The organism is Massilia frigida (genome assembly GCF_011682175.1).
Lineage (GTDB): Bacteria > Pseudomonadota > Gammaproteobacteria > Burkholderiales > Burkholderiaceae_D > Telluria_A > Telluria_A frigida.
This window is the reverse complement of record NZ_WHJG01000025.1, coordinates 1-57358: the sequence shown is the minus strand read 5'-3', so window position 1 is coordinate 57358 and position 57358 is coordinate 1. Positions and strand designations below refer to the sequence as shown.

Sequence of the window (57358 nt, the reverse complement as noted above, 5' to 3'; positions counted from 1 at the left end):
AATATGCCGGCGAAGACCCGCTGCTGTCCGGGATCATGGTGGGGCAGGCGGTCAAGGGCATCCAGTCCAACCACCTGATCTCGACCGTCAAGCACTATGCGCTGAACAACCAGGAAACCGGCCGCAACGAACTTGACGCGCGCATCGGCGATGTGGCGGCGCGCACCAGCGACCTGCTGGCCATGCAGCTGGTGATCGAACAGGGCGACCCCGGTTCTGTGATGTGCGCCTACAACCGCGTCAACGGTCCCTATGCATGCGAGAACGCGTGGCTGCTCAACGAAGTGCTCAAGCAGGACTGGGGCTTCAAGGGCTATGTGATGTCCGACTGGGGCGCGGTGCACAGCACCGTGGCATCGGCCAACAATGGGCTGGACCAGCAGTCCGGCTCCGAATTCGACAAGTCGCCCTACTTTGCGGGCGCGCTGGAAGAAGCGGTCAAGACCGGATCCGTGGCGCAGTCGCGCTTCGATAATATGGTCTACCGTATTTTGTACGCGATGTTCGACAAGGGCGTGGTGGACCATCCGGTCAAGCCGGACGGCGCCATCGACTTTGCCGCGCATGGCCTGATCAGCCGCACAGATGCCGAAGAGAGCATGGTCCTGCTCAAGAACGACGGCCAGGTGCTCCCTTTGCGCAAGGACGTGAAAACGATTGCAGTCATCGGCGGCTATGCCGACCAGGGCGTGCTGTCCGGCGGCGGTTCGTCGCAGGTGTATCCGATCGGCGGCAGCGCGGTCAAGGGTTTGCTGCCGGCCAGTTGGCCCGGTCCGGTGGTGTACCACCCTTCCGCGCCGGTGAAGGAAATCGCCGCGCTGGCGCCCGGCGCCAAGGTCGTTTTCGACAGTGGCGCCGATCCTGCAAGGGCAGCGCAGCTGGCCGCGAGCGCCGACGCGGTGATCGTGTTCGGCACCCACTGGATCGGCGAAGCCAACGACGCGCTTGACCTGGCGCTGCCCGACAAGCAGGATGAGCTGATTGCGGCCGTTGCCGCCGCCAATCCGCGCACCGTGGTCGTGTTGGAGACCAGCGGTCCGGTGCTGATGCCGTGGCTGGGCAAGACGGCGGCCGTGCTGCAAGCGTGGTACCCGGGCACGCGCGGAGGAGAAGCGATCGCGCGCGTGCTGTTTGGCGATGTCAATCCATCCGGGCACTTGCCGGCCACTTTCCCGGCGTCCCTCAGCCAGTTGCCGCGCCCCGTGCTCGATGGCGATCCTGCCAAGCCGCAGATGCAGTTCAAGGTCGACTATCACGAAGGCGCGGCGGTGGGATACAAGTGGTTCGACCTCAAAAAACACAAGCCGCTGTTCCCGTTCGGGCATGGCTTGTCGTACACCCGGTTTGAATATTCAGCCCTGGCGGGCGGGTACAAGGACGGGCAGCTGCAGGTGCGCTTCAAGGTAAGCAATACGGGCAAGGTGGCCGGCAAGGATGTGGCGCAGCTGTACGTCTCCCCGCTTGGCGCGCGCTGGGAAGCGCCCAAGCGCCTGGCCGGCTGGGACAAGGTCGACCTGCAGCCCGGCGAGACGCGCGAGGTGACGCTCACGGTGGAGCCGCGCATGCTGGCTGTCCTCCATGGCCCGTCCAAGACCTGGCGCATCGCCAAAGGGAAGTACACATTGTTGCTGGCGCAGGATGCCGGCGGCACTGGCGAAAGCAGCATCACGGTCGACCTCCCGGCGCGCAAGCTGGACCTGCATGGCAAAGCCGTCCCTTCAACCGGGAAAAGGTAAAACGCGATGATCAAGATGAACCAGTTGGGTGCGGCATTGGCAATGGCGGGTCTGGTGAGCGGCGCGGCGTCGGCGGCGGCACCGGTGAGCGCGGCGGGCAAGAGCGAATTCGTGACGGTGAAAAATACGCATTTCGCGCGCAAGGGCAAATCGTATTACATCGCCGGCGCCAATTTCTGGTACGGCGGCTATCTGGGCTCGCCGTCGGGCGTGGGCGAGCGTGCGCGCCTGCTCAAGGAACTCGATACCATGAAGGCGCTTGGGATCAACAATGTGCGTGTACTGGCGGTCTCCGAAAAAACCGCGATGACCAGCGCGGTGCGGCCCGCCACTACCAATGGTCCGGGCAAGTACGACGAGGACCTGCTGGCGGGCCTCGACTTCCTGGTCGATGAACTGGGCAAGCGCGACATGACGGTCGTGCTTTACCTGAACAACTTCTGGCAGTGGTCGGGCGGGATGACGCAGTACCTGAACTGGTTTGAAGGTACTCCGGCGATCGACCCGAACGTGACCAAGGACTACGACGACTACATGGCCAAGACGGCGCGCTTCTACGCCAACAAGGACGCGCAGAAGGAGTATCGCGGCACCATCAGGAAGATCGTCGGGCGGGTCAACAGCATCAACGGCAAGGCGTACCGCGACGATCCGGCGATCATGTCGTGGCAACTGGCGAACGAACCACGCCCGGGCAACGGCAAGGCAAGCGACAAGGAGAAAGCGATCTACACCAAATGGATCGCCGAGACCGCGCAGTACATCCATGAACTGGACAGGAACCACCTGGTGAGCAGTGGCAGCGAAGGCCTGGCCGGGTCGGCGCAGGATGCCAAATTGTTCATGGCCTCGCATTCGTCGAAACACATCGATTACCTTACTTATCACCTGTGGCCGAAAAACTGGGGCTGGTTCGACTCCAAGAAGCCAGTCGAGAGCTGGGACGGGGCAATTGCCAAGAGCCGCGATTACCTGAATGTGCACATCGACATGGCAAAAACGATCGGCAAGCCAATCGTGCTGGAAGAGTTCGGGCTGGATCGTGACGGCGCCTCGTTCGACATCAAGGCCGGCACCAAAATCCGCGACCGCTTCTATGGCGAGATTTTCAACCTGATCCAGCGCCGCGCCGCCAGTGGCGATCCGATCGCGGGCTGGAACTTCTGGGCCTGGGGCGGCGCCGGGCGTGCCGCCAACGCCGACTACTGGTGGAAGCAGGGCAATGACTTCATGGGCGATCCGCCGCAGGAAGAGCAGGGCCTGTACTCGGTGTTCGACTCCGATGCCAGTTCGCTGGCGCTGATCAAGGACCATGCGGGAAAACTGCGCTCGCTCCAGAGGTGAACTCTTCGACAGGAAGATCCATGAAAATCGTGACGACGCTGCTGATCCCGGCGGCCCTGCTGCTGGGCGCGAACGCCTCCGCACAGAAGTTCGAAAACCTCGCGGCCACGCCGCAAATGGGCTGGAACAGCTGGAACAAATTCGCCTGCAATATCGATGAAAAGCTGATCCGCGAAACGGCCGACGCCATGCTCAGGATCGGCATGCAGGACGCCGGCTACGAATACGTCAACATCGACGACTGCTGGCACGGCAAGCGTGACAAGAACGGGAACGTCCAGCCCGATCCCGAGCGCTTTCCGTCCGGGATGAAGGCGCTGGCTGACTACGTGCATGCGAAAGGCCTCAAGCTGGGCATCTATTCGGACGCCGGCGCCACCACCTGCGGCGGGCGCCCGGGCAGCCGCGGTCACGAATACCAGGATGCGATCACCTACGCCGCCTGGGGCATCGATTACGTCAAGTACGACTGGTGCGATACCAAGGGCCTGAACGCGGCCGCCGCCTACACCACCATGCGCGACGCGATCCGCAGCGCCGGCCGGCCCATGTTGCTCAGCATGTGCGAGTGGGGCGACAACAAGCCGTGGGAGTGGGGCGCCGACATCGGCCATTCGTGGCGCACCACCGGCGACATTTATCCGTGCTGGGATTGCGAGATCAATCACGGCTCGTGGTCCGCCTTCGGCGTGCTGCGCATCCTCGACAAGCAGGCCGGCCTGCGCAAGCACGCCGGTCCCGGGCACTGGAACGACATGGACATGATGGAAGTCGGCATGGGCATGACCGAGGACGAAGACCGCGCCCACTTCTCGATCTGGGCCATGATGGCGTCGCCCCTCATCTCGGGCAACGACCTGCGTTCGATGCCGGAATCGACCCGCAAGATCCTCACCAACAAGGATGTTATCGCGATCAACCAGGACAAGCTGGGCGTGCAGGCATGGAAGTTCATGTCCGAAGGGACGCTGGAGCTGTGGGCCAAGCCGCTGGCCGATAACGGCCGGGCACTGATGATCCTCAATCGCGGCGCCGGCGCCGTCAACTACAAGTTGGACTGGAAAAAGCACAAGATCGGGGATGACCTGAGCAAGCGCGAACTCGATACCGGCAAGACGGCCTACCGCTGGACCGATGCCTGGAGCGGCAAGACGGGCGACACCGGCCAATCCCTCGACCTTAACATCGCGTCGCACAGCGTGGCGATGCTGCACCTGAAAGCAAAGTGACCGAACATGAACCTGCGTATTCTATCCATCCTGCTGGCCGGTACGCTGGCTGCCCACGTCGCGCATGCCGAGCCACTCGATATGGCGGCCGGCGTGCAAACCTGCGCCCTCAATATCAAGCCGCGTACCCAGCAATACCCGTGGATGTCGATCGGGCGCTGGCAGCGCATGCATGAAGACCAGCTGGCCCTGGCCGACAAAGGCGATGTGGACCTGATGTTCATCGGCGATTCGATTACCGAAGGCTGGCCGCGCGCGATCCGGGAAGCGAATTTCGGCGGCTACAAGGCGGGCAATTTCGGCATCGGCGGCGACAATACCGGCAACGTGTTGTGGCGCTTGCAGGACAAGCGCATGGCGAAACTCCGGCCCAAGGCGATTGTGCTGCTCATCGGCGTGAACAATCTGGGTCTGTGCGGCGAGAAGCCGGAGCAGATTTTTTCCGGCATCCAGGCGGTGGTCGCGGCCTTGCGCAAGCAGTACCCGGACGCGCGCATCCTGCTCAATGCCGTGCTGCCGACCGGCGAACTGGCGGCGAGCGAGCGGCGCCAGAATGTCGTCACGCTCAACAAGATGGTCGCGACCTTGGGCGATGGCCGCCACGTGGTTTTCCGTGATTATGGGGCGTCGTTCGTGCGCCCTGATGGCAGCATTGGCACCGACATCATGGGCGATCATCTTCACCTCACGCAAAAGGGCTACGTCATCTGGGCCGACGTCATGCTGCCCGACGTGCAAACATTGATGAAGTAGGGCGCCATGAATCGCACCGCACTGGCGCTGGCGCTGCTGCTGGCCCATGCTGGCGTCCGGGCCGAACCAGTGGTGCGCGCGGACGACCCGCGCATCGCGCGCATGGGCAGGACCGTTGCCCTGGCCGATGGCAGCCTGCGCTTCTCCTATCCCGGCGTGCAGCTGTCGCTGTCGTTCGAGGGCAAAGCCTTGTCGGTCGATGCCTTGGCCAGTGGTGAGCGCAGCATTCTCGAAGTTATCGTCGACGGTGGCGCGCCACGCATCATCAAGTTGTCGGCGACGGCGCGAACCATCAAGCTGGTGGACGAGCGCCAGGCGGGCCTGCACCGCGTCGACATCATGCACCGTACCGAAAGCTGGCACGGCGTCGTCACGCTGGCCCGGTTCGTGGCCGACGGCACGCTGCGCACCGCACCGGTGCTCCCGCAGCGCAAAATGCTCGTTCTCGGCGACTCGGTCTCCTGCGGCGAAGCCATCGACCGGGTTGCCGGCGAGGTGAAGAAGCCGTCGTGGTGGAACCCGCGCGCGTCGTACGGCATGCTGGCCGCGCAGGCGCTCGGTGCGCAGGTTCAGCTGGTCTGCCATGGCGGGCGCGGGTTGCTGCGCAGCTGGAACGGCCGCACCGATGAGGACAATCTTCCCGATTTCTACGAGCTGGCCATCGCCAACGAAGAGCAACGGGTGCGCTGGAACCATGCCGCTTACTGGCCCGGCCTGATTGTCGTCGCGATTGGCACCAACGATTTCAGCACCGGCATTCCGGAGCGCGATGCCTATGTCAATGCCTACGTTGGCTTGCTGCGCACGCTGCTGCGTAATCATCCGCATGCGCTGGTGGTGCTGACCGAAGGTGCGATTCTCAATGGCGAGCGCAAGGCCGCCCTGACCAGCTATATCGCCGACACCATCCGGCGCGTCGGCAGCGCACGCGTGCACGCCGTGGCATCCGCCCACTATCCGGGCGACGCGACCGATGCCCATCCCACCAAAGCGCAGCACGGCGCGATGGCGCGCGAACTGCTTCCCCAGCTACGTGACTTGACCGGCTGGTAATCGCGCGTGGTCCGCCAGCCACCGGCGACAAAAAAAGAGCCGGTACACCGCAGGATTGTCCACGGTACACCGGCCCAAGCAACCCCGGTAAAACGGATCAGTAATTCACGCCCACGCGCACGGCCCACTGGTCCTGGTTGGTGTAGTAGTCCTTCTTGCCGACCTTGTTGTTGAAGCGCTGGTCGACGTGGTGGATGCCATCCGGGATCCAGCCGTAAGCGGGCGCGTTCGCTTCGCTCAGGTCGCGCATCCGGTTGGCGTCGCCGTCGCGCCGCACTAACATGTATGTGGCGCGCAGGGCCAGCATGTCGTTGACGGCGACATTCTGGACGATGCTGGCCTGCTTCCTGTTGTAGTTGCCAAGCTCGATGTTGGCCTTGCCGTAGTTGCCGCTGAAGTCAGGCTTGGCCGAGATGAGGTTGACGTCGCCGCCGGTCGAATTGCGGCCGAACAGCGTGCCTTGCGGGCCGCGCAGCACTTCCGCTGGCCGATGTCGAACATTGGCGCCTGCGCGCCTTGTGGACGCGGCGAGTACAGGCCGTCGACGTGAAAGCCGACGGCCGGGTCGCCCGTTTCGGTGAAGTTGGTCGAGGTGATACCACGGATGGTGATCTGCACGGCCGAATCGAGGCCGGTGTTTTCGATGACGACGTTGGGGATGTCGCCGGCCAGGTCCCTGAGGCTCTGGGCGCCCTTGCGCGTGAGCGGGTCCTGGCTCAGGGCCGTGACCGCCAGCGGGGTGCGCAGCAGCGAGGTGGAGTGGCGGGTGGCGGTGACTTTGACTTCCTGGATTTGATCCGGGTCGTTATTGGCGGGGGCGGTATTGTCGGCGGCGCTGCCGGCAGTTTGCGCTTGGCCGGGCAGGAGCGCACAGCCGAACGCGCTGGCGACCGCCAGACTCATCAGAGTCCGTGTCGTTGGGAATAGCATCTTGTCTCCTGATTTCCATTTGGATTATGTGCGCGCGGCTTGGCGAGCCCGCTTGCGCTTATATGCAACACAGTGGTGACCCGCCAGCTGTGGCAAGCGATGCAGCCTTGCAGGGATGGGCGAATCGATTGAATTGAGTATTGCATTCGAAAAATCGGAGGGTCAAACGATTCCCTGAATCACGCTATAGTTTCATAGGCTTTACTAGACACGTGCCGCGTCGCGCCGGCATGGCGATCCGGCCGGTGCAAGCGTGCCGTCACCCAAGCCGCTGGCGGGCGCGCCGGCGCGCCGCACCGAGCACGCCGACACCGGCCAGCAGCATGGCATACGTCCCCGGTTCCGGGACGGGAGAGGTATCGAGCAGGACGTAGCTGATGGCGTGCAGGTTGAGCCGGCCCTGCAGTGACGTGGCGCCAGTTGTCATGTAGCCGGACAAGGTGCCGATGTGGCTGCCCTCCTCGACATACGCATCATCGGTGAAGATGTGTTCGTAATTACCGCCAGGTTCGTCATCCATGTGGCCTTCCATTACGCCTCGGGTGAGCTTGAAGAAGTCCGGATCTTCTCCTGGGGTAAGGTCGTAAGTCGTCACGGCGGAGAAACGGATGCCGGTCATGGGCGTGAGATCGAAATTCATTTCATACATGGCGTGGCTGCTGAAATAGTGATGGTTATCGGCGCCGCCGCGTCCATGCGTCGTCGCGCTCAAATGGTCGAACGTGGCCAGGGTGGTGGCGAGGCCGACGATGCCGCTTGCATGCGTATAGCCGGGGCCCGACAGCGTGTCGACTGTTTGCAGGCGATGGTTGAGTGCGTATTTGCTGGTCCCTTCGACCTTTTCGGTGAAATTGATCGCCGGCGCGATGTTGTCGGACAGATCGAGGTCGACTAGCTCGAACTGCCATTGCGATATCGTTACCGTTGCACTGGCATGCGTCAGTTGGGCTTGTGCGGCCAGTGGCGAGGTGGCGCAAGCGACGAACAGTGCGAGCGCAGGCAGGCGTGACATGGATCGGACAGACATGGAGACATCCTTTCAATAAAGGGAGAGGGGCGGCGAGCGCCGCCCTTGCAGCATAAGCGCAACAATGCTTAAAAGCTAACTCTTCTTTGTAAGGGGTGGCGAACGCTGCACAGATGATTCTGTTGGCCCACCTTGACGTGGCTGGCATGGCGTTTTCGCCAGGGCAGATGCCTGTTGTTGACGATGTCTGCCGACATCGGGTGGCCTACACAGGTGCAGTGGCGCGCTCGAGCGCATTGAGCCAGTGGATGGCATATTCGCGGCTGGGACCGCACATTTCCTCGGATGGCTGCAAGCCGCCGCAGAACGCGGGCCGTTCCGGTTTGCCAAAGAGGCAACATCGATTGTCGTCGCCCAGCTGCACGCATCGCACACCTGCGGGTTTCCCTTCCGGCATGCCGGGGATCGGACTGGTGATCGATGGGGCAGTGCAGCAGGCGCCGCAATTGTCACGGCAATTCATACCATCTCATTTCTGTGGGTAAGTCATATGTCACCTAAGTATACACCCCGTTAAATCATAAGATGTCGTACAACTAATGGGGTTGTATAATATATCCATGACATCGACCTTCTCTGCCCAAGCGCTCCCACCACCCCGCAAGAAACACCGCACCCTCGCCCAGGGCGTGGTCGAGCACATCACGGGCAGCATCCAGCAGGGCGTGCTCAAGCCCGGCGACAAGCTGCCGACCGAATCGGCCATCATGGAACAGCATGGCGTGAGCCGCACCGTGGTGCGCGAAGCCATTTCACACTTGCAGGCGGCCGGCTGGGCGCAGACCCGGCACGGCATCGGCACCTTCGTCATCGAGCGCAGCAACGCCGGCCTGGCGATCAATGCCGAGAGCATCGTCACGGTCCTGGATGTACTGGCGATGCTGGAGCTGCGCATCAGCATGGAGGCCGAAGCGGCCTGGCTGGCAGCGGCACGCCGCAGCGAAGCGCAGGTGGCCGAACTGGCCAAGGTGCTCGGTGCCATGCAGCGCAGCGTAGCGCGCGGCAGCCCCGCCGTTGACGCCGATGTGCAATTCCACCTGCTGATCGCGCAAGCCACCGGCAACCGTTATTTCGTCGACATTCTCAGCCAGCTGGGCACCACCATCATCCCGCGCGCGCGCGTCAACACGCCGCAACTGGGGCATGACGATCCAGTCGCCTACCTGGAACGGGTCAACCGCGAGCACGAAGATATCTTCAACGCGATCCTGCGCAAGGACCCGGAAGCGGCGCGCGCCGCCATGCGTACCCACCTGAGCAACAGCCGCGAACGCCTGCGCCAGGCGCAGCAGCAACTGGAGTCGAACGGCGCCTGACGGCCCGCCCCATCGACCGGCCACGCATACCCGAGCGCCGCGCTTCCCGGCGCTCGCGCTGTTCTCGTTTCCCTCCCGTTTCGCCTTCCCTGTTTCGCACCTTCCCGAACTCCACCCACAGCGCCGTGACCCGCGCCCAAACCGCCTGAACGTTGTGCTTGCTTATGTCAAAGACTAGTTGTACGATGACGTATCACTAACGCCAAGCAACCCGCCTATCCCTGGAGCCCTCATGAATCCGCAAGAACTCAAACACATCCTGTCGTCCGGCCTGCTGTCGTTTCCACTGACCGACTTCGACGACCAGGGCAATTTCAACGCACGCACCTACACCGAGCGCCTCGAATGGCTCGCTCCGTACGGCGCCAGCGCCCTGTTCGCGGCCGGCGGCACCGGTGAGTTCTTTTCCCTGACCCCAAGCGAATACTCGGACGTGATCCGCACCGCGGTCGATACCTGCCGTGGCAAAGTGCCGATCCTGGCCGGCGCCGGCGGCCCGACCCGTACCGCGATCACCCTGGCCCAGGAAGCCGAGCGCTTGGGTGCCCACGGCATCCTGCTGCTGCCGCACTACCTGACCGAAGCGAGCCAGGATGGCCTGATCGCCCACGTCGAAGCGGTGTGCGCATCGGTCAAATTCGGCGTCGTCGTCTACAACCGCGGCCAGTGCCGCCTGACCGCCGACTCGCTCGAAAAGCTGGCCGCACGCTGCCCTAACCTGATCGGCTTCAAGGACGGCATCGGCGACATCGAACTGATGGTGCAAATCTGGCGCCGCATGGGCGACCGCTTCAGCTACCTGGGCGGCCTGCCGACTGCGGAAGTTTACGCCGCCGCCTACAAGGCACTGGGTACCCCGGTGTACTCGTCGGCGGTATTTAACTTCATGCCGAAAATGGCGATGGACTTCTACCACGCGATTGCCGCCGACGACCACGCGACCACCAGCCGCCTGTTGGACCAGTTCTTCCTGCCTTACCTCGAAATCCGCAACCGCAAGGCCGGCTACGCAGTGAGCATCGTCAAGGCCGGCGCGCGCCTGGTCGGCCATTCGGCTGGTCCCGTACGCGCTCCGCTGACCGACATGACGGCTGAAGAAGACGCGATGCTGGAGAAGCTGATCACCGCCCAGGGCGCCCAATAATCCCGAATCAGGAACAGCAAATGCAAATCAATGGAGAAATGGTCATCGGCCAACGCACCGTGCGCGGCACGGCCGGCGTGGTGCGCGCGATCGATCCGTCCCGCAACGACTCGATGGGGCCGGACTTCGGCCTGGCCACCGACGCCGACGTCGACGCCGCCTGCGCCCTGGCGCAAAGCGCCTTCGACGCCTACCGCAACACCACCCCGGAACAGCGCGCGGTCTTCCTGGAGACCATCGCCGAAGGCATCCTCAAACTCGGCGCCACGCTGATCGAACGCGCCGCGCTCGAAACCGGCCTGCCGGCAGCGCGCCTGGAAGGGGAACGTGGCCGCACGGTCAATCAACTGCGCCTGTTCGCCAAGGTCGCGCGCGACGGTTACTTCATCGACGCCACCATCGATTCGGCCCTGCCGCAGCGCGTGCCGCCACGTCCCGATCTGCGCCTGCGCAAGATCCCTTTGGGACCAGTCGCCGTGTTCGGCGCCAGTAACTTCCCGCTGGCGTTCTCGGTCGGCGGCGGCGACACCGCGTCGGCGCTGGCCGCCGGCTGCCCGGTCGTGGTCAAGGCGCACGGCGCCCACCCCGGCACCTCGGAACTGGTCGGCAAGGTCATTCAACAGGCGGTGGCCGGCTGCCAGCTTCCCGAAGGCGTGTTCTCGATGCTGTTCGGCGAAGGCCGCCAGATCGGCCAGCGCCTGGTGGACCATCCGGCCATCAAGGCGGTTGGCTTCACCGGCTCGCGCCAGGGCGGCCTGGCGCTGATGCGCACCGCCGCCCTGCGTGCCGAACCGATTCCCGTGTACGCCGAAATGAGCAGCATCAATCCGGTGTTCCTGCTGCCGGCCGCCTTATCGAACGAGCGCGCCGCCGTGGCGCAAGGCTTCGTCGATTCGCTGACCCTGGGCGTGGGCCAGTTCTGCACCAACCCGGGCCTGGTCATGGGCCTGCAGGGCGAGCATTTCGACCAGTTCGTCGAAGCGGCTGCAAGCGCGCTGCAAGCCAAGGGCGCCGGCACCATGCTCACCCCCGGCATCCACCAGGCTTACCTGGGCGGCGTGGAACAGCTCTCCGGCATCGGCGGCGTGACCCTGGTCGCCAAGGGCAAGCCGGACGGCGCCGGCTGCGCGGCGCAAGCCTCGCTGTACGTGTGCGACGCGGCCACCTATCTGTCCACGCCTGCGCTGGAATCCGAGATCTTCGGACCGTGCGCCTTGCTGGTACGCTGCCGCGATGCGCAGCAGATGCAGCAGGTCGCCGAACACCTCGAAGGCCAGTTGACCGCCACCGTGCACGCCCTGGCAGCCGACCGCGCGCACGCCGCCGCGCTGCTGCCGGTGCTGGAACGCAAAGCGGGCCGCATCCTGTTCAACGGCTACCCGACCGGCGTCGAAGTGGCGCATGCGATGGTCCACGGCGGCCCGTTCCCGGCCACCTCCGACAGCCGCAGCACTTCGGTTGGCGCGTCCGCCATCGACCGCTTCCTGCGTCCGGTGTGCTACCAGAATGTGCCGGCGGACTTGCTTCCGGACGCACTCGCCGACCATAATCCCCTGGGCCTGGCCCGCCTTGTCGACGGAGGCATGCAGCTCCCGCAGTAACAGCTGGTCGCGCCGCCGGGGAAACGGGTGTGGAGACACCTTCCGGCGGCGCTGTCTCTAAAAACAACCATAAAGAAGCGACCGATGAACCAGCAAGTCATAGGCAAGTACCGGTGGACGATTTGCGCCCTCCTGTTTTTCGCCACCACCATCAATTATCTGGACCGCCAGGTCCTCAGTCTGCTCGCCACCGACCTGTCGAAGGAATTCGGCTGGTCCAATACCGATTACGCCAACATCACGGCGGCCTTCCAGTTTGTGTACGCGTTCTCGATGCTGTTCGCCGGCCGCGTGATCGACAAGCTCGGGACCAAGCGCGCCTTTGTGCTGGCCATTACCATCTGGTCGCTCGGCGCGATCATGCACGCGTTTGCGATTGGCGTGGGCGAAGGCCTCAACGGCATCCTGGCCAGCCTTGGCATGACGGTGGTGCCGGTGTCGATCGCCGGCTTCATGATGTCGCGCGCGGTGCTGGCGCTGGGCGAAGCGGGCAACTTCCCCGCCGCCATCAAGGCGACCGCCGAATACTTCCCCAAGAAGGAGCGGTCTTTCGCCACCGGCATCTTCAACTCCGGCGCCAACGTCGGCGCCATCCTGGCGCCCATCACCGTGCCGCTGATCGCCGCCGCGTGGGGCTGGCAGATGGCGTTCATCATCATCGGCGCCATTGGTTTTTTCTGGATGGCCTTGTGGATGGTGTTCTACGATACCCCGGCCAACCAGGCGCGCATGGGCAAGGCGGAACTGGACTACATCAACAGCGATTGCGCGGTAGTGCCCGAGCCGGCGGCCGGCGCCGCCCGGCCGAAGACATCCTGGTTCAAGCTGCTCGGCTACCGCCAGACCTGGGCCTTCGCGCTCGGTAAATTCATGACCGACGGCGTGTGGTGGTTCTTCCTTTTCTGGCTGCCGAAGTACCTGTCCGCGACCTATGGCTTGAAAGGTACCGACATCATCGTGCCGCTGGCGGTCCTGTACAGCATGACCATGGTCGGCAGTATCGGCGGCGGCTGGTTCCCTACCTACTTCATCAACCGCGGCGACAATCCCTACGATGGACGCATGAAAGCCATGCTGTGCATCGCCTTCATTCCGCTGGTGGTGCTGCTGGCGCAACCGTTCGGCTACATCAGCTTCTGGGTACCGGTGGTCCTGATCGGCATCGGCGCCTCGGCCCACCAGGCCTGGTCGGCGAACATCTTCACCACCGTTTCCGACATGTTCCCGAAACATAGCGTCGGTTCGGTAGTGGGTATCGGCGGCATGGCCGGCGGCATGGGCGGCGTGCTGCTCACCAAGCTCGGTGGCTGGCTGTTCGATTATTATGGCGGCTTGGGCCAGATCAGCACCGGCTACATGATCATGTTCTCGATCTGCGCGCTGGCCTACCTGGCCGCATGGATGATGATGAAATCACTGGTGCCGCGCTACCGCGAAATCACCGATCTGTAAGGGCAACATGAGCAAGCAAGCCAGCGTCGAAAGGATCACGGACGTCATCTGCGCGGTGGGCGAAAGTCCGCTGTGGAACGCGCGCGAGGGCGCCTGGTACTGGGTCGACATTCCCGCCCGGCGCATCTGGCGCCTGGACGCGGCGTCCGGCGCGGTGCGCAGCTGGGAGTCGGCCGAGATGGTGGCCTGCCTCGCGCTGGCCGAAAGCGGTGTTCTCATCGCCGGCATGGAAAGCGGCGTGTTCGCCGTCACGCTGGGCGAGGGCTACCTGGCCAAGGCGGCCTTCCTGGCCGCGCCGCCCGAACTGGCGCCGGGCATGCGCTTCAACGACGGGCGCTGCGACCGCCAGGGGCGCTTCTGGAGCGGCATCATGTGCCTCGACATGGCCGAAGCGCGCTCCGAGGGCCATCTGTACCGCTACACCCGCGCAGAGGGCATCTCGGCGCCGGTGGTATCGAACCTGATCGTGCAGAACGGCCTCGGTTTTTCGCCGGACGGGCGCACCATGTACCTGTCCGATTCGCACGGCTCGCGCCAGAGAATCTGGGCCTTCGACTACGACACCGACAGCGGCACGCCGCACAGCCAGCGCGTGTTCGTCGACATGAACGCCCATCGCGGGCGTCCGGACGGCGCGGCGGTCGACGTGGATGGCTGCTACTGGATTTGCGGGAACGATGGCGGCTGCCTGCTGCGCTTCACGCCCGAGGGCACGCTCGACCGCACCATCGAGCTGCCGATGCTCAAACCGTCGATGTGCGCTTTTGGAGGCGCCGCGATGGATACCTTGCTGGTCACGTCGATTGCGGCCGGCAAGGCGCCGGATGACCAAACGGCCGGCACGCTGGTGCTGGTGCGCCCGGGCGTGCAGGGCATGCCCGAAACGCGCTTTCGCGACTGACCTATTTGGCCTTGCGCGACGACCAGTGGAAATGCAGTACCAGCCAGCCGTCGCCCTTTTTCTCCAGCAGCGCCGTCTCGGTGCCCAAGGCATTGATAGTCTTGTTCTTGAAGGTGCCGCGGCTCTCGGTCTCGTCCAGGATGATGGCGATGTTGCCTTCGATACGCTCCTTGTGCCGCAGCACCCTGCGCGTGGTGGCCCTGGCGAACGCAATGTCGTCCGCCAGGTGATGGTCCGCATATTCGCTGCGCGAGCGCTCCACGTGGCCGGCTTCGTAAATCACCGCGTCGGGGCTCAGGAGCGCCATCGCGCGCGCCTGGTCGCCCGCGTGCAGGGCGGCGTGGAAGGCCGCCAGCGTCTCGCTGGGCGTCGCCGCCCGGGCATGCAGCGATGCCAGTCCGAGGACGGCAAGCAGAACGAATTGGCGCATCGGCTTCTCTCAGTCGTTGAAAAAAGCGTCAGTGTGCATGATTTTTGCCTGGTTTGGTCACTTGCAGCACTTTCTCGCCCGGTTTTGCCGCCATCCTGTCGGCGTTCGGCGCGCGCACCGGCTCCGGCCTGGCAAGGCCGCCTTCCTTCCATTCGTAGGCCAGCGTGCCGGGCGGATGCTTGTACCAGCCCGGGTCCTTGTAGTCGCCCTTCGCCAACCCTTTGCGCACCTTCATCGTGGTGAACATGCCGCCCATGCCGATGCCGCCGAACGGGCCGCTCCCGGTCATCATCGGCAGCGTGTTGTCCGGCAGCGGCATTTCCATTTCGCCCATGTCGGCCATGCCCTTGTCGCCCATGACCATGTAGCCCGGTACCAGCTTGTTGATCTTGCCGAGCACCTCGCGCTGGTCGACCCCGATCAGGGTCGGCACGTCGTGGCCCATGGCGTTCATGGTGTGGTGCGATTTGTGGCAGTGGAAGGCCCAGTCGCCCGGTTCGGTCGCGACGAATTCGATCGCGCGCATCTGGCCGACCGCGATATCGGTGGTCACTTCCGGCCAGCGCGCCGCCGGCGGGGTCCAGCCGCCATCGGTGCCGGTGACCACGAATTCGTGGCCGTGCATGTGGATCGGGTGGTTGGTCATGGTCAGGTTGCCGACCCGGATGCGCACCTTGTCGTTGTGCGCGATTACCATCGGGTCGATGCCTGGAAACGCGCGGCTGTTGAAGGTCCACAGGTTAAAGTCGAGCATCGTGTTGACCTTGGGCGTGTAGCTGCCCGGGTCGATGTCGTACGCGTTGAGCAAAAAGCAGAAGTCGCGGTCGACCCGCATGACGTTGTGGTCCTTGGGGTGGGTGATCCAGAAACCCATCATCCCCATCGCCATCTGCGTCATTTCGTCGGCGTGCGGGTGGTACATGAAGGTGCCCGGCCGCTTGGCCACGAATTCGTAGACGAAGGTCTTGCCCGGGTTGATGCCGGGCTGGGTCAGGCCGGTCACGCCATCCATGCCGTTGGGCAGGCGCTGGCCGTGCCAGTGCACGCTGGTGTGCTCGGGCAGTCTATTTGTGACGAAGATGCGTACCCGGTCGCCTTCCACCACTTCGATGGTCGGTCCGGGCGATTGGCCGTTGTAACCCCACAGGTTGGCTTTCATGCCAGGGGCGATTTCGCGCACCACCGGTTCGGCCACCAGGTGGAATTCCTTGACGCCGTCCTTCATCCGCCATGGCAAAGTCCAGCCGTTGAGGGTGACCACCGGGTTGTACGGGCGGCCGTTGGGCGGGTTCAAGGGCGGCTGGGTCGCGGCCTTGTCCATGATGACCGCTTCCGGCAGCGAGGCGGCGCCGGCGCGCGAGACCAGCGCCGTGCTGACGGCAACCGCGCCCGCGCCAGTGAAGAAATTTCTACGTGAGACCATGTTGCGTGTCCTTTCAGTGTTGGGCTGGCGCGGCGCTGCCGGTGCGTGGCGCCGGGGTTGCGGCTGCGGCGCTGTCGCCGGCGCCGGTCAGCGCGGCTTGCAGGGCGGCGTCGGCGAGCCAGTAGTCGCGCTGCGCTTCGATGGCGGCGTTGACGCTGACAACCTGCTCGCGCGCGTCGGCCAGCAGTTCGAAGACGCTGATCAGCATCCCGTTGTAGCGCAGCAGCTGTTCGTCGGTGATGCGCTTTTTGAGCGGCACCACTTCGTCGCGGTAGTGGCGCGCCAGGTCGTAGGCGGTGCGGTAGGCGCCATAGCTTTCGCGCACCTGCGCGCGGGCGTCGACAGCCAGGCCGGCGGCGCGGTGCACGGCCTGCATGTACATCGTTTCGGCCTTGGCCACTTTGGTGCCGCCCCAGTCGAACAGGGGAATCTGCAGTTCGATTTCGTAGCCGGTGGCACGCTCGCCGGTCTCGCCGGTGTTGCGCAGGTAACTCAGGTCGAGCAGGTTGACGAAGCGGGTGGCGCGCGTGAGGTGAAGCGACGAGGCCAGTCCGGCCAGTTCCTTTTGCGCCATCAGCAGGTCGAGCCGGTTGTTCATGGCCTGCGTTTCGGCATCGACCACCTCGCGCGGTGCCGCCGGCAGGTCGGGCAGGCATTGGGGCAGGGTGAAGGCGCCCGCGCTCGACAGGCCAAGCAGGCGCGTGAGCTTTTCCCGTTCGAGCGTACGCGTCTGGCGCGCGCGGGCCAGCTGGGCCACCGAATCGGCGTAGAACGCCTGTTCGCGCGCGTGCTGCAGTTTGCTCCAGTTGCCGGCCAGCGCCATGCGGCGCGCCAGTTCGGCGCTCGCTTCGGCCGCGTTTTTCACCTGCTCCATGTACTCGGCGCTTTGCTGGGCCGCGACCGCGCCGTACCAGGCGCGCCGGGTGGCGTCCGCAGTGCGCAGCACGTCGCCGGCCGCGCGCAATTGCGCCTGTTCGTAGCGGCGCCGTTCGAGGCGCGTGGTGACCGGCATCGTCAACAGCCCGATCACGGGCAGCATCAGCTTGCGCTCGATCTCGACGCCGTCGTGGCTTGTCAAGCGGCCGAAGCTGAGTACCGGGTTGGCGATGCGGCCGGCCTGCACCAGGTCCGCTTCGGCGATGCCCAGTTCCGCGTAGCCGGCCTGCAGGCTGCGGTTATTGAGCAGGGCGACGGTCACCGCATCGTCGGCCGACAAAGGCTTGGCCAGCAGCGCGGCGAGCTGGTGTTCGACGCTGCCGGCGCCCGGCGCGCTGGCGGGAATGGCGGCGCCGCTGCGCTGCTGCGCGAGCTGGCGTACGCCGGCGTAGCCGCCGTCGGGTGAGAACGATGCGCAGCCGGCGGCGCCGGCGCAGATGGCCGCCAGGGCGATGCGGCGCAGTGGGGTGGATAGTCGTCGCATCGTCATTCCTTGTGCTGGTGGCCGTGGTCCGGCTTGGCCTCGGCGGGCGGCACGTTCTTTTTCATGGCGCTCATATCGTGGCCCGCATGCGGATCGTCGTCCGTTGCCAGGTCCGGCTTCTTCATGGCGCTCATGTCGCGGCCCATGTGGCCGGGCGCCTTGCGCAGCTGGTCGTTCGTGTGCTTCCAGGATGCCGCTTGCGGTTCCTGGTAGGCGCGGTACCCGGCAAAGGCCGAGTCGTAGGCGGGTGGTGCGGCGGGCGCTTGCGCCAGCGCCGGCGCGGCGGCGGCAAGCAGCAGCGGCCATATCGGGCGAAGGGAATTCATGACAACCTCAATCGTGTTGGTTAAAAGACGCTGGTCCGCGGACGGACCAAGGGCATTCAGGCGATCGGGGAATGAGGAGGACGTTCCAGGCCGCCCGGGATATGCGCCGTCACGTGCATGGCGGCGTAGGCAATCGCTTCGGATGCGGGCGCTCTCGCATCGGCCAGCGCGGCAAAGGCCGGGGCGATGGCCATGCCCACGCAGCAGAATGCACAGTTACTGCATTTGGCGGGGCTGTCCGGCTGGTGGCAATGGCCTTCGTCCATGCTGGCGGCGACTTGGCTGGCGACCGCTGTCCTGGCCGCCTCACACAGCGCCGACGATGCCGCAGCGAAGCCCTGCAAGGGTAGCGCGAGCAGCAACAGCCAGACCAGCAATGTTCGGAAGGACGTCATGGGTAAAGTCTAGCACATGGAAAATCGGGGCCGCACCGGTGCTTAAGCTGCCACGGTCGCCGGGTAGCCGGCGTTGGCCAGGCTGGCGACGATGCGCTCCTGCGCCGCTGTCGTGTTCAGCAGGATGGTGCGCGCCGGCATGTCGAACGCGATCACGGCATCCTGGTCGAGCTCGTTGACGGTCTTGGTAATGACGCCTGCGCAATGGCCGCAGCTCATGTCGGGGATACTCAGCTTGATCATGGCGAAACTCCTGTTGGTGGATGTAACAGATGCCATTGTCGACGTTCCCACCGTGGTAAGGTCAAGCGGTATTTTCGCTTGACCTTACTATAATGGGAAGCCCTAACATGGTGGCATGCAGTTGCAAAGGAGCAAGAAATGACTACCACGACAATGCGGGACCAGCAGGGCGCGGTTGAAACGTCGCTGGAAGTGGGCGGCATGACGTGCGCCTCGTGTGCCGGACGGGTCGAAACAGCGCTGCGCGCGGTACCGGGGGTGCAGGGCGCCACCGTCAACCTGGCCACCGAGAAAGTGCTGGTCACGGGGACTGCGCAGCCGCTCGATGCCGCCCAGCTGATTGCGGCGGTCGAGCGCGCCGGCTACACGGCCAGCATGCCTGCCGTGGCGGCGCCAGCGCCGTCACGCGCCTTGTCCGAGCCGGTGGAAATCGCGATTGCCGCCGCCCTGGCCATCCCCTTGGTCGCGCCCATGCTGCTGGCGACGGCCGGCATCGACTCGATGCTGCCGGCCTGGGTGCAATGGCTGCTGGCCACCCCGGTGCAGTTCTGGATCGGCGCGCGCTTTTACCGTTCCGCCTGGAAAGCATTGCTGGCCAGAAGCGGGAACATGGATTTGCTGGTCGCGCTCGGCACCTCGGCCGCGTACGGCCTGAGCCTGTACCAGTGGCTCGGCCAGCCGCAGCACCATGGGGCGCACCTGTATTTCGAGGCCGCCGCCGTGGTGATCACGTTGGTGCGCCTCGGCAAATGGCTGGAAACGCGGGCCAAGCGCCAGACCACCGAAGCGATCCGCGCCTTGCAGTCCCTGCGCCCGGAAACGGCGCGCGTGCGCCGCAACGGCGTGGAGAGCGACATGCCGATCGCCCGGCTCAAGGTTGGCGACGAGGTGGTGATCCGCCCCGGCGAGCGCATTCCGATGGATGGCGACGTCATCGAAGGCGCCAGCCACGCCGACGAATCGATGCTGACCGGCGAAAGCCTGCCCGTCAGCAAGGGCGTGGGGACGCGCATCATCGGCGGCGCGGTCAATGGTGAAGGCGTGCTGGTGGCTCGCGCCACTGCCATCGGCACCGAAACCGTACTGGCGCGCATCATCCGTGCGGTCGAGGACGCGCAGGCGGCCAAGGCACCGATCCAGCGCCTGGTGGACAAGGTCAGCGCCGTGTTCGTGCCGGCCATCGTGGTCATCGCACTGGTCACGTTTTTGGGCTGGTGGCTGGCCAACGGCGACTGGAGCGCCGCGCTGCTCAACGCGGTGGCGGTGCTGGTCATTGCCTGCCCCTGCGCGCTGGGCCTGGCCACGCCGACGGCGATCATGGCCGGGACCGGGGTTGCCGCCAAATACGGCATTCTGATCAAGGATGCCGAGGCGCTGGAACTCTTGCATGGCGTCACCGTGGTGGCCTTCGACAAGACCGGCACCCTGACCGCCGGCAAGCCGCGCCTGACCGCGACCGTGGCGGCGCAGGGTGATGAGCAAGCCTTGCTGGCGCTGGCGGCCGCCGTGCAGCGCGGCAGCGAGCATCCGCTGGCGCGCGCGGTCGGGGATGCGGCGCGGGCGGCAGGCATCACGCCGGCGCCAGCCACCGGTACGCGCGCCCTGGCCGGGCTGGGCGTGCGCGCCACGGTCGATGGCCGCGAGCTGTTGCTGGGCAATGCGGCATTGATGCGCCAGCACGGGATCGACATCGCCGCGCTGGCCGCGCAAGGGCAGGCGTGCGAAGATGCCGGCGACACCGTGTCGTGGCTGGCCGAAGCCGGGACCAGCCCGCGCCTGCTCGGCATGCTCGCCTTTGGCGACGCGCTCAAGCCGGAAAGCCGGGAAGCGATCGATCGCCTGCACGCGGCCGGCATCCGCACGGTGATGCTCAGCGGCGACAACCCGGGCAGCGCGCACCACATCGCGGGCCAGCTCGGCATCGACGAAGTGCACGCGCAGGTGCTGCCCGAGGGCAAGGCAGCGATCATCGCGGCCCTGCGCGCCAAGGGTGAGCGGGTGGCGATGGTGGGCGACGGCATCAACGATGCGCCGGCCCTGGCGGCGGCCGATATCGGCGTGGCCATGGGCGGCGGCACCGACGTGGCGATGCATACGGCCGGCGTGACCTTGATGCGGGGCGATCCGCGCTTGCTGGTCGACGCCATCGATATCTCGCGCCGCACGTACGGCAAGATCCGCCAGAATCTGTTCTGGGCGTTTGTATTCAATGTGATCGGGGTGCCGCTGGCGGCCTTCGGCCTGCTCAATCCCATGATCGCGGGCGCGGCGATGGCGTTTTCCAGCGTGTCGGTGGTGAGCAATGCGCTGCTGCTCAAGCGCTGGGTGGCGGGAGGAAAAGGATGACGATGATGAATATCGGCGAGACGTCCAAGGCGTCGGGGGTGTCGGCGAAGATGATCCGGCATTACGAATCGATCGGGCTGATCGGCGAGGCGCAGCGTACCGATGCCGGCTACCGGGTGTACGGGCCGCAGGATGTACAGGTGCTGCAGTTCATCCACCGCAGCCGCGAGCTGGGTTTTTCGCTGGAGCAGATCAAGACCCTGCTGGCCTTGTGGCAAGACAAGCACCGCGCCAGCAAGGATGTGCGCGCGATGGCGAAACAGCATATCGCCGAGCTCGACCGCAAGATCGGGGATATGCAGGCCATGAAGCGGACCCTGGAAAAGCTGGCGACAGCGTGCCACGGGGACGAGCGGCCGGATTGCCCGATTCTCGATGATTTGTCGCTGGGCTGACGCTGCCGCTTGAGCGCCTGACCCTTGGCACCGGCGCCGGGTGCGGCAGGTTCAGCCGAACCGGCCTGCGCGCCGGCCGCGGCTGGGTGCCGTGCCGGCGGATTACCCGCGGGATTTTTTGGCGCCGGGCTTGACGACCCTTGCCACTGCCTCGCTGAACTGGTCCGGCTCGCCCGAGGCGGCGCGCTTTTTCAGCGCCTCCGTGGTGCGCTTGCGGTCTTTGCTCAAGTGCAGCAGCATACGCAGGCTGGCGTCGGCCTCGCCACGCATCCCGCTCAGCGCGGCGGCTTCGGCCAGGTTTCTCCAGCCATCGGCGTGGCCGGGCGCAGCGGCCACCAGTTCGCCGAGCACCCTGCGCGCACGCTCATGGTCGCCCGCGCCGATCAAGGCGGCGCCGAGCTTGCTGCGCGCATCCATGTTGGCGCTATTGGCCTCGAGCGCAGCCTCGAACGCCGTGATGGCGGCGCCATTATCCTTGTTGAGCAAGGCTTTGGCGCCACGCGCAAGGGCTGCTGCCGATGCGGCCTTGTCGGCCTTCGAGACCGGTGCCGGCGATGTGGTTTTTGCCGTCAGGGTGCGCACCGTCGCCCAGTCCTGGGCATTGGCCGCGACCATGATCGGGGACAGCAAGCGTACTGGCTTCACGGGCGCGCTGACAGGGGCGATCGCGGCTGCGGCCGGTGCTGCGCCAGCCGCGAGCGCCGCCGGCGGCGCCGCGGGGTCCGTCACTAGCTTGTACAGCAACACGCAAACGATGATCGCCGACAGCAGGGACATCGCCAGTGATAACAAGTCCGGGCCGCTACTTGGGAGAGGCGGGGCGGGCGTGGCCGCCGGCTGGGCATAGCGCTGCGCGCGCTTTGCCAATGCCGACTGGCGCACCTGCTGCGACCGCCTGAGGTAGCGAGCGTCGCGCCAGGCCGACAGAATCCATACGGCGCCGACCGCCGCCAGGCGCTCCAGCTTCATTTCATAAAAAAAGCTGGCCGATGCCAAGCCGGTGAACATCAGCGCCAGCAGTGCAACAATGGGCAGCCACATGCCGCGCGATATGTACTTCCCTTTTGCCCGATTGGCTGGCAGCGCGTCGCTCACCAGATTGGCCGCGTTGGTACCGTCGGCCCAGACATTGTATTGTTTGCCGCCGTAGGCGATCACGACATGGCCCATCGGCACATACATTGGCGATGCGTCCCAGCGGGTGCTGGCGTTCCAGTGCCAGTCGCGCTGCACGTTGCCCTGCGCGTGGTGCTTGACGCTCGTCTCGACCAGCTTGCCGACCCGCGCCTCGGTGTGCAGCGCATATGCTTCTTTTGCGGCCAGCGTGTACGGATGGGTATCCACGCCACTGATAAAGCCGACGTCGAAAGGCGTCGCCGTTTGCAGGTTGCGCAAGCGCTCAAGCAACAGCAAGGCGTTCGGCGCCACGCCGCTGCCGCCATAGCCGAGCAGGACGAAGTTGCCGGCGTCCTGGCCGCTGACCGGCCGCCAGTCGACCACGGCGCGTGTCTTGGTGACCGGAACCCGCTCCGATTTGCCATCCACGGTGCGCTTCACATGGTCGGTATAGGTATCGGTCCGGTTGTAGCCGAACGAGGCGGTCCACGTGGCATTGTACGAGCCATCGAAGGCAAAGCAGGGCAGGTAGAAGCGGTTTACGGACAGCTCGGCGCGCTCGACCATGTCGTCGGGTATCTCATCGTTCGCCGCCAGGTGATGCAGCACCGCGTAGGCGAGCGCGTTGTCTTCGATCGTCATCGGAATGAGCAATTGCGCCGTCGTGGCGGCCACCGGCGCAACGCGCGCGATTTCCGTGACGGCGTCGCAGTACTCGCATTGCAAGGCTTGCAGCCCCGCCGCGTAAGTCAGGCTTGCGCCGCATCCCTTGCAGATCAATGTGTCCAACTGTGCCGCCATGACATCCTCAAAAAATGAACGGGTTCCCGTGCCGGCAGCATACTTGAGGATGTTGCTTTAGGATATGTTTTTAGCTGGGAAAGTCGCCAGGCGACGATCCGGCGCCGGAGCGCTTCCCGTTAATATCTTCTCCAACCGCCACGCCGCCATCCCATCCTCGTAATACTCCTCGTATTGCCCGAACACCCGATATCCGCGCGTGGTAAACAGCCCGATCGACGCCACGTTATCCTTGCGCACCTCCAGATAGAGCGCCGTGCACCCGCGCCCCAGCGCCGCCTGTTCCGCTGCCCGCACCAGTGCCGCCGCCACGCCGCAACCCTTCCACGCCGCCGCCGTGGCAATCGTGTACACCCGCGCCCGCGCCGTATTCGCGCGAAAAAGCAAGGTCAGGTAGCCGCGTATCTCGCCCGCCGCCGCGTCGACCAGCGTCACCGAATTTCCTTGCGACAGAAGATGCCGGAAACTGCGCCGGCTGACCCGGTCGCCGGCAAAGCTCGCTTCTTCGATCGCTGCCCGCGTATCCAGATCCTCCATCGACGCGCTACGAATCATCGCCGTCTCATGCTTTCCCACCGCTACTCCTTGGCTTCTTCGATGCATGCATTTTTACATTTCCTTTACGGCAGCGCGCTAACTCTTTAGAAATTTTTTATGCCCGCGCCGATACGATGTGCCCTGTCTCCATTTCCCACACAGCAAAGAAAGAAGCACCATGAAGATCGCCATTCTCGCAGCCCTGCTGTCTGTCTCTGCGCAGACAGCATCCGCCGCCACCGGGTTCAGTCTGAACACGGCCCTCGCCAGCGACTATCGCTATCGCGGCATGTCGCAAACCCGCCTCCAGCCCGCGCTGCAAGGCGGTGCCGACCTGGCGCCTACGCCATCCGGCTGGTACGCCGGCGCCTGGGCCTCGACCATCACCTGGATCCGCGACGCCGGCGGCGACGGCAAGGTCGAACTCGACATCTACGGCGGCAAGCGCGGCGAACTGGCGCCCGGCATCGCTTACGACGCCGGCATGCTCACCTACGTCTATCCATCCAACAAACTCGGCCACGTAGCCGGCTTCGCCAACGCCAACACCACCGAGGCCCACGGCCAGCTCGCGTACGGCGCCGCGCTGATCAAGTATTCGCACGCGCTCGGCAACCTGTTCGGCTACCTGGACAGCAAGCGCAGCGGCTACCTCGAGCTGGCCGCCAATCCCGGTCTGGGCAAGGGCTTCGTGCTCAACCTGCACGCCGGGCGCCAGCGCGTGGCTCACCATAGCGCCGCCAGCTACACCGACTACAAGATCGGCATCACCAGGGAGTTCGGCGTGGCGAACGTGGCGCTGGCCGCGATCGGCACCGATGCCGGCAAAGCCGCCTACGCCTCGCCGGCGAACGGCAAATTCCTCGGCAAGCGTGCGCTGCTGCTGACCGTCAGCAAGACCTTTTAATACCCGCTTTTACGCTTTGTTTACACCTGCGCGGCAACTCTTTACACCATTTTTAGACGCTTGCCGATACGCTCATCAATCACAAAACCACGTCGTTCGAGGCTGATATGGACCTGATTTTCATCGGAGCGCTCCTGCTCTTTTTCGGCTTGAGCTGCGCTTTCGCGGCCGGCTGCGCCACATTGGGGGACAAGAAGTAATGGACATTGTTTATATAGGCGGGCTGGTCGCCGCCGGCCTGCTGCTCTACCTGCTGCACGCGTTGCTCAATGCGGAGGACCTGTGATGACCACGCAATCGATGGCGCTGCTGGGCGCCTTTCTGGCCGTGCTGCTGGCGCTGGCCTGGCCGCTGGGACGCCTGCTGGCCAGGGTCGCCGCGGGCGGCGCCGTACCCGGCTTCGGCTGGCTGGCGCCGCTCGAGCGGCTGCTGTACCGCGCCGCCGGCGTGTCGCCCGGCGCCGGCATGGGCTGGCAATCGTATGCGAGCGCGCTGCTGGTGTTTAACGGCCTGGGCGCCCTGTTCGTGTATGGCGTGCAGCGCCTGCAGGCCTTCCTGCCGCTCAATCCGCAGGCGCTGGCCAATGTCAGCCCCGATTCCTCGTTCAATACCGCCGTCAGCTTTGTCGCCAACACCAACTGGCAAGGCTACGGCGGCGAACAGACCATGAGCTACCTGACCCAGATGGTGGCGCTGGCGGGCCAGAACTTCTTTTCCGCCGCCACCGGCATGGCCGTCGCGTTCGCCCTGATGCGCGGCTTCGCTTCGCGCTCGGCGGCATCGATCGGCAACTTCTGGGCCGACCTCACCCGCTCGACGCTGTACGTGCTGCTGCCGCTATCGCTGCTGTTGGCCGTGTTCCTGATGGGGCAGGGCGTGGTCCAGAACTTCAACAGCTACCAGCAAGTGCAGCTGATCGAGCCGGTCGCCTACACGGTCGCCGGCGCCGGCCCGGACGGCCAGCCGGAAACGCAAGCAAGCGTGGCTACCACCCAGAGCATCGCCATGGGTCCGGTCGCCTCGCAGGAAGCGATCAAGCTGATCGGCACCAACGGCGGCGGCTTCTTCAACGCCAATTCCGCCCATCCGTACGAGAACCCGACCGCCCTGTCGAACTTTGCCCAGATGCTGGCGATTTTCCTCATTCCGGCCGCGCTGTGCTTTACCTTCGGGCGCATGGTCGGCGACCCGCGCCAGGGCTGGGCCGTGCTGGCCGCCATGAGCCTGATCTTCGTGGCGGCCACCGTGCTGCTTATGAGCGCGGAACAGGCCGTGCACCCGCAACTGGCGGCGCTGGGCGTCGACCAGGGCGCGGGCAGCTTGCAGGCCGGTGGCAATATGGAAGGCAAGGAAGTGCGCTTCGGCATCGCCGCCTCGTCCATGTTCGCCGCCGTGACCACGGCCGCCTCCTGCGGCGCCGTCAACGCCATGCACGATTCGTTCACGCCCATTGGCGGCATGGTGCCGATGCTGCTCATGCAACTGGGCGAAGTGGTGTTCGGCGGGGTCGGCTCGGGCCTGTACGGGATGCTGGTCTTCGCCATCATGGCGGTGTTCATCGCCGGCCTGATGATCGGCCGCACGCCGGAATACCTGGGCAAGAAAATCCAGGCCCATGAAATGAAAATGAGCGCGATCGCCATCCTGGTCACGCCGCTGCTGGTGCTGGGCGGGACCGCGCTGGCGGTGATGCTGGACGCGGGCCGGGCCGGCATCGCCAATCCCGGCGCGCACGGCTTCTCGGAGATCCTGTACGCCTTCAGTTCGGCGGCCAACAACAACGGCAGCGCCTTCGCGGGCTTGTCGGCCAATACGCCGTTCTATAACACCATGCTGGCCATCGCCATGTGGTTCGGGCGCTTTGCCGTGATCGTGCCGGTGCTGGCGATGGCCGGCGCGCTGGCCGCCAAGCCGCGCCTGCAAGCCAATGCCGGCACCATGCCCACGCACGGCCCGGTCTTCGTCGGCCTGCTGGTGGGCGTGGTCATGCTGGTCGGCGTGCTCAATTACGTCCCGGCGCTGGCGCTCGGCCCCGTTGCCGAGCATTTGCAGCTCTATACCAACTAACTTCATGCGGAGCCTATGATGTCGCAAGCACTCCCGCTGCCACCGGCAGCCACCACCCGCACTACGCTCACGCTGTTCGATATGGCGCTGATCGGTCCCGCCATCGTCGACGCCGTGCTGAAGCTGGGACCGCGCACGCAATTGCGCAGTCCCGTCATGTTCGTCGTCTACGTCGGCAGCATCCTCACCACCTTGATGTACTTCCAGGCCGTCGCCGGCAAGGGCGATACCGGCAGCGGTTTCATCCTGGCGATTGCCATCTGGCTGTGGTTCACCGTGCTGTTCGCGAACTTCGCCGAAGCGCTGGCCGAACGGCGCAGCAAGGCGCAGGCCGCGTCGTTGCGCGGTCTGAAGAAATCCGTCAGCGCCAAGCAGCTGGCCACGCCCAGATACGGCACCACCTGGCTGCCGGTGGCCGGCGCCGATCTGCGCAAGGGCAATACCATCCTGGTCGAAGCGGGCGACGTGATCCCGATCGACGGTGAGGTCATCGAAGGCGTGGCCTCGGTCGACGAAAGCGCCATCACGGGGGAATCGGCGCCGGTCATCCGCGAGTCGGGCGGCGACTTTTCGGCCGTCACCGGCGGCACCCGCGTGCTGTCGGACTGGCTGGTGGTGCGGGTGACGGCCAACCCGGGCGAGACTTTCCTCGACCGCATGATCTCGATGGTCGAAGGCGCCAGGCGCCAGAAGACGCCCAACGAAATCGCCCTCACCATCCTGCTGGTGGCCTTGAGTATCGTGTTTTTGGTCGTCACCGTGACCCTGCTGCCGTTTTCGCTGTTCGGCGTGGCCGCCGCCGGCGCCGGCAAACCGGTCAGCGTCACGGTGCTGGTCGCGCTGCTGGTGTGCCTGATCCCGACCACCATCGGTGCGCTGCTGTCGTCGGTCGGCGTGGCCGGCATGAGCCGCATGATGGGCGCCAACGTGATCGCCACCTCGGGCCGCGCGGTGGAAGCGGCCGGCGACGTCGACGTGCTGCTGCTCGATAAAACCGGCACCATCACGCTGGGCAACCGCCAGGCTGCGGCCTTCTTTCCCGCGCCGGGCGTGAGCGAGCAGGAACTGGCGGACGTGGCGCAACTGGCCTCGCTGGCCGACGAAACCCCGGAAGGGCGCTCGATCGTGGTGCTGGCCAAGCAGCGCTTCAATATCCGCGAACGCGACATGGCCAGCCTGCAGGCCAGGTTCATTCCATTTAGCGCCAACACGCGCATGAGCGGCATCGATGCCGGCGCGCGCCAGCTGCGCAAGGGCGCGGCCGAGTCGGTGAAAAAGCATGTGGAGGCGCTCGGCCTGGTGTATCCGCCCGAGATGGCGCGCATGGCCGACGAGGTGGCGCGCCGTGGCAGCACGCCGCTGGTGGTGGTGGCCGACGATGGCCGCGTGATGGGCGTGGTGGAGTTGAAGGATATCGTCAAGGGCGGCATCCGCGAGCGCTTCGCCGAGCTGCGCCGCATGGGCATCAAGACCGTGATGATCACCGGCGACAACAAGCTGACCGCCGCCGCCATTGCCGCCGAAGCGGGCGTGGACGATTTCCTGGCCGAGGCCACGCCGGAGGACAAGCTCAATCTGATTCGCAGCTACCAGGCCGAAGGCCGGCTGGTGGCGATGACCGGCGACGGCACCAACGACGCGCCGGCGCTGGCCCAGGCCGACGTGGCGGTGGCCATGAACTCGGGCACCCAGGCCGCCAAGGAGGCCGGCAACATGGTCGACCTGGATTCGAATCCGACCAAGCTGCTCGACATCGTCCAAATCGGCAAACAGATGCTGATGACGCGCGGTTCGCTCACCACGTTCTCGATCGCGAACGACATCGCCAAGTATTTTGCGATCATTCCGGCGGCCTTCGTGGGCACGTATCCGCAGCTGAAAAGCCTGGACGTGATGCACCTGGCCAGCCCCGATTCGGCCATCCTGTCGGCCGTGATTTTCAATGCCCTCATCATCGTGGTCCTGATTCCGCTCGCGCTCAAGGGCGTGCGCTACCGGGCCATCGGCGCGGCGGCCCTGCTGCGCCGCAATATCCTCCTGTACGGTGGGGGCGGCATCGTGCTGCCGTTCATCGGCATCAAGCTGATCGACATGCTGCTGTCGGCGCTTCACCTGGTCTAGAAAGGACATCTTCATGAAAACCACTTTTCGCCCCGCCATCATGCTGTTCGGCGCGCTGACCCTGGTCGTGGGCGGGCTGTATCCGCTGGCGGTGACCGGCATCGGCTACGCCGCCTTTCCCGACCAGGTGCGCGGCAGCCTGGTGACGCAGGGCGGACGGACGGTCGGCTCGCGCCTGATCGGGCAATCGTTCGCCTCGCCCGGCTACTTCTGGGGACGTCCATCGGCGACCGCACCGATGGCCAACCATGCGATCGCCAGTGCCGGGTCGAACCTGGGGCCGCTCAACCCGGCGCTGATGGCGGCGGTGCAGGGCAGGGTGGCGGCGCTGCGCACGGCCGATCCGGGCAATACGGCGCCGGTACCGGTGGACCTGGTCAGCGCATCGGCCAGCGGGCTCGATCCGGAAATCAGCCTGGCGGCGGCGCGCTACCAGGCGGGCAGGGTGGCGCGCGCACGCACGCTGCCGCGCGAGCGGGTCGAGGCCCTGATCGGGGAACTGGCCATCATGCCGGTGCTGGGCGTGTTCGGCGAAGCGCGGGTCAATGTGCTGGCGCTCAATCTCGCGCTGGACAGGGCGTATACTCGGGGCCATGAGTAACAAAGGCCGCCATGTCCCCCACTGAAACCCAACGCGCCGACCCCGACGCCCTGCTGGCCCAGGTCCAGAGCGGGGAGCGCAAGGCCGCGCGCGGCAAGCTGCGCATCTATTTCGGCGCCTCGGCCGGCGTCGGTAAAACCTGCGCCATGCTGGTCGCCGCCCGCAAGCTGCGCGCCGACGGCGTGGCGGTGCTGGTCGGCGTGCTCGAAACCCACGGCCGCGCCGACACCGCCGCCCTGCTCGATGGCCTGGACCAGCTCGGCCCGGCCACGCTCGCCCACCGCGGCAAGGCGCTGCGCGAATTCGACCTCGATGCCGCGCTGGCCGCCGCGCCGTCCCTGATCCTGGTCGACGAGCTGGCCCACGCCAACGCGCCCGGCTCGCGCCACCCCAAGCGCTGGCAGGATGTGGAAGAGCTGCTGGCGGCCGGCATCGACGTGTTCACCACCGTCAATGTCCAGCACCTGGACAGCCTGAACGACGTGGTGGGCGGGATTACCGGCGTGCGCGTGGCCGAAACGGTGCCCGACACCGTGTTCGACGGCGCCGACGAAGTGGTCCTGGTCGACCTGCCGGCCGACGAATTGCTGGCGCGCCTGCGCAGCGGCAAGGTATATCGGCCGGAACAGGCCGAACGCGCTTCGAAAAATTTTTTCCGCAAAGGGAACCTGATCGCCCTGCGCGAGCTGGCCCTGCGCCGTACCGCCGACCGGGTCGAAGACGACGTGCGTGCCTACCGCATCGAACAATCGATCGGTACGGTCTGGAAGACCGGCGGCGCGCTGCTGGCCTGCGTGGGGCCGCGTGCCGATGCCGAGCACGTGGTGCGCAGCACTGCGCGCCTGGCCGGCCAGCTGGGCGCCGACTGGCATGCCGTGTACGTGGAAACGCCGGCCCTGCAGCGCAATCCGGCGCCCCGGCGCGAACTGACCCTGAAAACACTGCGCCTGGCGCAGGAACTGGGCGCGCACACGGCGGTGCTGGCGGGACGCGACATCGCCGAGGCCATCGTCGGCTACGCGCGCGAACACAATATGTCCAAGCTGCTGCTGGCGCGCGCGCACCGGTCCTGGCCCTGGCGGCACGCGCACCGCGACCGCATCGCCAGCCTCGCGCCCGATATCGACCTGATCGAAGTCGGCGGCGGCAAGCCGCGTGCGGCCGAGGCGGCGCCGGAAACGAACACCGTCATCCTGGCGTTCGACAGCGGCAAACGGCGCGCCGCCGCGTATGCCTGGTCGGGCGCGGCCAGCCTGGCCGCCGCGCTGCTGCTTTCGCCGCTGGTCGGCTACGTCGACCTGGCCAACATCGCCATGCTGCTCCTGCTGGTGGTGGTGCTGGTGGCGGTGCGCTTCGGGCGCGGGCCGTCGGTGCTGTGCACCTGCCTCTGCGTGGCCTGCTTCGATTTTTTCTTCGTCACCCCGCGCTTCGACTTTGCCGTCTCCGACCTGGAATACCTGATTACCTTCGGCGTCATGCTGGCGGTCGGCCTGATCACCGGCCACCTGACGGCCGGCTTGCGGTTCCAGGCGCGCGTGGCGGCGCACCGCGAGCACCGTTCGCGCGCGCTGTACGAATTCGCGCGCGAGCTGTCCGGCGCGCTCCAGACCGGGCAGATCGTGGACGCCACGCGCGATGCCATCGCCCGCACCTTCCGCGCCGGTGCCACCCTGCTGGTGCCGGATGCCGAAGGCCGCCTGCAAGCGCCGCCCGGCGCCAAGGCCGACATCGGCATCGCCCAATGGGCCTTCGACCATGCGCAAAGCGCGGGCCTGGGCAGCGGCACCCTGCCGGCCAGTGCCTTGTTCTACCTGCCGCTGGTGGCCCCGATGCGCACGCGCGGCGTGCTGGCCATCGAACCGGAACAACAGCGCTGGATGCTCATTCCCGAACAACGCACCCAGCTCGACACCTTCGCAGCGCTGGCCGCCATCGCGCTCGAACGGGTGCACTACATCGAGGTGGCGCAGGATGCGCTGGTGAACATGGAGTCCGAACGCCTGCGCAATTCGCTGCTGGCGGCCCTGTCGCACGACCTGCGCACGCCCTTGACCTTGCTGGTGGGACTGTCGGAATCGCTGGCCGCTTCCAGTCCGGCACTGGCCGCGCCGCAGCGCGACATGGCCGCCATCCTGCATGACGAAGCGCTGCGCATGAGCGCCCTGGTGGCGAACCTGCTGGAAATGGCGCGCATCCAGAGCGGGCAGATCACCTTCAACATGCAGTGGCACCCGCTCGAAGAAGTGGTCGGCAGCGCCCTGCGCGCCTGCGCCACGCCGCTGCGCGCACATGTGGTGCGCACCGCGCTCGCGCCCGGCCTGCCGCTGGTGCGCTTCGACGCGGTACTGATCGAGCGGGTGTTGTACAACCTGCTGGAGAACGCCGCCAAGTACACGCCGCCCGGTTCGACCATCGTGGTGTCCGGCGCAGTCCATGGCATATGGCTGCAATTGCGCGTCGACGACGACGGCCCGGGCTTCCCCGCCGGACGGGCCGAGACCCTGTTCGAGAAGTTCGCGCGCGGCGAGCGCGAATCGGCGCAACCGGGCGTGGGCCTGGGGCTGGCCATCTGCCGCGCGATCATCGAGGCGCATGGCGGTAAAATCGAGGCTGGCGTGTCGTCCGCCGGCGGCGCCTCGCTGGTCGTCAACCTGCCGCTCGGGACGCCGCCGCCCGGCCCTGAACCCGAAACCTGAAACCTTTGCCCCGCCCGATGACTGATTCCGCCCCCACCGCCCTGCTGGTCGAAGATGAGCCGCAGATCCGCCGCTTCGTGCGCGCCGCGCTCGAAGACGAGGGCTGGGTGGTGTTCGAGGCGGCCACCATGCAGCGCGGCCTGATCGACGCCGGCACGCGCACGCCCGACCTGGTGGTGCTGGACCTGGGCCTGCCCGACGGCGACGGCATCGCCTTCATTACCGACCTGCGCAAGTGGTCGGGGGTGCCGGTGATCGTGCTGTCGGCACGGGTGGGCGAGGCCGACAAGATCCGCGCGCTCGACGCCGGCGCCGACGATTACCTGACCAAGCCGTTCGGCGTGGGCGAGTTGCAGGCGCGCGTGCGCGCCACCTTGCGCCGCCAGCGCCAGCCGGGCGCCGCGCCCGCCGCGCTGGTGCGCTTCGGTTCCGTGAGCGTGGACCTGAAAGCGCGCCACATCACCAGGGGTGGCCAGCACGTGCACCTGACCCCGACCGAGTTCCGCCTGCTGTCGGTGATCGTGGCCAATGCCGGGCGCGTGGTCACCAATCCGCAGCTGCTGCGCGAGGTGTGGGGGCCGTCGCACGGCGAGGATGGCCACTACCTGCGCATCTACATGGGCCACCTGCGCCACAAGCTCGAAGACGATCCGGCGCAGCCGCGCTACCTGCTGACCGAAACCGGCGTCGGCTACCGCCTCTTCATGCCGGACTAGCGCCCGTGAGCCTTTCCCTGATCGACGCTGAAAACACCCTGGCCTCGCCGGTCTGCGCGCTGGCGGGCCGCGCCGCGCAGCGGCTGGCGCTGACCATCCTGTGGCACCCGCAGCCGCAGCGGATCGGCGAGCAGTGCATCGCCGCGCCGGGCAGCGGCGACATCGAGCTCAATCGCTTCGCGCCGCTGTTCGGCGGCCTCGCGGGCGGTGCGCAGCCGCTCGGGCAGCGCCGCATTGCGCGCGATGCACTGCGGCTGCGGCGCCATCGCGACCATGGCGTGAGCCTGCTGCTGCCGAAAAGCCGCATGCGGGTGGAACTGAACGGCGCCATGCTGGCCGGCGCGGGTACCCGCTGCACCGCCGAACAGGTCGATGCGGGCCTGGTCATCGGCCTGGGTGGCGTGGTGCTGCTGTGCGTGCACTGGATGGACCGCCTGCCCCAGGACAGCGCGATTGCCGGCGTGCACGGGGTCGGCAGCGCCGCGATCCGCCTGCGTGAGCTGATCCGGCAGGTGGCCGCGACCGACCTGCCGGTGCTGCTGCTGGGCGAAGCCGGCAGCGGCAAGGAGCTCGCCGCGCAAGCGATCCATCACGCCAGCGCGCGCTGCCGCAGCCCGATGGTGACGGTCAACATGGCAACCGTGGCCGAAGCGCAGGCGGCGCCCGAGCTGTTCGGCGCCGGCACGGGCGCCTTGGCCCGGGTCGATGACGGCACCCTGTTTCTCGACAAGATAGGCACGGCGCCGCAGGCGGTACAGGCGCTGCTGCTGCGCGTGCTCAAGACTGGCCAGTACCGGCCCGCCGGTATGCGCGCCAACGAGCCGGCCCGGGTCCGCCTGGTCGTCGCCAGCGACCACGATCTGCACGATGGCAGCTTCAACCAGTCCTTGCTGCGCCGCCTCGAAGCGCTGGTGGTGCGCCTGCCGCCCCTGCGCGAGCGGCGCTGCGATATCGGCGTGCTGGTGCTGCACTTCATGCAAGCCTGGAGCGGGCGCACCGGCAGCGCGCCCGCATTGCCGCTGGCGTTCATCAGCCAGCTGTGCAACTACGACTGGCCCGGCAATGTGCGCCAGCTCGGCAGCGTGGTGCAGCGCGCCCTCAGCGCCGCGCAGGCGGGCCAGCCGCTGGCCTTCGAGGCGCTGGTGCCGGGCGTGGCGGGGCGGCCGGCGCGCGTCAGGCTGGGCAAGCTGAGTGGACAAGCGGTGCTGGACGCGCTGGAATCCAACGGCTGGCTGATCCGCAACGCGGCACTGGCGCTGGGGGTGTCGCGGCCATCAATGTACAAGCTGATCGAGGAGCATCCCGCCATCCGCCAGATTGGCCAGATCGCGCCGGCCGAGATCGCGGCGGCGCTGGCGGCGCACGGCGGCGATGCCGGCCGCTGCGCCGCCGCGCTCAGGACACCGAGCGAAGCGTTGCGGCGCTACCTGCGCCGGCATGGCGGCTGATGCCGCTGCTTGCGTCCATGCACGGGCAGGCATAATACGGGCACGGAGCGCCGCTCGGGCTTCCTGTGACTCTGAAAAAGGAGATCGCCATGCAACTTGGACGTTCGTATCGCCGCTGCCTGGCCGGCCTCGTGCTGGGCCTGGCCAGCCTGGGCAGCGCCGCGCAGGAACCGGCCCTGTACGTGTATTCGACCATCGATGCGCTGCTGGCCGGCGTGTACGAGGGCGAGCTGACCGTCGCGCAGCTGGGCGCCAAGGGGAACTTCGGGATCGGCACCTATAATCGCCTCGATGGCGAAATGGTGGTCCACGATGGCAAGTTTTATCACGTGCGCGCCGATGGCTCGGTGCGCGTGGCGGCGCCATCGGACCGCACCCCGCTCGCGTACGTGCTGCCGTTCGTGCCGACCCTCACTGTGGCGCTCGGACCGAGCACCAGCCTGGCGGCGATCGAAGCGCTGGCCGACCAGCAGCTCGGCAACAAGAACATGTTTTATGCGATCGAGATCAAGGGCCAGTTCAGCGGCATCTCGACGCGCGCCATTCCCGCCCAGAGCCGGCCGTACCAGCCCCTGGCCGAGGTGTCGACGTCGCAGAGCGTGTTTACCCGCGATGCCGTGGCGGGCACCCTGGTCGGCATCCGCAGCCCGGCCCTGAGCAAGGGCATCAGCGTGCCGGGCTACCACTGGCATTTCATTTCGGACGACCTGAGCTTCGGCGGACATGTGCTCGGCACCGGCCTGGCGCGCGGCGTGCTCAGGCTGGCGCAGGTGCGCCGCCTGGAAGTGGAACTGCCGCTCAACGAGGACTTCGCCAAAGCGGACCAGGAAAAGGATCGTGCCGCCGAACTGCGCAAGGTCGAGAGCGACCGGCACGACAAGCCCTGAGGTCCGGGGCGCGGCTACGGGGCGTTGGCGTAAAATAGTCTACTTATAATCGAAATGAAAACATTGCCATGCGCACACTCCGACTCCTGCCCGCTCTCGCCCTGGCCACGGCCAGCCTGACCTCGTTCGCCGCGCCGCCCGACATCAACGACCTGCCCGGGAATTACTTTTTGCAAGGGGTGAGGGAAGTCGGTTCGGAGCTCTGGCTGGGCAAGAACGGCAAATTCCAGTTCATGCTCATCTATGGCTCGCAAGACGATGGCACCGAAGGTATCTGGGAAATCAAGAACGACCACATCGTGCTCACGCCGGTCAAGAGTCCGATGGTGTTCCGCCTGGAGACCGACAGCGAGTTCAAGGCAAAGAAAGAACCCGCGGCCGGCAGCTGGGTGGCGGTGGCCAGCACGGCCGATATTTTGTTGAAGAACATCGAAGTCAAATTTGAAGCGAAGTCGGGCAAAAGCGCCGTGGCCGACACCAACCCCAAGAACGGCGAGGCGACGGTGACGATGCCGGCCGGGGAAGTCTGGGCCCGTACCGGCCTGCGCCGCAGTAAGAGCCAGGAAGCGTGGCAATGGCTGGCGGTGACGCCCGAGCGGGCCCAGGCCCGCATCGCGGGTTTTCGCCTGACCAATCCGATCTCGGCCATGACCGCGTTTTCCTCCCTGGAATTGAAGGCGGACAAAGGCGGGCTGGTGGTGGTCGATGACGCATCCTCGCTGGCCGAAGGCGTGTACAAAAAAGGCCGTTGAGTGCACTATGGCGGCCCCGGCCGGCGGCCGTCACTGTAAAAAAGGAACACCGTGGGAGAGATCGACCATGTCCTGATCGTGGACGACGACCGCGACATTCGTGAGTTGCTCAGTACGTATCTCGAAAAACAGGGCCTGTGCTGTACGGCGGTGGCCGACGGCCGCGCGATGCGGGCCGCGCTGCAACGCTCGACGCCGGACCTCATCGTTCTCGACATCATGCTTCCCGGTGACGACGGGCTGGTCCTGTGCCGCGAAGTCCGGTCGGGAAAGCACCGCGCCATTCCGATCCTGATGCTCACCGCGCGCGACGATGAAACCGACCGCGTTGTCGGTCTCGAGCTGGGCGCCGACGATTACATGGCCAAGCCGTTCGCGGCGCGCGAGCTGCTGGCGCGCATCAGGGCAGTATTGCGCCGCACGCGCATGCTTCCTCCCAACATGCAGGTGACCGAGTCGGCGCGCCTGATCGGCTTCGGGGCGTGGCGGCTCGACGTCGTGGCACGCCATCTGCTTGCCGATGACGATGTCGAGGTCGCCCTGAGCAGCGCCGAATACCGGCTGCTGCGGGTCTTCCTCGACCATCCGCAACGGGTGCTGACACGCGATCAGTTGCTGGAGCTGACCCATGGCCACGATGCGCAGGCCTTCGACCGCTCCATCGATATCCTGGTCAGCCGCCTGCGCCAGCGCCTGCGCGACGATCCGCGCGAGCCGCGCTACATCAAGACGCTGCGCAGCGAAGGGTATGTGCTGTCATGTCCGGTCACGCCGCTGGCGGGCGCGATGTGAGCGGCGTCATCGCCCTGTTGCGCAGGCTGGCGCCGGCCAGCCTGTTTGCGCGCCTGTCGTTCATTTTGCTGGCGGGACTGGCCGCGGCCCAGTTCCTTGCCGCCCAGCTGACGATTGAAGAACGCAACGACGTCAACATGGGGGCGATGATCGATTACATCGAGGCCGACGTGCGTACCGCCGTTGCCCTGATCGACCGCTTGCCTCACGCGGAGCGGGCAGCTTGGCTGCCGCGCCTTGCACGTGGCGGCTACCGTTTTTCGTCCGCTACCGGCAGCGTCGGGCCACCGGTTAGCGCACCGCACTCGACCCGCTTGATGGCATCGGTCACGCGCGCGCTGGCGCCCGGCTACGCCTTTAGCGCGCATGCGGTCGACGGCGGACCCGAACGATTCCAGGTGCATTTGCGGCTGTCGGACGGGCAGCCGCTGACCATCGATTTCCGGCCGCGGCGCGGCCTGCCCCTGTCGGCCCGGCTACCCTACATGCTGGCGGGACAGTTGGCCCTGGTGGCGCTCGCCTGCTGGCTGGCGGTGCGCCTGGCCATCAAACCCTTGCGCAACCTTGCCGAGGCCGCCGACGCCCTCGGGCCGGACCTGCGCGCAGTGCGGATGCCTGAACAAGGACCGTCGGAAGTGGTGCGCGCCGCGCGTGCCTTCAACGCCATGCAGCGGCGCATCGCCGCCTACGTGGACGAACGGCTGCGCATCCTGGCGGCGATATCGCACGATTTGCAGACGCCGATCACGCGCATGCGCCTGCGCGTCGACCTCATGGATGAATCCCCGCAGCAGCAGCGCCTCATCGAGGATCTGCAGCAGCTCGAAGACCTGGCGCGGCAAGGAATCGGCTATGCGCGCGCCATGCATGGCCTGCTGGAGCCGGCGCGTGCGATCGACCCCGACGACCTGCTCGACGCCATCACGCTCGACTACCGCGACAGCGGTGCCGACGTCGGGTTCAGCAGCCAGCCCGGCGAGCCGGTCGTCACGCGCCCGGGCGCCTTGCGGCGCGTCGTGACGAACCTGGTCGACAATGGCCTCAAGTATGCAGGTCAGACAGAGATCGTGATGGAGCGCTCCGCCGGAGCGGTTATCACGATCCGGGTCCTGGACCGGGGCCCGGGCATTCCGGAAGCGGCGCTGGAGGCGGTGTTCGCGCCGTTTTACCGGATCGAAAGTTCGCGCAACCGCGACACCGGCGGCACCGGCCTGGGGCTTGCCATCGCGCGCCAGCTGGCGCTCACGCTCGGGGGCACGCTGACCTTGCACAACCGCCCCGGAGGCGGCCTGGAAGCGCGGCTGGTGCTGCGTGCGCTGGACGCGCCATGACCGGGGAAGGGCGCTGGCGCGGCGCCGTCAGCCAAAGGTAAACGCATACACGTCGGCCCCGCTGTCGAGGAAACGGATCTCGACGCGCCGCGCTCGTACGGTGCCGGACTGCCGGATCAATTGGTAGAGGCGGGTGGCCGTGACCAGGCCATTGCCATCGGCATCGATGTCGGCCCCGTGGTCCGCGCCCGGCGCGTGGCCATCGACGCTGACCTGGATGCGTACCTGGCGCCCGGCCTGGCCGGCTCCCATCACCAGGTGCAGGTCGCGTGCGCTGAAGCGGTGGGCGATGCCGCTTCCCGCTTGTCCGGCCACGGCCGATTCCGCATTCACGGTCCAGCGTCCGGACAGTCCCCACTGGTTCAGGGCGAGTGCCCCCACCGAGTACTCCTGCGGCGCGCCGGAGCGGACCCGTTCAGGCGAGCGGAAGTTGGTGGCCCGGCTGTATCCGACATAGGTTTCGCTCGAATCGAGCTGGCGCAGGTCGGGCGCGAGCTGCTCGGCCTGCATGGGGGGAGCGACCAGCGCGGTATCGACCGGGCCACCGCGCGCCTCGGCCAGCAGCGACTGGATCGCCCGCTCCAGCTTGTCGTATCCGCCTTCCCCCAACTGGCGGTAGCGGATCTTGCCATTCGCATCGACCAGATACCAGGCGGGCCAGGCGCGGTTGCCCCAGGCTTGCTAGATCCGCTGGCCGCTGTCGACCGCAACCGGGAAATCGATCCGGAAACGGGCGACGGCGGCGCTCACGTTGGCCAGGTCTTCTTCGAACTTGAACTCGGGGGTATGCACCCCGACCACGGCCAGGCCCATGTCACGGTACTTGCCGGCCCAGGCGCGCACGTACGGCACGGTGCGGATGCAATTGATGCAGGAATAGGTCCAGAAATCGACCAGCACCACCTTGCCGCGCAGTTGCGCCGGCGTCAGCGGTGCACTGTTGAGCCAGGTGGTCGCGCCATCGAAACCCGGCATGGCGGCCTGGACTGGCAAGTTGCTGGCGTAGGGGCCGGAGGTGGCAGCACGGCTGCCGGCTGGCATCGATAGCGTCGCCACGCCGAGCGTGGCGGCAATGGCGAGCGCGGCCAGGGAATATCGGTTCATGTCGGTTCCTTGGAAGAATGTCACTTGTCGAGCATGACGATGGGTTTGTTCTTGTCCACCAGATAGCTTGCCAGTTCCGCGCTGACGCCGTCTGCGACATTCTTTGCCGAATGCGCGGCACCGGCTGGAATGTACAGGGACTCGCCGGCCTGGAGCCGGATGGTCTCGCCATGCATTTCATACTCGACCGTTCCGCTGAGGACGTAGGCGATTTCAACGCCGGGGTGGGTGTGTTTCGGGAACGCGGCGCCCGGCGCGAAATCGACGCGCACCTGGATCGCTTCCCTGTCGCTGTCAAACGCGTGGCGTACGGTTTCCGTGCGGGCGATGCCGTTGGGACCGAATTTTTGTGCGCTTGCCGGCGACGACAGCAAGCCCGCTCCCGCCATCAACACGATGCCTGCCGCAGCGTATGCCAGCGATTTAGCGCTGTGAATGCCCATTGCGTTCATTGATGCTCTCCAGTGAGGGTGCCGTCGCCGTGGCACGCCAGGATGGCGAGCCGCGACGGCGAGGACGCATTACACCGCGTCCCTGTTTCCGGACGATGTAGAGAATCCGCCTGAAATCACGGTCAAGGTGTCCAAAGGGGGGCTGGAAACAATTCGACACAAAAGGAGGTGCCGGGGGCGCTGTCGGTCGTGGGCGGCGATGGTGCTGCTCAGGAACGCGGACGCGCGCCCTTCGGGGTTTCCTGGGCCGCCGGCAGGAACGGCAAGGTCATCGCTGCCCGCGTTCCCTGCGCCAATGGCTCGGTGAGCAGCGTGGCGCGCGCGCCGAAGCGGGTTTCCAGGCGCGTGCGGATATTGATCAGCGCTACGCCGTTACCGGCGCGGGTGCTGCGGCGCGCGTGGTCGATGCCGACGCCATCGTCGTCGACCACGATGGCCAGCACACCATCGCGCACCATGGCGCCGAGGCGGACATGGCCGCCTTCCAGCTTGGGGCCGATGCCGTGGTGCACGGCATTTTCGACCAGCGGCTGCAAGAGCAGGGGCGGCAGCAGGGCTTGCCGCACGGTCTGGTCCGCCTCTATGGAAAAGCTCAGGCGGCTGCCCATGCGGATCTGCATCAGCAGCAGATAGTTATGGGCGGTGTCCAGTTCCGCCCCCAGGGTGCTGTCGCTGGCGCGCATCTGTCCGAGACTGGCGCGCAGGTAATCGGTGAACGATTCGAGCATCAGCTGGGCACGCGGGGCGTCGGTGGCGATCAGGCTCTGGACGTTGGCGAGGGTGTTGAACAGGAAGTGCGGCTCGATCTGCGCCTGCAGCATGCGCAACTGCGATTCGGCGGCTTGCTGCGCCAGGGCTTTTTCCTTGGCCCGGAACAAGCACCAGACCCAGTTGGCCGCCAGGATCACGAGCGCGAAAATGGCGAACTTGAGCTGCACCATGGGCGCGCCCGACAGTTTTTTCCACATGTCGAAGGCGTACAGCTGCCCCAGCAGCGCGTAGCCGGCGCGCACGCCAAGGGCGGTGCCGGCGAACAGGATCGCGCTGGTCAAGGCGACCGGGCGCCAGTCGTGCGCGGCGGACAGGGCGTCCAGCCACGCATCGGGCAGCAGCCATTCGCACGCGCGCAGCAGCAGCAGCATGGCGGCGGCGGCGCAGATGCCGAGCAGGAGGTTGTTGGTGAGCGAACTGGTCCACCAGCGCCACTCTGCCGTCGCCATCAGGAAGACCGAGGCGAGCATCAGCACCAGCGCCACCGCCAGCGCCAGCACGGTGCCGGCCAGCAGGCGCGCCCACAAGGGTTCCTCGCGCCGCTTTTTCAAGATCAAAAAACTGCGCAAGGCTTGCTTCAATGTGGGGCTAATGTCCATGGGGAAATAGTGTAGCAGTTTCGCTGGCTTATCTTTTTGGACGCGGGATCTCGGCCAGCGCGGCGCGGCGCGCGCGTTCGGCCTGCTGCGCCTGCGCCAGTTCCAGGTCGAAGGCGCCCGGTTTGGTCTCGGCGGCCGCTGGCGCCACGCTATCTTCCGCCACCCGGAAGCCTTCCAGCGCGCCGATGAAATCGACCGGCATGGCGCCACGGTGGCTTGCGTGATAGGCGCGCCGGTGCCAGCTGCCGCCGCGCATGGTGCGCGCCTCGCACTGGGCCTCGACCCAGGCGCTGCCGTCGGCGGGGGCGCCGGCGTAGGTCTCGTGTTCGCAGTCCTGGACGAATTCGGCGATATTGCCGAGCGTGTCGTGCAGGCCGAAGGCGTTCGGCTCGTACATGCCGACGATGCTGGCGTAGCCCGCCTTGTCGTCGCAGGGCATGACGCCGGTGTGCTCGCGCGCTTCCAGGCCATCGAAGTCGCGCCGCACCACCGCCTCGGCGGAGCGGTCGGCCACGTTGGCGTAGCGGCAAGCCTGGGTTTCATCGTTGCCGAAAAAGTAGCGCCCGCTGCCACCGGCCTGGCTGGCGTATTCCCATTCCGCTTCGCTCGGCAGGCGGTATTTTTTGCCGGTTTCCCTGGCCAGCCACTTCACGTAGGCGTCGGCGCCGTTCCAGCCGATGCAGGTGGCCGGTTCGAACTTGCTGAGCGACTGCAGGGTGGCGGCGTCGACGAACTCGTTGGGAACGCTGGCGAACCAGCGCTTCGATGCCATTTGCGTACACATGCGCGGCGCCTTGTACTTGGTCGCCTCGGCAAAGCGCTGGAATTCGGCTGCGGTGACTTCGTATTTGCCGATCCTGAATGCCTTGAGCGTCACGCTGTGCACCGGCTGCGTATTGGGCGCGCGCACGCTGCCCATCATGAATTGGCCGGCCTTGATGGTGACCATCTGCGGCTCGATCGGCGCCAGGGCGGGCGCTGCGGCAGCCACGATCGGGAACAGGCAGAGGGAAGCGGCCAGCGTGCGTTGAATGAACATGGAATGCCTGTGTTGGTTGAGATGGCCGCAGGATGGCAGGGCGCGCCGGCCCTTGCCTCCCCCGTGTGACGGATCGACAAGCGGGACGACGAATCGACAAGCGCGGCGACGAATGGGCGGCTGCCCGTCGCAGCCGGCGTCGATTCGTCGCACTGCACTGGCGGTGGCGCGCCAGACGCCACTACAATGGCGCGATGACTTCCTCTTCCATTTCCCGTTCCCCATGCGCGCCCTGATCGCCGACGACGAGCCGCACCTGGCGCTCTACCTGCAACAGCAGCTGGCCATGCTGTGGCCGGAACTGGAGATCGTGCAACTTGCCAATAACGGCGTCGAGGCGGCGCAGGGCATTGCCACGCTGCAGCCGGAGCTGGCCTTTCTGGACATCCAGATGCCGGGATTGACCGGGCTGGAGGTGGCGCAGGGCATCGAAGGGGCGACCAAGGTCGTCTTCGTGACCGCATACGACAGCCATGCGGTGGAGGCGTTCGAGCATGCGGCGCTCGATTACATCCTGAAACCCGTGAAAACGGAACGCCTGGCGCGCACGCTGGAGCGCATCAGGGCCGCCTGCGCGCCAGCGCAGGACGATGCCCGCCTGTCGCGCGCGCTGGCCCGCCTGCTGGCCGCACCGCCGCAGCCGCGCCTGCGTTATATCCGCGCCGCGCAAGGGGAGCTGACGTACCAGGTCGCGGTGGAGGATGTGCTGTTCTTCCACGCCGACGACAAATACACGGTGGTGGCGACCAGGGCGGGCGAACACCTGATCCGCACCTCGCTCACCGAGCTGGCGGCGCAGCTCGATCCGGAGCGGTTCTGGCAGGTGCACCGCTCCACCCTGGTCAACCTGGCGTTTTTGGACGGCACCCGGCGCGACGAGAGCGGGCGCCTGTTCTTACGCGTGCGGGGTCACGCGCGCGAGCTGCCGGTCAGCCGTGCTTTCGTGCATCTGTTCAAGCCGATGTAGGGCGGCGCGGTGTTATTGCGGCGCTGTTGGTTTACATAAGGGCACGGACGTGTCCTTCGGGTCGCGCGTGCAAAAATCGCGCTTGGGCGTAAAGGCCGTGAAACATCCGCTGGTCGATACCAGCATGGCCGCGATCGCTACGGCGCACAAGGCGCTGCGCGTCGGTCTCTGCCGGAAGTTTCCACGGGTAAGCAGGTGCAATGTTATGAAAAAACAGGCCTGCGCCATCGGTGCGCTTGCGGATCACCAGGCGTCCCTGGCCGTCGCAACGGGGGCACGCCTTGTACCAGTATGTTTCCATCTCGGTTCTCATCCAGTCATACGGTGGCTGTCAGGCATCAGATCCGGTCCAGCAACTGCTGTCCGGCGCGCTCGCTGAGCACCAGCACCAGCTTGAGCCTGGCCCTGGTCATGCCGACGAAGAGCTTGCGCAGCACCAGTTCGTCGATCTGGGCGAAATCGATCTCGGTAAAAATCACCGCGGGCGCCGACTGGCCCTTGAAGCGGTACACCGATTCGGCCAGCAAGCCGCCGTCCCGGTACACGGGGTTGCCGAACAGGTCGTATTCGCCGGTGAACGACTTGAGCGTGTGGGCCTCGCTGAGCTTGTCGAGCCGGAGGATGGCCGACTTTTCGCGTCCGCGAAACGATGCGATGGCGATATCGTGCCGGGCGAAGCCGGCGCCCAGGCACAGCGTGACCGCGCGCCGGGTCTGGGCCAGCATGGCCTCGGTGTCGCCCTCGGGATACATCAGTTCCTCGATGTCGGCGCCCTTGAACGGGCTGCCCGCCTCGACCTGCGGGTGCAGCGCGCCGAGCGAGGCCAGCATGTCGACGATCTGGCGCGGGCTGCGGAAGTTGGTAGCGGAATGCAGCTTGACCCAGCCCGGCAGCGGCACCGTGGGGCGGCCGTACAGGTTCTGGTTGGGGTCTTCCAGCCAGATGGCGCGGCCATCGTCCTTGAGCATGCGCAGCAGGATGTCGCGCCAGGCGATGGAAAAGTCCTGGCCTTCGTCGACGACCAGCACGTCGTATTTCCAGGTGTCCGGCAGCGCGGCGCCGGCCATGCGCGCTTCGATCTCGTCCCACACGCCGGGCGCGGCGTAGTCGGGGATGTGGCCCTGGGCGCGCAGGAAGGCGTCGCTGAGCATGTGGAAGGTCGCGACCCGCCCGCCCGCGGGAACCAGGTGTTCGATGTGGTCGGCAAGGGGCCGGTTGTAGCACACGTACAGGGGCGACAGGCCGGCCTCGATGGCGGCGGCGTATTCGGCCAGGGCCAGCTGGGTCTTGCCGCTGCCGGCGGTGCCGATCACGCGCAGGCGGAACGGGGTGAATTCCAGCCGCCGCGCCCAGGTGGCCAGGCCGCCGGACAGGCGCGTGACCATGGCGGCGGCATTGCCGATCATGGCGCTGGGATCGGGCCGCAAGCTGAGCATGTTGCCGAGAAAGCGCGTCACCTTCTCGAACTGCTCGCCGGGCTTGGGGTCCGTGATGGGCAGGATGTCGAGGATCACCCGGGCCAGGCGGTCTTTATTGGTGGCGTCGATGATGTGGCGCGGGTCGATGCCCGCCAAGTGCGGGTTGCGCACGATGTAGTCGGGGCAGTACAGCAGGTAATCGATGGACAGCTCGCTGCCGAAGCGTTCCGTGAGGCCCTTGATGGAACGCATGATGTGGTTGGCGACCTTGCGCGGCTTGCCCTCGTAATGCTTGACCAGGCCATCGGCCGTTTCGTTCAGCAAGCCCGATTTCTGCTCGATCAGCAGCACGCGTCCGCTGGGCGCGACGAGGATGAAATCGATCTCGCCAAACACCGAAAAGCCATTCTCGACGTTGGTCCAGTGCACGCCATGATAGATGCGGTAGGGCGCATCGGCCAGCCGCGTCTCAAGATAGCCCAGCGTCTCGATCTCGCGCACGGCGGTGCCGGTGACGGACATCTCTTGCCAGCCGGTTGGATGAATGTGGGCCATGGGATCGGGGCGCGCGCGCCGTGGTGGTTAATACAATATTGTAAGCGGTGTCCAGGCGATGACCGCACGCTTGCGTATGACCCCTCGATCGTGGTCGGCATCACGCCGTTCGCTGAAGCGAGCAGCCTTGGCATCGCGGCCGCATGGCACGTGGGGACGGGACGAAGAGTGAGGAGGAGAGAGCGATATCTGTTGTGGAAACACTGTCAATATGAAACTATGGTTAAAAACACCATTGCCACTGTTTAACCCGCGTCCGAACGTCTTAGCGATAGCCAAAGGTAGGACCTGCAATGCTGGTTTGTCACGGTCGTTCGTCGTTCCTCTGTTGATAGGTTCCATCTTAAGCGAAAGACAATGATGAATCCACTGACCCTGCAGGGTATTGCCCAAGCCCTTTGGATGAAAGAATATGATGCCGCGAAAATTCCTCCCGGGATTCTCGAACGCATCAACAGCGAAAAAAACAGCGAAAGTGCCTATGCTGCGCGCTTCCTGCATCGGCTGCGCCAACTTGAGGAAAACCAGTTGTCGTTTGTGCCTGAACGCGCGCAACGGTATGCGCTCCTGCGCAAGCACTGGGAGCACGCCAAGGCGATGAGCCCACGCGAGTTTTATACAAGTTGCCTGTTTCTTGGCCCGGAATCGAACACGGGCTACGAGACCATCCCATCGAATCCGTGCTTCGATTTCCCTGGTATCGACTTGCCTCAATTGAGGAACCAGCTTGGATGGCATTTTTTCGTTGGCAATTTTACCGATGAATCCGGCAAACACTATAGTGTCGAGCTGATGTTCTGGCAGTATGCGCTGCTGCCGCCGCCGCTGGCTGCAGAACTTGGCTTGAGCGACATTGAAAACCAGTCGCTTGAAATGCATCTCGCGATCTGCGACCCGCAGACGGGCCAGCAATATCGTGCCGACACCGTCGTCGTCGCCGGTACCACAGGGCTGATTGACGTGCAGGCGGCCCCGTACGCATACCGACTCGGGCGCAATGTCATCGAGGGACTCAGCGCCAGCGGCGATCTGTTTCCCGTGCATCTGCAAGCCCGTGGCTGGGACAGGGGTAAACTACCGCAAGTCGAGTTCGAGATCGATCTCACGCTCGATAAACGGAAGGATTATTTTTTTCAGGGCGATGGCGGCTGCTCGCCCAGCGTCGACGGACTCGGCACACTGTATTATTCGGCCCCGCTGCTCACCTTGCAAGACGGGGTCGAGAATGTGATCACGATCGCCGGCAAGCGCATCGTGCTCAAGGGGGGCAGCATGTGGTACGACCACCAGTGGACAGCCGGATTCATGCCGGACGGCGCTGCGCTGGATGCGGTTGTGCGTGCTGAAAGCAATCTCGCCACGCCAAAGCCGGGTGGTTGGGACTGGTTCGAGTTGCAGTTCAACGCCAATCTGGAACATAACATGCCGGAAGAGGTGCAGATGACGTTCGCTGCGCTGCACGACTGGAGCAACAAGGCATATTACTGGCAGACTGGGCCCACCCCGCCTGAGGCGATGTCCGCGATAGTGACCGGCAAGTACATCGACCCGCGCAGTGTCACCACCGATATCACCGGCACGATGACCGTGACAGACTGGGTGAATAACACGACATCGCCTAACCCTGACATCTACCCGCCGACGAACACGTGGTATCCCGCCGGCTATCGTTTCAAGTTCGAGCAGCCGGCATTGCCGCTGCCGGCGCATCTGATCGAGTTCACGCTCAAGCCCTTGATCGCGTCAGGACAGACAGGATTTTTCGGGACCGGACTTCAATATACCGAAGGCGGCGCAGTGATCCATGATCTGGCCGGGAAGGAAATCGGCCGCGGTTTCGCCGAGGGCACCAATTGGGCGCACTCGGCCGCCTCGGTCGTCAGCTTGGCCGGACTGCCGGTCAGCGACGAGACGCTTGAGCTGCTCACTCCGGTCTCTCCCTCGGCCGAGCTGAAAGCCGAGAGCGGCGCTTATGTAAAAGCACACTTTGCCGAATTGATTGCCATTCTCCGCGCAGCGAGGCCTCCCATTACTCCTGATGAATTGAATAAATAACGATGTCGCACGCGCAACCCGGCGGGCAGGCTTGCCGGCTTGCGCGTGCATACGATAGCAGTGCTCTGATATCGCGCCGTGGATCATTAACGTTCTCAATGCTGCATCCGCACGACAGTTTGGAAACGCCACTTTGCTAAGCTGTCACTTTTTCTCAGGAGGCTACCATGCTCAAACCCTTGCTACTTATTGCCGCTGCCGTGTTGGCGAGCAGCGCTCACGCGGCGTCGACGTCCCGTGACTTCACCTATACCGGTTTCTACCACGCAGAAGCAGGGCAGTTCCTTCCCAACGCCAGCATCTACGGCTATTTCGACAGCGACGATCTCAACGGTAACGGGCTTATTGAGCGCAGCGAGGTCACGTCCTTTGTCCTCAACAGCCAGCAATATGTCGGCTGGTGCGGCGCCGAAGTGTTCATGTGCGGGCTGTTCGACTTCTCCTATACCCCTGGCGGCGCCCTCAATTTTCATACGTCCTGGAGCACCGATCCGTGGGGCGAGGGTGTCGCGGGCGGCAGTGCGATCAGCGGCGTTGAAGTGAAGGAGCACTCGTACTGGCCAGGCGGCTCGGCATCGTATACCTTGCGCTGGACCGAAGACACCATCCTGAGCATGAGCCCGGTCCCCGAACCGGCCACGTATGGCATGCTGGCGCTGGGCTTGGGCGTGCTCGCTCTCAGTGCGCGGCGCCGCTCGCGGTCGTAGCCCGGTCGCGGCGCCGCGTCGGGTGACTGTCACCGTGCGCTGTTTAGCGCCCGGCAACGTTCGCTGGCGCAACCGGGGTGCGTTCAAACAGGCGGTCGGCAATGCTTGCATGTACGGCCGCCGTGGGATGCGCTATACCGGACATCCAGTCGTCCTCCACCCCATGGTGTTTGGTGTGGACTGACTGTGTAAGCAGCGCATCGCTGGCCGACCTGAGTCCGCGTATGCGCGCCGGATCGTAGGGCTTGAAATCGACCAAGGAATCAAGCCGCGGCAAGTCTGAAAAATTCCTGGTTGTGCTTGCCCACGTTAATCTGTTTGCCGAATCACAACTCCCTTTTGTACAGCTTGGAGGATTTCCGCAAATTGTGCGAGGACTGTTCCCGGAGATTAAGAATCCATCGTTGGCGTCAATGGCGGACCAGCCGTTGCCGACGGTCGGAACAAGCGCGATTTGCACGGTGCGCAAGGGATCGATAAAATCGGTGCGAATTTTCGTGGCCGCAGCCTCGGGAAGTCCGAACTTGAAATCGGACCCGAAGGTATTGATTTTCAGGGCGAGTGGATGGTTGCCGTCGCGGGTCCTTTTTCGACATCCACCATAATCCCTGACTGGCAGGGGATCGGGGTAAATCAAGGCGATCGTGCGGCTGGAAGGGCTTTTCACCGGAACCAGGGCGTTTTCCAGGTCCTTGTAAAGCCGGGGCATGTGCATCAATGAAGCCGCCGCCTTGTCGGGAGCAATGGGATTGATAAATTTGTTCACCAGCCGCAAGCCCCATGTACGAAACGGGGAGAGCAGTCCACCCCGGTGATTGTGAACGTTCGGTACGCCCAAGCCCCACTTTACAACGCCGGAAAATCCCAAATCGTTACCGCCGAATGACACCAGTATCTCGTCGGCCTGCAAGGGCGCGGAGGCGCAGCTTGCGAGGCCATACGCGCCGAACAGCCACTGCTTTTTCCTGGGCCCGCTGATGGGTGGACTTCCCGCCGTCGTCTGTTCGGTGATGCTGCCATCCCGGCATAAGAGCTCCATGATGGCCCGCTGCTGGGACTGGCCTGCCTGCTGGCCCTCGACCATGCCGGGCGGATCGATTTGGGGTTTGAGGAATCCATCGTAGACTTCGGCGCCGCTGCAGGCGAAGGAGGCAAAGCGAACCACCCTATGCGATTCCGAAAATGCCTGCCGCATGGCATACAGCGCCTGCCACGACAGCAAGGAGCGGTGGCACGTTTTGTCCCACCACGCGGCGTTTTGGCTGACGACGGAATCAGCTTTCTTATCGAACCAGTCGTCATGGAGATTTTCCGGATTCCGCAATACGGTAGGGTGATCTGGATTGCCTTCCCCGGAGGCGAACGAATCGCCGATAGCGATGATGAGTTTCGATTGAATGCCTGACCGTTCTTCGAGGGCCGCGAGGCGGACACCGTTTTGCAGAACCTGTACCGAGAACGGCTTGTTTTCGGTGATGGTCGAGGTGGTTCCGCTACAAGGGGCCAAGTAGGTTTTGGCGTCGACCTGCCAGCTGCATTCGCCTTGAACATGATTGCCGACGAGGGAAAAGCGCACCGCGTGCTCCTGCTTGAACAGGATATCCGCCTGGTACTTGCCCGACTTTGCATCCCATGCCGTCCGCTCGATAGGCAGCAACTTGCGTAAATCCGCCGCCGAGTAATTTCTGGACAGAAATTCGGCGGCGGAACCCGTTGCGAACGCCTGTTCCAGCACCTGGAAGTCCTTCACGTCGCTAAACACCGGAAATCGATTCTCGACCTTCCAACTGATCTCCGCAGCCTGAGCCAGACCGGCGCAGTCAAGGCAAGCGAATAACGACAACACCAGCGCACCTGTATTTTTCATTTTTTTCGATCTCGGATGACATGCATTGTTGACATGAGTCAGTGTCAATACGATACATCGAAGTCAACAATTTCATGCTAAAAATTGCCGTGAAGGGGTGATTTTGATGAGCTGTGTGGCAGATCGGTAGGAATTGTTGGGATTGACAGACAAAGTCGGGAATCGGATCAGGTCTGTCCAACGAGCAAGGATATTTCAAACAGGCAATACGATGGCGCGCACGGGACCGCTGTGATGGCTGCCCTAACCGAACGGCTCGCCTGCGACAGTTCGTGGATAATTGATCTGGGTAATGATCGTCACGAAACTACACAGATCCGATGAAGAGTGCAATGGCTGCCAAAAACGAACGTGACGCTAGCGCAGTTCCAAGCCGGATGCAACGCTTTGCCAGCCTTGTGCTGACCGACGACCGCGACCAGCGGCGGGCGATCACGATGGTGTTGACCACCACGGCCCTGTATTCGGTCTGCCTTGCTTTACTGGCCTTTGGCGTACTCTATGGCGTGTTTCCCATCGAGCGCATCGGTGTGCTGGCATTGCTGCTGGCACTGGCCGGCCCGGTCTTTTACGCCATCATCCGCAGCGGCCTCAATCTGCGTTTCAGCGAGCCCAAGCTGGCTTTCCCGCAGGCGCTGGTGGCGCAATCCATGATCGCGCTCGCCTATACGGTGTGCGGCCCGGTTCATTCCGCCACCATCATTTTCATGGCCGTGGTCACCGTGTATGGCATGTTCGACATGAGCATGCGCCGGGTTCGCCTGGTTTTACTGTATACCCTTGCCGTGATGGCGCTTGTCATGGCGTGGAAAGTGCACACCGACCCGCAGGTCTACCAAGGCCCGCTGGAGATCATGTATTTCGCCATGATGGCAACGTCCCTCACCGCCATCTCCCTGCTGTCGATGCTGGTATCGAAGATGCGCAAACGTCTGCGCAGCCAGAAAGACGAGCTGGCCCAGGCGCTGGCGCGCATCCAGATCGCGGCCACCCACGATGAACTCACCGGGCTGGCCAACCGGCGCCACATGATCGCCCTGCTGGGGGAGCACATCACCCGGCGCTCACGCGGCGGACCTGGCTTTGCGGTGGCGCTGGCCGATATCGACCATTTCAAAAATGTGAACGATACCCATGGCCACCGGGTCGGTGACGAAGCCCTGATGACATTCGCGCACCTGGCGCGCGTCCAGCTGCGCAGCGCCGACCTGGTTGCACGCTGGGGCGGCGAGGAATTCCTGATATTGCTACCGGAAACCAACCCGCCGGGTGAGCCGAACAGGGCCGTTGAGCGGCTGCGCGCGGCGCTGGCGATGGCATCGGCCAGCGACCATGTCCCGGATCTGCGGATTGCTTTCTCGACCGGCCTGACACGCTACATCGACGGTGAGCCGATCGACGACATGATCGAACGGGCCGACCGTGCGCTCTACGCGGCCAAGGACGCCGGGCGCAACCGGACTGTGACGGTGTAAGGCGGTGCCAGGACACGCTGCCGCAATGCGCGCCCGATGCCAGGCGCCGCATCCGTGCCAGGGCAACTGGCCAAGCTGCTGCTCGGACAGCGTTCAGAAATCCCCGAAACGATAACCCACGCCGTAGACGGAGAAAATGTAGTCGGTGTCGCCGGTGTAGGGTTTGATTTTCTTGCGGATGTTTTTTATATGACTGTCGACGGAGCGGTCATTGACCGCGCGCCCAAGGTCATCCTTTGCATTGAGCAGGGCTTCGCGTTCAAAAATCCTCCCGGGTTGGGCCAGCAGGGTCTTGAATATGCGGTACTCGACTTGGGAAAGCGGTAACGCCTTGCGCTGCCACCAGATGCGTTGCGCCGCTTCCTCCACCACAAACCCGAAGGTGTGCTGGTCCCTGCCCATCGGCGCGGCGGCCCGGCGCACCTGGGCACGCACGCGAGCGACTACCTCGCGTGGACTGACCGGCTTGCACAGGTAGTCATCGGCACCGATATCGAGCCCTTGGATCCGGTCGGCTTCGTCGACGCGCGCGGTCAGCATGATAATCGGCACCATCGAAAACATTCTCACGGCCCGGCACACCTCGATCCCGTCGAGCCCGGGCAGCATGACATCTAAAATCACGACGCTTGGTGCGGATTGCCTGATGTACGCCACCGCGCTATTCCCGTCCAGGATATGCGCAGTACGAAAGCCCTCCCGTTGCAGATACTCGGCCAATACCTGCGCCGGCTTTACCTCATCGTCAACAATGACTATTTCGTGCGCTGCGGGATTCATGTCTTGTCGCTTGAAGGAGGCAGGTCAATGCGGATTGCCAGGCCGCCCATCGGCGACGGCTCGGCAGTAATGTTCCCACGATGGGCATGGACGATGGCCTGGCAGATCGACAGTCCGAGTCCGCTTCCACCGGCGCGGCGGCTGCGTGCGATATCGGCCCTGTACAGTGGCTCGAACAGGTGCCTGGCATCGGCCGGCGCGATTCCGGGCAGGGTGTCCTGGAGGGTGATGTACACCCGCTGCAGCCCTGCCTTGACCGACAACGCCACCTCTCCCGGCGCATCCGTATAGCTGATGCTGTTTTGAACCAGGTTATCCAATAGCTGCTCGAAGCGTCCCTTATCCCATTTTACGGACAAGACAGCGGGAGGCATGTCCAGGCTAAAACGCAGACCTTTTTCCTGTGCGTAGCGCACGTACTCGCGGGTTTTTTTCGTCAAGAGCGCGTCAAGCTGCCAGCTGGTGAACGTACATGGCAGGGGACGCAGATAGCTCAAGGCCACTTCGTGCAAGTCCGACACCAGCCGGGATAATCGCATCACTTCTTCATGGATGGAAGCGATGGCGCGCTTGTTGATCGTTCTTACTCCATCCAGCAAAGCCTCGGTTTCGCATAGCAAGGAAAAGAGGGGGATGCGCAATTCGTGGCTGATATCGGCAATCCATCGTTTGCGGGCTCCTTCCAGGCTGGACAGCGACTCGGCCATCAGGTTGACATTACTGGCAAGCTCAGCCAGCTCTGGCGACTCCCCCGGCGACAGGCGGACACTGAATTCGCCATTCGCAATGCGGCCGGTTGTCGTTTTCACGGCAGCCAGAAATTCAGTGCGCTGTTGCGCTTCCCGTAGTTGGCAAGTTCGTTGTTCAAGTTGTTTGGCTAACTCGGCGTTATTGAGCTCCAGCGCTGTGTTGTACTTTTGCTCAAACGCCGATTTTTTGCGTTGCAGAATGCGCACCCGGTCCTGCTGCGCCACGCCGAGGAGCACCAGTTCCGCGATAAACGCCAGCTGGCAGTAGAAGAAATAATTTTCATAACTCAGTTCCGCCAACCGAATCCCGGCAATGCCGATGATCAGGGCCGCGTTATACACCAGCTGCGCTACCAGATACCAGCGCGCAAAAACCGCCCGGCCTCTGAGGGCGAGGATCGCCACCACGGGGGCAATCGCATGCGTAAATAACAAGGCGATCGTCACCTGGATCACGGCCACCTGAAGGCCGAGTGTTCGCAAGACGATGCCTGCGATGGCAAGAAGAATGACGCCGACAAAATACTTGTCAAAACGCGGCATGAACTGCCTGGTCTGGAGGAACTCCCGCACGAACATACAGTTGGCAATTGTCGCCAGTAAGAAAAATACGACCAGCATGAAGTTCGCGATGTCCGGCCGGCCGACAAAGACGTATTCGGCCAATTGTCCATTTATTCCCATCCACGAACCCATAATCGCGAGCACATAGCCGGCGTAGATCACGCTGCCACGGCTGCCGTTGATGAGCCATGCACAGAGCGCATACACGACCAGGGCGCAGGGAATTCCGTAAAGGACTCCCATCAATAGCTGATCGTTTGCCATTTTTCGTAAAAACGTTACTTCATCCGATAGCGCAAAGACCAAATGCATCGGTGACAGCTGTTTGTTCCGCAAACGGATGTAGAGCTCCGATACTTGTCCCGCTTCCGACGTGTGGCGAACGCTCGCGATGCGATGTGGAATCTGCCGATCCGGCACCAGGGTCCGGTCGCCCCCTGTAGCGTGGGTTATCAGCGCGCCATTGGTAAAAACCCAGTAGTCGACGTAGTCGGTGATCGGCATGGGATGGCGTAGCACCCACGTGATGCTCGCGTTGGAAGCGTTATGGACCGATGTCTTGAGCCAGTAGTCGCCACGCTGGAAGCGCTGATTGACATCGCGCTTGCGCAACACCGAAAACTGCTGATCCGGCAGTTTTCTCAGTTCGTCAACCGTCAGGGTCTGTCGTGGGTCCAGCAGAAACCGGAGACCGAGTATTTCACCAGACAGATCGCCGGACTGCTTCAGGCTGGCCAAATCAACGCTGCTCGTGGCCCCGGCCGGAAAGCACATCAACATGAATGTGGCGAAAACAACAAGGTGGCGTGTGACGTGGAGGGAGAACAACATAGAACGCTAAAGGTTGAACCGTTGAAGCAATGCCAGGACGGTCGATTGCGCTTCTTGTGGGAAGAGTCGGGAATGCCGTGCGCCGGGACGCCTGGCCAGGCAGTCATGCATCGCGTCCGTTAGCCCTCATCGAACACGATTGTGCAGGGATTGTACCCTCGCTTCCAGTTACGGTGCGGCATTTTTCGAGATTGCGCAAGGGCAGGAACCGAAGCCTGGTCACTGGCTTGCCGCCGTCGGCGTGGACGCCCGGCGCAAGCCTTGGAGCGCGTATGTGTGCTGTTGTTGTGATGTCGCCTTGCTAACGTGCATCCTTGGAAAACGTTAACGAAGAATCCACAATTCATCCACATTTTCCTTTCATACTTTGGCATCTGGGAACCCAGCGCGTCATGAACATGCTGCGGGCGGCCGCCACTCGCGCGGCCAGTTGCTCATGAAATGAGGCTCGGAGAACACTGCCGCATTTCACCCAGATCCACGCGTCAACGATCTTGATGCGCCGCTTTGCCATTACCCATCAAAAAAATGATCGAAAAAATCGATTGAACAACGTGCCCATGTGGCGCAGGAGACTGATATGCATCGCCATCCCCGTTTTTACCTTGCCTGTACCGCATCCGTTATCGCCGTGGCCGCCGCTCTGGCGTCGGCCGCGCAGGCTGCCCCGGCCGCGCCCGCCGCCCACGCCTTATCCATTGACGAGCTGCGCACCATGGAAGGATTGCAGCGCTTTGACCGCACGCGTCTGATCGTCAAGTTCCGCAGCGACGCTACCGAAGCCGACAAGGAGCAGGCAATGCGCGCCATCATGCCGACCAGCCATCAACGCTTGCGCGGCGGGCGTCACGACCGCGGCCTCGCCAGCGTCACGAATGACAGCGTGGCTGGCGCCACGGATCGCGCCCGGACGCGCGGCATGGATCGCTACCAACTGGTCAATCTGAACCGTTTGTGGAGCGTGCCATCGGCGATCGCGCAGCTGCGCCGCAACCCCCTGGTGGAAGATGTCCAGCCGGACTGGATGCTGGAGTTGCAGGACACCGCACCGTCCAACGATGCGGCATTCAACAACCTGTGGGGCGTGCACGGCGCCACCACCACCCCCGCCAATCCGTTTGGCACCGGCGCGGCCGCGCTCTGGCAGCAAGGCTATGCATGCAAGACGACCCAGCCGGTGTACGTGGCGGTGCTCGATACCGGTGTACGCAGCACGCACGAAGACTTGAAGGACAATATGTTTACCAATGGCGGCGAAAAAGCCGGCGATGGGATCGATAACGATGGCAACGGATTCATTGACGACGTGCGGGGCTGGAATTTCTATAGCCACAGCAATAACACGGAGGATGACCACTCGCACGGCACCCACGTGGCCGGCACCATCGCCGCGCGCCACAACAACAGCCTGGGCGTGGCGGGCATCTGCGGCGATGGCGGGGTCAAGATCCTTCCCGTCAAAGTATGCAGCTCTGGCGGCAGCTGCCCCTCCAGCGCGGTGCTGGAAGCGCTCAGCTATCTGGTGGACCTGAAGACCAAGCGCGGCATGAACGTGGTGGCAGTGAACCTGTCGCTGGGAGGCATGTCCGATTCCGTCAACAATAATGGCATCGAATACTTCCAGGCTGCGCGCGACGCCAATATCATGGTGGCCGCCGCGGCCGGCAATAGTGGCGCCAACACGGACGCGAAATTCATGTGGCCGGCTAACCTGGACGTGGAGAACGTCATCGCGGTGGGCAATCTGAAGCAAGACGGTACCTTGTCATCGACGTCCAATTTCGGCGTCACGTCGGTGGACATCGCTGCGCCGGGAACGGGCATTTATTCCACCGTGATCAATTCGGACAGCGCTTACAGCTGGAAGAACGGTACCTCGATGGCGTCTCCTCACGTGGCCGGCGCGCTCGGACTGTATCGCGTGCTGCACCCGACGGCCACGGTACAGGAAACGCGTAATGCCTTGCTGTCCAGCGCGGCGGTGGAGCCTTTGTTGAACGGCAAGGTGGCCGGCTCGCGCAGGCTGGACGTGTCGCACTGGGCCTGGGGAAAAGCCACCAGCTTTCAGGCGCAATGCGGCGCCAGCCTGACCAACAGGGTGGGTTTGTGGATCCGCACGACGGCCTATAGCGATGGCTCGCTGCGCACCCCGCTGGCACAGATGGGCACTGCGTTGACGATCACCAATGCACAAGGCGGCTTGATGGGCAGCTACGCCCGCAAGACCGACGCCAACGGCCAGGTGCTGTGGTCGTTTACCGGCACGCAGTTCCCATGGGGATCGCAGTTCTCGGTCAATGTCCGCACCGACGATGGCGGCAGCCGCACTTACACCAGCGCTGAGCTTGCCTGCTATGCCAGCCGCTAAGCGCAGGTGAGGCAAGCCGCAGGGATGCGGATGGATTCGGGTCAGCGCAGTCAGGGCGGAAGTGCCAGGATTGTTGTGCGCGCTACCTTGAAGACTTTTCCTGCGAGATAGATCGGCAGTGTGGAAGGTGACGGCGCACATTCCACACTGGTGCCGATTCAAGACATCGACCGACCATCCTGGCTGTCCGCAACGACGATACATTTACAGCGCGGGGTTGTCAGGATGGTCAACCCTTACCCAGCGCTTCCCATCGAACCAGCTGATATCCTTGACGCCGAACGACCAGAGAACTTGGTTGCGGCAGTCCAGACGATGCGATTGCACTGGTGGGTTAAGTCCGGAATTGACTGCGCGAATGCTCTGACCATCGTAAACGAAGATCCCGTCGTTGAAGGTCGCTAAAAATATGTTGTCTTGAAACCGTGCCAGCGAATGAAATGTCAGGTTATCGTCCACATTGCTTACATCGCGAAAACCCGAGCGTGCGTTTCCCGTCAGTAGGGCACCGTTATAGCCACAGGCCCACACCGCATCGCCATACACACGAATCCAGTTGAGATGTACATCAATACCTGTCTCTATCGAGGACCAGGCCGCGCCGTTGTAATGAAAGATTTTTCCGTCGTCGCCGGCAACATAGAGGTCGTTTTCATGGTTGCCGTCGATGCTGTTGAGCATGATCGCGTCTGGATCGTAAGTGCCCCATGAACCCCAGGCTGTTCAGGGAACCGTTTCGCTGGCTAAATCATGGCTATGCAAATTCCACGGCAACAGCGCCTCCACCTCGTCCACCGTCGTCGCCAGCGGCAAGCTGCGCA

The 57358-nt window shown here is 64.5% G+C and carries 52 protein-coding genes and 1 pseudogene (1 of these 53 cut by a window edge); 29 read left to right on the top strand and 24 right to left on the bottom strand.

All coding sequences use genetic code 11. The features are described 5' to 3' along the window. The 5 genes in view from F2P44_RS21630 to axe2C are tightly spaced (at most 20 nt apart) and all read left to right on the top strand, a layout consistent with a single transcriptional unit that may run on beyond the window. Positions 1-1736 carry the 3' portion of a glycoside hydrolase family 3 C-terminal domain-containing protein gene (locus F2P44_RS21630; RefSeq protein WP_167089194.1) on the top strand. 520 nt of this gene lie to the left of the window's left edge, so only the last 1736 of its 2256 coding nucleotides appear in the window; its start codon lies beyond the left edge, outside the window; it ends in the stop codon at positions 1734-1736. Between the two features lie 6 nt (positions 1737-1742). Next, positions 1743-3080: a glycoside hydrolase 5 family protein gene (locus F2P44_RS21625; RefSeq protein WP_167089192.1), complete on the top strand. Its 1338-nt coding sequence runs from the start codon at positions 1743-1745 to the stop codon at positions 3078-3080. Between the two features lie 20 nt (positions 3081-3100). Next, positions 3101-4309, top strand: a complete 1209-nt coding sequence (locus tag F2P44_RS21620) for a glycoside hydrolase family 27 protein (RefSeq protein ID WP_187363384.1) — start codon at positions 3101-3103, stop codon at positions 4307-4309. A 6-nt stretch (positions 4310-4315) separates the two neighbouring features. Beyond that, positions 4316-5062, top strand: a complete 747-nt coding sequence (locus F2P44_RS21615) for a GDSL-type esterase/lipase family protein (protein ID WP_167089190.1) — start codon at positions 4316-4318, stop codon at positions 5060-5062. Positions 5063-5068: 6 nt separating this feature from the next. Then, positions 5069-6115 (top strand): bifunctional acetylxylan esterase/glucomannan deacetylase AxeC2, encoded by a 1047-nt coding sequence (gene axe2C / locus F2P44_RS21610; RefSeq protein ID WP_167089188.1) that lies wholly within the window; start codon positions 5069-5071, stop codon positions 6113-6115. Positions 6116-6212: 97 nt separating this feature from the next. On the opposite strand, the gene F2P44_RS35715 is transcribed toward axe2C, so the two are convergent. The 4 genes and pseudogenes from F2P44_RS35715 to F2P44_RS35700 all read right to left on the bottom strand — a co-directional run bounded on the left by F2P44_RS35715 (position 6213) and on the right by F2P44_RS35700 (position 8535). Then, a complete protein-coding gene (locus F2P44_RS35715; protein WP_229423685.1) occupies positions 6213-6593 on the bottom strand; it encodes a hypothetical protein in 381 nt (126 codons plus the stop codon). Between the two features lie 80 nt (positions 6594-6673). Beyond that, positions 6674-7018 (bottom strand): annotated as a pseudogene (locus F2P44_RS35710) (TonB-dependent receptor plug domain-containing protein); the annotation flags it as partial. A gap of 286 nt (positions 7019-7304) precedes the next feature. Next, positions 7305-8072, bottom strand: a complete 768-nt coding sequence (locus F2P44_RS35705; protein ID WP_167089186.1) for a PEP-CTERM sorting domain-containing protein — start codon at positions 8070-8072, stop codon at positions 7305-7307. 205 nt (positions 8073-8277) lie between these two features. After that, a complete protein-coding gene (locus F2P44_RS35700; protein ID WP_229423677.1) occupies positions 8278-8535 on the bottom strand; it encodes a YkgJ family cysteine cluster protein in 258 nt (85 codons plus the stop codon). A gap of 97 nt (positions 8536-8632) precedes the next feature. Here F2P44_RS35700 and F2P44_RS21595 point away from each other — a divergent pair, with 97 nt between their 5' ends. The 5 genes from F2P44_RS21595 (at position 8633) to F2P44_RS21575 (ending at position 14486) form a co-directional block, all read left to right on the top strand. After that, positions 8633-9388: a FadR/GntR family transcriptional regulator gene (locus F2P44_RS21595; protein ID WP_167089184.1), complete on the top strand. Its 756-nt coding sequence runs from the start codon at positions 8633-8635 to the stop codon at positions 9386-9388. 232 nt (positions 9389-9620) lie between these two features. After that, positions 9621-10532, top strand: a complete 912-nt coding sequence (kdgD, locus tag F2P44_RS21590; protein WP_167089182.1) for a 5-dehydro-4-deoxyglucarate dehydratase — start codon at positions 9621-9623, stop codon at positions 10530-10532. Positions 10533-10552: 20 nt separating this feature from the next. Further along, the gene (locus F2P44_RS21585) at positions 10553-12133 is read left to right on the top strand and encodes an aldehyde dehydrogenase (NADP(+)) (RefSeq protein ID WP_167089180.1); all 1581 of its coding nucleotides are present in this window, start codon (positions 10553-10555) and stop codon (positions 12131-12133) included. Between the two features lie 84 nt (positions 12134-12217). Beyond that, complete coding sequence (locus F2P44_RS21580; RefSeq protein WP_167089178.1) at positions 12218-13585, top strand: MFS transporter; 1368 nt, start codon at positions 12218-12220, stop codon at positions 13583-13585. 7 nt (positions 13586-13592) lie between these two features. Further along, positions 13593-14486 (top strand): SMP-30/gluconolactonase/LRE family protein, encoded by an 894-nt coding sequence (locus F2P44_RS21575; protein ID WP_167089176.1) that lies wholly within the window; start codon positions 13593-13595, stop codon positions 14484-14486. A 1-nt stretch (position 14487) separates the two neighbouring features. Here F2P44_RS21575 and F2P44_RS21570 read toward each other — a convergent pair whose 3' ends face one another. From F2P44_RS21570 to F2P44_RS21545, 6 genes are read right to left on the bottom strand one after another with little or no spacing between them, the layout of a single operon-like run. Further along, on the bottom strand, positions 14488-14916 hold the full coding sequence (locus F2P44_RS21570) for a DUF4440 domain-containing protein (RefSeq protein ID WP_167089174.1): 429 nt from the start codon (positions 14914-14916) through the stop codon (positions 14488-14490). Between the two features lie 28 nt (positions 14917-14944). Further along, entirely contained in the window at positions 14945-16339 is a 1395-nt protein-coding gene (locus tag F2P44_RS21565) for a multicopper oxidase family protein (RefSeq protein WP_167089172.1), read from the bottom strand. Between the two features lie 13 nt (positions 16340-16352). Beyond that, positions 16353-17759, bottom strand: coding sequence for a TolC family protein (locus F2P44_RS21560; protein WP_167089170.1), 1407 nt, complete (start codon positions 17757-17759; stop codon positions 16353-16355). Between the two features lie 2 nt (positions 17760-17761). After that, a complete protein-coding gene (locus F2P44_RS21555) occupies positions 17762-18085 on the bottom strand; it encodes a hypothetical protein (RefSeq protein ID WP_167089168.1) in 324 nt (107 codons plus the stop codon). A gap of 56 nt (positions 18086-18141) precedes the next feature. Then, positions 18142-18480 (bottom strand): hypothetical protein, encoded by a 339-nt coding sequence (locus F2P44_RS21550; RefSeq protein WP_167089166.1) that lies wholly within the window; start codon positions 18478-18480, stop codon positions 18142-18144. A gap of 42 nt (positions 18481-18522) precedes the next feature. After that, positions 18523-18723 carry a heavy-metal-associated domain-containing protein gene (locus tag F2P44_RS21545; protein ID WP_167089164.1) on the bottom strand — a complete coding sequence of 67 codons (201 nt, stop codon included), beginning with the start codon at positions 18721-18723 and terminating at the stop codon, positions 18523-18525. Between the two features lie 138 nt (positions 18724-18861). Between F2P44_RS21545 and F2P44_RS21540 the strand changes: the two genes are divergently transcribed. After that, positions 18862-21069, top strand: a complete 2208-nt coding sequence (locus F2P44_RS21540; RefSeq protein ID WP_167089163.1) for a heavy metal translocating P-type ATPase — start codon at positions 18862-18864, stop codon at positions 21067-21069. 5 nt (positions 21070-21074) lie between these two features. Next, on the top strand, positions 21075-21464 hold the full coding sequence (gene cueR, locus F2P44_RS21535) for a Cu(I)-responsive transcriptional regulator (protein ID WP_167089328.1): 390 nt from the start codon (positions 21075-21077) through the stop codon (positions 21462-21464). A 102-nt stretch (positions 21465-21566) separates the two neighbouring features. Here cueR and F2P44_RS21530 read toward each other — a convergent pair whose 3' ends face one another. Together F2P44_RS21530 and F2P44_RS21525 are read right to left on the bottom strand one after the other, a co-directional pair. Beyond that, the gene (locus F2P44_RS21530; RefSeq protein ID WP_167089161.1) at positions 21567-23381 is read right to left on the bottom strand and encodes a tetratricopeptide repeat protein; all 1815 of its coding nucleotides are present in this window, start codon (positions 23379-23381) and stop codon (positions 21567-21569) included. Between the two features lie 57 nt (positions 23382-23438). Continuing rightward, a complete protein-coding gene (locus F2P44_RS21525; RefSeq protein WP_167089159.1) occupies positions 23439-23957 on the bottom strand; it encodes a GNAT family N-acetyltransferase in 519 nt (172 codons plus the stop codon). Between the two features lie 139 nt (positions 23958-24096). Between F2P44_RS21525 and F2P44_RS21520 the strand changes: the two genes are divergently transcribed. Then, a complete protein-coding gene (locus F2P44_RS21520; protein WP_167089157.1) occupies positions 24097-24825 on the top strand; it encodes a TorF family putative porin in 729 nt (242 codons plus the stop codon). Positions 24826-24904: 79 nt separating this feature from the next. Here the strand turns inward: F2P44_RS21520 and F2P44_RS35695 are convergent, their stop codons facing one another. Then, the gene (locus F2P44_RS35695) at positions 24905-25084 is read right to left on the bottom strand and encodes a hypothetical protein (protein ID WP_229423676.1); all 180 of its coding nucleotides are present in this window, start codon (positions 25082-25084) and stop codon (positions 24905-24907) included. Between F2P44_RS35695 and F2P44_RS36625 the strand changes: the two genes are divergently transcribed. The 11 genes from F2P44_RS36625 to F2P44_RS21465 all read left to right on the top strand — a co-directional run bounded on the left by F2P44_RS36625 (position 25064) and on the right by F2P44_RS21465 (position 38236). Beyond that, positions 25064-25111 (top strand): hypothetical protein, encoded by a 48-nt coding sequence (locus F2P44_RS36625; protein ID WP_370662735.1) that lies wholly within the window; start codon positions 25064-25066, stop codon positions 25109-25111. The two genes, F2P44_RS35695 and F2P44_RS36625, sit on opposite strands and share 21 nt — an antisense overlap. Then, complete coding sequence (gene kdpA / locus F2P44_RS21510) at positions 25111-26892, top strand: potassium-transporting ATPase subunit KdpA (protein WP_167089155.1); 1782 nt, start codon at positions 25111-25113, stop codon at positions 26890-26892. The genes F2P44_RS36625 and kdpA overlap by 1 nt, the downstream gene beginning before the upstream one ends. Before the next feature lie 18 nt (positions 26893-26910). After that, positions 26911-29013, top strand: a complete 2103-nt coding sequence (kdpB, locus tag F2P44_RS21505) for a potassium-transporting ATPase subunit KdpB (RefSeq protein ID WP_167089153.1) — start codon at positions 26911-26913, stop codon at positions 29011-29013. A gap of 13 nt (positions 29014-29026) precedes the next feature. Then, a complete protein-coding gene (gene kdpC / locus F2P44_RS21500; RefSeq protein WP_167089151.1) occupies positions 29027-29614 on the top strand; it encodes a potassium-transporting ATPase subunit KdpC in 588 nt (195 codons plus the stop codon). A gap of 11 nt (positions 29615-29625) precedes the next feature. Next, positions 29626-32310, top strand: a complete 2685-nt coding sequence (locus F2P44_RS21495) for a DUF4118 domain-containing protein (RefSeq protein ID WP_167089149.1) — start codon at positions 29626-29628, stop codon at positions 32308-32310. Positions 32311-32327: 17 nt separating this feature from the next. Then, on the top strand, positions 32328-33026 hold the full coding sequence (gene kdpE / locus F2P44_RS21490) for a two-component system response regulator KdpE (protein WP_167089147.1): 699 nt from the start codon (positions 32328-32330) through the stop codon (positions 33024-33026). Between the two features lie 5 nt (positions 33027-33031). Then, entirely contained in the window at positions 33032-34474 is a 1443-nt protein-coding gene (locus F2P44_RS21485) for a sigma 54-interacting transcriptional regulator (protein WP_167089145.1), read from the top strand. Between the two features lie 89 nt (positions 34475-34563). Next, positions 34564-35361 (top strand): acetolactate decarboxylase, encoded by a 798-nt coding sequence (gene budA, locus F2P44_RS21480; protein WP_167089143.1) that lies wholly within the window; start codon positions 34564-34566, stop codon positions 35359-35361. A gap of 68 nt (positions 35362-35429) precedes the next feature. Next, positions 35430-36113: a hypothetical protein gene (locus F2P44_RS21475; protein WP_167089141.1), complete on the top strand. Its 684-nt coding sequence runs from the start codon at positions 35430-35432 to the stop codon at positions 36111-36113. A 51-nt stretch (positions 36114-36164) separates the two neighbouring features. Then, a complete protein-coding gene (locus tag F2P44_RS21470; protein ID WP_167089139.1) occupies positions 36165-36905 on the top strand; it encodes a response regulator in 741 nt (246 codons plus the stop codon). Next, positions 36872-38236 carry an ATP-binding protein gene (locus F2P44_RS21465; RefSeq protein ID WP_167089137.1) on the top strand — a complete coding sequence of 455 codons (1365 nt, stop codon included), beginning with the start codon at positions 36872-36874 and terminating at the stop codon, positions 38234-38236. The genes F2P44_RS21470 and F2P44_RS21465 overlap by 34 nt, the downstream gene beginning before the upstream one ends. Before the next feature lie 27 nt (positions 38237-38263). Here F2P44_RS21465 and F2P44_RS35160 read toward each other — a convergent pair whose 3' ends face one another. The 5 genes from F2P44_RS35160 to F2P44_RS21445 all read right to left on the bottom strand — a co-directional run bounded on the left by F2P44_RS35160 (position 38264) and on the right by F2P44_RS21445 (position 42201). Beyond that, entirely contained in the window at positions 38264-38845 is a 582-nt protein-coding gene (locus tag F2P44_RS35160; RefSeq protein WP_223165081.1) for a hypothetical protein, read from the bottom strand. 72 nt (positions 38846-38917) lie between these two features. Next, positions 38918-39340 (bottom strand): redoxin family protein, encoded by a 423-nt coding sequence (locus F2P44_RS35155; protein ID WP_223165080.1) that lies wholly within the window; start codon positions 39338-39340, stop codon positions 38918-38920. Positions 39341-39360: 20 nt separating this feature from the next. Further along, positions 39361-39792 (bottom strand): cupin domain-containing protein, encoded by a 432-nt coding sequence (locus F2P44_RS21455; protein WP_229423675.1) that lies wholly within the window; start codon positions 39790-39792, stop codon positions 39361-39363. A gap of 209 nt (positions 39793-40001) precedes the next feature. Beyond that, entirely contained in the window at positions 40002-41132 is a 1131-nt protein-coding gene (locus F2P44_RS21450; RefSeq protein ID WP_229423674.1) for a sensor histidine kinase, read from the bottom strand. A 58-nt stretch (positions 41133-41190) separates the two neighbouring features. After that, positions 41191-42201: a formylglycine-generating enzyme family protein gene (locus tag F2P44_RS21445; protein WP_167089133.1), complete on the bottom strand. Its 1011-nt coding sequence runs from the start codon at positions 42199-42201 to the stop codon at positions 41191-41193. A gap of 223 nt (positions 42202-42424) precedes the next feature. Here F2P44_RS21445 and F2P44_RS21440 point away from each other — a divergent pair, with 223 nt between their 5' ends. Beyond that, positions 42425-43168: a LytR/AlgR family response regulator transcription factor gene (locus F2P44_RS21440; RefSeq protein WP_167089322.1), complete on the top strand. Its 744-nt coding sequence runs from the start codon at positions 42425-42427 to the stop codon at positions 43166-43168. A 31-nt stretch (positions 43169-43199) separates the two neighbouring features. On the opposite strand, the gene F2P44_RS21435 is transcribed toward F2P44_RS21440, so the two are convergent. Further along, complete coding sequence (locus tag F2P44_RS21435; protein ID WP_167089131.1) at positions 43200-43469, bottom strand: hypothetical protein; 270 nt, start codon at positions 43467-43469, stop codon at positions 43200-43202. Between the two features lie 37 nt (positions 43470-43506). Continuing rightward, positions 43507-45141, bottom strand: coding sequence for an ATP-binding domain-containing protein (locus F2P44_RS21430; protein ID WP_167089129.1), 1635 nt, complete (start codon positions 45139-45141; stop codon positions 43507-43509). Between the two features lie 360 nt (positions 45142-45501). Here F2P44_RS21430 and F2P44_RS21425 point away from each other — a divergent pair, with 360 nt between their 5' ends. Together F2P44_RS21425 and F2P44_RS21420 are read left to right on the top strand one after the other, a co-directional pair. Then, the gene (locus F2P44_RS21425; protein WP_167089127.1) at positions 45502-47196 is read left to right on the top strand and encodes a lipocalin-like domain-containing protein; all 1695 of its coding nucleotides are present in this window, start codon (positions 45502-45504) and stop codon (positions 47194-47196) included. 167 nt (positions 47197-47363) lie between these two features. Then, positions 47364-47903 carry a PEP-CTERM sorting domain-containing protein gene (locus F2P44_RS21420; protein WP_167089125.1) on the top strand — a complete coding sequence of 180 codons (540 nt, stop codon included), beginning with the start codon at positions 47364-47366 and terminating at the stop codon, positions 47901-47903. 43 nt (positions 47904-47946) lie between these two features. On the opposite strand, the gene F2P44_RS21415 is transcribed toward F2P44_RS21420, so the two are convergent. Next, positions 47947-49770, bottom strand: a complete 1824-nt coding sequence (locus tag F2P44_RS21415) for an SGNH/GDSL hydrolase family protein (RefSeq protein WP_167089123.1) — start codon at positions 49768-49770, stop codon at positions 47947-47949. A gap of 332 nt (positions 49771-50102) precedes the next feature. On the opposite strand from F2P44_RS21415, the gene F2P44_RS21410 reads away from it, so the two are divergent. Next, entirely contained in the window at positions 50103-51245 is a 1143-nt protein-coding gene (locus F2P44_RS21410) for a diguanylate cyclase domain-containing protein (RefSeq protein WP_167089121.1), read from the top strand. Positions 51246-51338: 93 nt separating this feature from the next. On the opposite strand, the gene F2P44_RS21405 is transcribed toward F2P44_RS21410, so the two are convergent. Next, the gene (locus F2P44_RS21405) at positions 51339-52025 is read right to left on the bottom strand and encodes a response regulator (RefSeq protein WP_167089119.1); all 687 of its coding nucleotides are present in this window, start codon (positions 52023-52025) and stop codon (positions 51339-51341) included. Beyond that, positions 52022-54169 (bottom strand): ATP-binding protein, encoded by a 2148-nt coding sequence (locus F2P44_RS21400; protein WP_167089117.1) that lies wholly within the window; start codon positions 54167-54169, stop codon positions 52022-52024. Before F2P44_RS21400 ends, F2P44_RS21405 begins: the two co-directional genes overlap by 4 nt. A 580-nt stretch (positions 54170-54749) precedes the next feature. On the opposite strand from F2P44_RS21400, the gene F2P44_RS21395 reads away from it, so the two are divergent. Then, positions 54750-56537: a S8 family peptidase gene (locus tag F2P44_RS21395; protein ID WP_167089115.1), complete on the top strand. Its 1788-nt coding sequence runs from the start codon at positions 54750-54752 to the stop codon at positions 56535-56537. A 204-nt stretch (positions 56538-56741) separates the two neighbouring features. Here the strand turns inward: F2P44_RS21395 and F2P44_RS21390 are convergent, their stop codons facing one another. Then, positions 56742-57218, bottom strand: coding sequence for a hypothetical protein (locus F2P44_RS21390; RefSeq protein ID WP_167089114.1), 477 nt, complete (start codon positions 57216-57218; stop codon positions 56742-56744). Positions 57219-57358 lie beyond the last annotated feature (140 nt).

Coding starts and splice junctions, on each gene's coding strand:
- kdpC (WP_167089151.1), top strand. CDS start 29,027: ATGAAAACCACTTTTCGCCCCGCCATCATGCTGTTCGGCGCGCTGACC.
- F2P44_RS21440 (WP_167089322.1), top strand. CDS start 42,425: ATGCGCGCCCTGATCGCCGACGACGAGCCGCACCTGGCGCTCTACCTG.
- kdpA (WP_167089155.1), top strand. CDS start 25,111: ATGACCACGCAATCGATGGCGCTGCTGGGCGCCTTTCTGGCCGTGCTG.
- F2P44_RS21405 (WP_167089119.1), bottom strand. CDS start 52,025: ATGAATCCCGCAGCGCACGAAATAGTCATTGTTGACGATGAGGTAAAG.
- F2P44_RS21560 (WP_167089170.1), bottom strand. CDS start 17,759: ATGCGACGACTATCCACCCCACTGCGCCGCATCGCCCTGGCGGCCATC.
- F2P44_RS21620 (WP_187363384.1), top strand. CDS start 3,101: ATGAAAATCGTGACGACGCTGCTGATCCCGGCGGCCCTGCTGCTGGGC.
- F2P44_RS21435 (WP_167089131.1), bottom strand. CDS start 43,469: ATGGAAACATACTGGTACAAGGCGTGCCCCCGTTGCGACGGCCAGGGA.
- F2P44_RS21530 (WP_167089161.1), bottom strand. CDS start 23,381: ATGGCGGCACAGTTGGACACATTGATCTGCAAGGGATGCGGCGCAAGC.
- F2P44_RS21585 (WP_167089180.1), top strand. CDS start 10,553: ATGCAAATCAATGGAGAAATGGTCATCGGCCAACGCACCGTGCGCGGC.
- F2P44_RS21575 (WP_167089176.1), top strand. CDS start 13,593: ATGAGCAAGCAAGCCAGCGTCGAAAGGATCACGGACGTCATCTGCGCG.
- F2P44_RS21445 (WP_167089133.1), bottom strand. CDS start 42,201: ATGTTCATTCAACGCACGCTGGCCGCTTCCCTCTGCCTGTTCCCGATC.
- F2P44_RS21625 (WP_167089192.1), top strand. CDS start 1,743: ATGATCAAGATGAACCAGTTGGGTGCGGCATTGGCAATGGCGGGTCTG.
- F2P44_RS21540 (WP_167089163.1), top strand. CDS start 18,862: ATGACTACCACGACAATGCGGGACCAGCAGGGCGCGGTTGAAACGTCG.
- kdgD (WP_167089182.1), top strand. CDS start 9,621: ATGAATCCGCAAGAACTCAAACACATCCTGTCGTCCGGCCTGCTGTCG.
- F2P44_RS21390 (WP_167089114.1), bottom strand. CDS start 57,218: ATGCTCAACAGCATCGACGGCAACCATGAAAACGACCTCTATGTTGCC.
- axe2C (WP_167089188.1), top strand. CDS start 5,069: ATGAATCGCACCGCACTGGCGCTGGCGCTGCTGCTGGCCCATGCTGGC.
- F2P44_RS21615 (WP_167089190.1), top strand. CDS start 4,316: ATGAACCTGCGTATTCTATCCATCCTGCTGGCCGGTACGCTGGCTGCC.
- F2P44_RS35700 (WP_229423677.1), bottom strand. CDS start 8,535: ATGAATTGCCGTGACAATTGCGGCGCCTGCTGCACTGCCCCATCGATC.
- F2P44_RS21400 (WP_167089117.1), bottom strand. CDS start 54,169: ATGTTGTTCTCCCTCCACGTCACACGCCACCTTGTTGTTTTCGCCACA.
- F2P44_RS21420 (WP_167089125.1), top strand. CDS start 47,364: ATGCTCAAACCCTTGCTACTTATTGCCGCTGCCGTGTTGGCGAGCAGC.
- F2P44_RS35155 (WP_223165080.1), bottom strand. CDS start 39,340: ATGAACCGATATTCCCTGGCCGCGCTCGCCATTGCCGCCACGCTCGGC.
- F2P44_RS21550 (WP_167089166.1), bottom strand. CDS start 18,480: ATGACGTCCTTCCGAACATTGCTGGTCTGGCTGTTGCTGCTCGCGCTA.
- F2P44_RS35705 (WP_167089186.1), bottom strand. CDS start 8,072: ATGTCTGTCCGATCCATGTCACGCCTGCCTGCGCTCGCACTGTTCGTC.
- kdpB (WP_167089153.1), top strand. CDS start 26,911: ATGTCGCAAGCACTCCCGCTGCCACCGGCAGCCACCACCCGCACTACG.
- F2P44_RS21520 (WP_167089157.1), top strand. CDS start 24,097: ATGAAGATCGCCATTCTCGCAGCCCTGCTGTCTGTCTCTGCGCAGACA.
- F2P44_RS21465 (WP_167089137.1), top strand. CDS start 36,872: ATGTCCGGTCACGCCGCTGGCGGGCGCGATGTGAGCGGCGTCATCGCC.
- F2P44_RS21545 (WP_167089164.1), bottom strand. CDS start 18,723: ATGATCAAGCTGAGTATCCCCGACATGAGCTGCGGCCATTGCGCAGGC.
- F2P44_RS21475 (WP_167089141.1), top strand. CDS start 35,430: ATGCGCACACTCCGACTCCTGCCCGCTCTCGCCCTGGCCACGGCCAGC.
- F2P44_RS21570 (WP_167089174.1), bottom strand. CDS start 14,916: ATGCGCCAATTCGTTCTGCTTGCCGTCCTCGGACTGGCATCGCTGCAT.
- F2P44_RS21555 (WP_167089168.1), bottom strand. CDS start 18,085: ATGAATTCCCTTCGCCCGATATGGCCGCTGCTGCTTGCCGCCGCCGCG.
- cueR (WP_167089328.1), top strand. CDS start 21,075: ATGAATATCGGCGAGACGTCCAAGGCGTCGGGGGTGTCGGCGAAGATG.
- F2P44_RS21455 (WP_229423675.1), bottom strand. CDS start 39,792: ATGAACGCAATGGGCATTCACAGCGCTAAATCGCTGGCATACGCTGCG.
- F2P44_RS21580 (WP_167089178.1), top strand. CDS start 12,218: ATGAACCAGCAAGTCATAGGCAAGTACCGGTGGACGATTTGCGCCCTC.
- F2P44_RS21495 (WP_167089149.1), top strand. CDS start 29,626: ATGTCCCCCACTGAAACCCAACGCGCCGACCCCGACGCCCTGCTGGCC.
- F2P44_RS21425 (WP_167089127.1), top strand. CDS start 45,502: ATGAATCCACTGACCCTGCAGGGTATTGCCCAAGCCCTTTGGATGAAA.
- budA (WP_167089143.1), top strand. CDS start 34,564: ATGCAACTTGGACGTTCGTATCGCCGCTGCCTGGCCGGCCTCGTGCTG.
- F2P44_RS21595 (WP_167089184.1), top strand. CDS start 8,633: ATGACATCGACCTTCTCTGCCCAAGCGCTCCCACCACCCCGCAAGAAA.
- F2P44_RS21415 (WP_167089123.1), bottom strand. CDS start 49,770: ATGAAAAATACAGGTGCGCTGGTGTTGTCGTTATTCGCTTGCCTTGAC.
- F2P44_RS21395 (WP_167089115.1), top strand. CDS start 54,750: ATGCATCGCCATCCCCGTTTTTACCTTGCCTGTACCGCATCCGTTATC.
- kdpE (WP_167089147.1), top strand. CDS start 32,328: ATGACTGATTCCGCCCCCACCGCCCTGCTGGTCGAAGATGAGCCGCAG.
- F2P44_RS21565 (WP_167089172.1), bottom strand. CDS start 16,339: ATGGTCTCACGTAGAAATTTCTTCACTGGCGCGGGCGCGGTTGCCGTC.
- F2P44_RS21430 (WP_167089129.1), bottom strand. CDS start 45,141: ATGGCCCACATTCATCCAACCGGCTGGCAAGAGATGTCCGTCACCGGC.
- F2P44_RS21410 (WP_167089121.1), top strand. CDS start 50,103: ATGGCTGCCAAAAACGAACGTGACGCTAGCGCAGTTCCAAGCCGGATG.